The sequence below is a fragment of the Escherichia sp. MOD1-EC5950 genome (assembly GCF_002965345.1).
In the GTDB taxonomy this organism is placed as follows: domain Bacteria; phylum Pseudomonadota; class Gammaproteobacteria; order Enterobacterales; family Enterobacteriaceae; genus Escherichia; species Escherichia marmotae.
On the sequence record NZ_PTSR01000001.1, the window covers coordinates 1 to 56,106 of the forward strand.

Sequence of the window (56,106 nt, forward strand, 5' to 3'; positions counted from 1 at the left end):
AAAACAGCCATGTGTAACGCTCTGACCGTTACAAAAAGAGAAAGCGCCCCGTTGCCGGAGCGCCTTTGTGAACGAATTACCTGTAGCACCGCGATGTTTGCTATATGGGTGAATTTTAGCGACAAGTTCGTTCAATGTGAAGGCGCTGATCACCGTTACTACAGCACGCCAGAAATGCAGAATATTTTGCTGCAAAATGCCGTTGGCCACGCCGTCCGGAAAGCAAAAAATTTTGCTGGTGGCGCGACCGATACGATTTTTTCTGGTAGCCCGGTGCTGATCAACTTAGCTTGGATTTATGTGCAACATTGCAACTATTCCGACTTTAAGCTGAATGTGACTTTACCTATATCTTTAGAGGTGTGGTCGCGCTTGACCTCTATTTCACCATTTTGTAGCCCTGCTACAAAAAAATATAAAAGTGTCAATGCTGCTGCAATCAGTAACCATTTTCTAGGAATATACATTCTTGATTTTACCCTTAATCATCAACCTTTTGGCTCGATGCCCCGCTGTTGTAATTCTTTGCGGAGTACTCGTTTAATCCAAGTAGCTAATGAGGTGTCGCCGTCTGCTTTGGCTGCCTCCTCAAGTTGCGCTCTAAATTCTTCTGGTAGTCGCATTTGGTATGGTGGCGATCGTTTCTCTAATGGTGTTGACATGGTAATTACCCTTAATTACTATAGTTACATGGTAATTACCATTGTACTTACCATTACGCAAAAAACAACGCCCCGCAGTGCTGGAACACATGCAGGGCGTCTAACCAAACCGTTAAACGAGGTAACGATTATGGCTGGAACACAGCATACCCAAACTCACCCTAAATTTATATACACCTTCCTGGCGGTGCACCGTGATTGCATCGCTGACGGTAAAAATACTGTTCATGTAGCCGCCGATACGCTGGTTGATGCCTGCGAGATGCTCAATGACATGGGCTATATCTCGGCAACATGGAAAGGGCGTGAAGAAAACACGTTGTTTATTCAGAAATGCGAAAACAATTTTATCTGGCGTTTTATCGCCCTGAGTACGGCACAACCGCGCGTGATTCACATCGAGGCCACCAGCGAACAGGAAGCACGCCAGCAATCTCCTGATGGCTGCGTGATGGTATTCGCTGCCCGTATTCGCCAGGAGGTGCATCATGTGCAATAAAAACACGCCGGACGCAGCCGCCGAAGCCATCAAAACGCTAATGCACGCGCTGATTGATATTAATTACACGGCAGGGCTGGCAAAGAATAAAAAAGATGCGGTATTCACATCGAGCGTACTGGAATCTATTCAGATTATTGCTGAGCATGCACTGAATAAATCTCAAAATATTCTGATTGCTGATGTGCAGGAGGTGCACCATGCATAACCTGTCAATTTCTGACCTTAACAGCATTCAGTTTGACGAGAAATTTACCGGGCAGTTGCTGGTCAATGTGGAGAACGGGCGCATAGTGCGTAATTACCACCTGCCGGATGGTGCAATTGCCGGAAGCGTTGAAGCATTGCTGGAACTGGCGGAACGTGCGCGACTGATTAAGCCGTCAACGTGCCATCACGATGATGATCTGCATTTTACCGGGTGTATGGTGAGTCACTACGAAAACGGCGTTGAAGTATCCTGCGAACGTCTGCGTGATGATTGCTGTTTCGGCACACTGCCGGAATTTATCGAATTGCTGACCAGTTGCGGTTATCAGGTCATTCAGGGGGGGGTGAATCATGGGTAATAAGCCAGCAACAATGACAATTACCCTGAATGTGCCAGAGGATTTCACCGGACGCATACTGGTTTACCTGGATAAAGGGAAAGTGAAATCACAATGCCGGCTGCGAAATAATGAAATTGTAAGTACGGCAGAAGGCTTTTCTGAACTCTGTATTAGTGCAGGAATAAAACCGGAACTGCTGACAGGAAAATAAAACCATGAAAAAGAAAAATTCTGGCTTTACTGCCAGCGGTCTCTCTCGGCCTGAAATCAGACACGGAGATATTTACCGCGACACCAGACGTGGGGGACGAGTGGTTATTCGTCACGTTACGCCAGGCAATATCACCTACCGCCGTGAGGCTTACGAATATGACTGCGTAATGCCGCGCCGTCAGTTTGAGCGTGATTTTATTCTGGTTGAAAACAAACAACAGGCAGTGGCAAGACGTGCAGCCACGAATATTAAAAAAATCCGGGCAATGTTGGTTGCGGGAGGTAAGAAGTGAAAAACGCACCGAATTTAAAATATCAGCCGAAGGATAAATTCACCGAGGTAATCATTTTTGCCGGGACGGACGCTTACTCCCATGCTCAACACTGGATTGAAAGCGAAGGACGAAAACACGGCGATAACGTACCACCTGTTTACCTGGGGCCGAAGCAACTGGCAGACCTGGCGAATATCCGCATTATTGACGAGAAACGCCGCTTTGCGCGTGTCTATCTCGCGGGGGAGATCGAACCAATCCAGATCAATGCTATCGCTGAAAAACTGGCGCTGGCTGGCGTACAGGAGGCGAAATTATACAAAGGCATCACCGACCGGGAGCCGGAGAACTGGCGCGATTACCTGCAACGAATCCGCGAACAGCCAGAGCACGAAGAAATGCTTACTGACGAGCAATACAGCCAGCGAAAAACCACACTACCAATGAGCATTGGATCGGAAGGATATGATTCACAGCTTAGCTATGTAGTTAAGGGCGTGATTCCGGCTAATTCGCTATGTAGCACATACGGTGCGAGCGGTTCTTATAAGTCGTTCCTTGCGTGTTCGTGGGCATGTCATGTTGCTACCGGTATCCCGTGGGGAGGTCGCAGGGTTGTACATGGTGCGGTTATGTATGTCGTTGGTGAGGGCGGGATCGGTGTTCCTCGTCGTATCAAGGCATGGGAACTGGTGAACAGTGAGCAGGTGAAAAATCTGTACCTGGTAAATCGTCCAATTTTTCCGGCCGCACCGAGTGATGTTGATGAAATGGTTATTGCTGCCCGACAGGTTGAGCTGGAAACGGGTAAACCTGTACGCATGATTATTCTGGATACTCTGGCGCGTTGCTTTGGTGGCAGCGATGAAAATGATGCGCGGGATATGGGGGCATTTGTCCATGGATGTGACGAACTGAAACGGCGTACAGGCGCTACAGTGCTGGTAATTCACCATTCCGGCAAGGATGAAACAAAGGGTGCGCGCGGTTCCAGTGCGTTTCGTGCAGCACTGGATGCAGAGTACCGGATACGCCGTGAAGGTGCAGGCAGTGAAGCCCTGGTTATCGCATGTACCAAGATGAAGGATGCGGAGGAACTGAAAGAAATGGCTTGCGATTTGCGCGAGGTTGAGCTTTTCAAGGATGAAGGCGGGGAGTTAATCACGTCGTTGGTGCTGGAGGATAAACCCCGTCCGCCAGTTGAACTGGAGCGCATCGAGTACGTTGCTAACAAGACAGAGAATCACGCCGCGCTATGGGGCTGTATCCGTTCACGCACGCAACGCGGAGATAAATGCACTATCCCGTTGTTGCGCGATGACATGAAAAAGCTGGGGTATGAGATGAAAAACTTCCGACGCTGGCTGTACAAGCTGGAAGGTGACGGCGTAATCGCTATTGACGATGATGACGTGCGCCCACTGTAAAAAGTGAGGCGTAAAAGTGAGGGGGACAGGGAATATTTAAAAATCACCCCTGTTTCCCTCACTTCTCAACCTGTATATATACCAAAAAGTGAGGAGTTAATTTTGTACTAAAAAAACAAAGAGTTAAGTGTATTCGCATTTTCTATTTTTGAATATAGGGCAAATAATAAATGTGAGTAGTAAATGTGAGGAATAGTGAGTAAATAGAATAAATTCTCTGGAAATTACAAACAGGTAAAAAATAAAACAAATAAAGATTTTAACTAAAACTTAACTATTTGCCTCATATTTGCGTATATATAGGGGTTTTAAAGTGAATACTTAAAAATACATTTAAAATCATATTGTTATTAACTTCATAAATTCTCACTGTGTAGCAGGTGAGGAATTAAAAAATCAGGAATGTTAAAAATGAAAACAGAACGTTACATACCTCAGGGTATGACTTACATAGAGCGTGAAGAACTGAAAAGTTTTGCGACATCATGTGGACTACGCGGCGATATTCAGAGCCTTACCAGAACTCTGATAATGATTGCGCACTGGATGAGGCAGGGTAAGCCAGTGAGCTTCACAGAATACGCCAGCCAGTGGACAGAGGCACAGCGCGAACGGGACGACGGTAATCACTCAACGCCTGAAATGGCGAAGCAATGGCCTTTCAGTGGCAAACGATGCATTTATCCCAGGTGCTCCGATTACTACCCATACGGAACGGAAAGAGAACATCAGGATGACGAAACGGAAATTAAACACGCAGTAACGGTAATTCTTGCCAAATACCCGTTTTTTAACCGCAATGGTCTTGTTCGGTATAGCCGTGACAAGCCATGGGAGCACCCGCTTGATTATGTCTGTTTTATGGAGGAGGCAAAAAGCTGTTTGCGCTGGATAAGGGAGAACAATCTTACCGACTGCAAAATTGCATCATTCCCCGGTAAAAATCCGACATCCTACGGCCTGAAACATTGTGTTGAACGGGCGAATCAAATAAGAGCAAAGGCAAACGGAAAACCCACGGAGCCGACGTATATCACAAACGGTGCTCTAATTGCCGCAATGGTCGCGGCTGGTTATCAGATAAAGCCTGAAGGAAGGATGAATTGCCGATTCAATATTTCGCGTAAGCAGCTTAAGAGTGTATTGAGCGGGGAATCTTACAAATCAGGAGAGTGGACGATATAACAGAAACATCTATGGGGCAAAGCATGACTAAGCTGACCATTAACAGAAAACCAAAAGGCATTTACGGCACGCCGCAGAAAACGACGCAGGCGGCGCAAGAGCAGGATAAAACCACGTCGGCGCATAAAGTGATGCCCGGTAACCAGAAAGCGCAGCAGAAGCCCACAGGGGCGACACCGTGGCGGCATATGACCAAACGCCAGCGCAAAAACCGCAGGCGCGTTAACCGCCTTATCGAACTGTGGCCAGAATTATTCAGCCGGGAAGCACCGAAGCCGCTTAAGGTGGGGATATTCGACGACCTGATGCAGGATCTCGCCGTCAGGGGGCTGGCATTCGGGCCAGGGGCATTGCGTGCGACGCTGGCATCTTATGCGCAGTGTCCGCGCTATTACCGCGCCTTAATGGCTGGTGGGGTACGCTACGACCTGAAAGGCCAGCCGTGCGGCGAGGTGACACCACAGGAACAACAGGACGCAGAAACGCGGCTGGTGGCGCTGAATGAGAAGCGCAAACGTCAGCGCCGGGCAGCAAAGGAGAAAACAGGCGCATGATTCACGACAGCAAAGCGGAAGCACTGGAAGCGCGTGGTCTGTACCGGAGAGCGGCGGCGCGGTGGGCTGAGGTCATCATGCTGGCGAATGATGACAAGGCACGGGAACAGGCGGCAAAACGTCGCGCGGAATGTATCCGCAAGGCAGCACGCCCACCAGCAAGGCAGGATAATTTCGGAGAGATGCGCGAAACCATCAGCCGGGCACATGCCGGGATGGGATTACATCAGCCCAATGGTAAGGCATTCAGGAAATACCCTGGATCGAAAAATTGCAGTCAGTGACGGAGGCCGGGATTTTTCCCGGCTTTTTTGTGCCAGTAAAAAACCCGCAGCCAGAAGTGTTGCGGGCTTTGTTTTTCAGGTGATTGAAGTCAATGGGAAGAACGCGATCATCATGCGTTATTGTTTCATAAATTGCAACGATGTAGATCGTTATTTTAGTTTGTGCAATCATAACCATTGTTTTGTTCAGGAGATATGACTATGAGAAAAGCCAGCGTGAAACCCGTTTTACTCGCTCGTGATCAGATTGAAGCATTACAGCGCATCCAGGACGAGGAACGCCGCAATTCTCCGCTGGGGATTGCTCCGAGCATTCATGAGGTCGCCCGGCGTTTAATGCAGCGGGCGCTTTATCCCGTAGAACGTCCGGCCTGATGGTCGTGATTTTTTGGTGAAAAAAGAGAGGTGGTAAAAATGCCAGCAAGCAAAGAAGATTTGCGATTAAAACTGATGGAGGTGGTTAACGCTCTGTCAGAGTCGCAGGGCAGCACTCCGCAGGAGATTATCGAAATTCTGAATGCGATCCCCGCACAGGATTTCACAAAAGCGGACGAGGATGACGCGAATAAAAACATCGTCGCGTCAGTCGAAGATGAATCCTCACTGGCAGAAGCCCAGGCTAAAGCGGATTCCGCATACAGCAATATGGGCCGTCGCGCTCCAGCCCCGTTTGCTGGTGAAAAGTCGATGGATTACCGCAAGCGTGCATTAATTGGTGCACAGAAGCTGGCTAAAAAATTCAGTGATGTGGATATTCGTTCCGTTTCAGATTCTGCAACGCTGGCGGTGCTGGAAGATCAGATTTACCAGGCTGCAAAAGACAGTGTTCAGTGGGCTGTGGAAAATACGCCGGGCTATTTGCGTAAAACCGTAAGAATGGATGAAGCCGGACGGCGGATTACTGAATATCAGGGGGATCCGAATAACTGGCTTAGTGCTTTCAAAATCCCTCCCCGTCGCCTGGTTAAAATTAACGTTGCAAGCCTCGCGGGGGCATGAAAAACGTGCTGATTTCAGCCCTGCCGGATTTGGTGGGGCTTATTGCTTATAACCGGGGGACATTATGCTTTTAACAGAAATTGAGGCGGCAAAGCAGATTCGGGACGGTCAGCTACCGTCGCCTTATCAGTTTTCCAACATGTGGCTGATTAACCTGCGTATCACAGGAACCGGAATGGCCTATCGCGCCGAAGAAAAAGAATTTGTCTGGCGTTCACCGCAAACTTATCTCAATCCGCAGTTCCTGGAACGTTGCGCCGGAGTACCCGTCATCATCGACCATCCCGAAAGCAAAACCCTTGAAGACGTGGGCGAACGGTCGCGCATTATTGGCACCGTCATGTTGCCGTATATTCGCGGTGACGAGGTGTGGGGCGTATGCCGGATTTACGGGCAGGAAATCATCGATTACATCCAGAAAGCCCGGGGGGAGATATCCACCAGCCCGTCGGTTGTGTTTTGTGGTGCGTCCGGTGGGGCAGAAGTTCCTGATGTAATGGGCGAGGACAATTTTTTTATTGAGGGTACGCCATTTCTTATCGATCACGTTGCACTCGTACCGTTGGGCGTATGGGATAAGGGCGGGAAACCATCAGGTGTGGAAGTAACAACGCCGACAGAAGAAGAACAGCTCGCCGGAATGGTTCGTGAAGTTATTGATGCGGCCTGCAAGCCAGCCCTGGAAAAACTGGAAGAAATATCCGGGCGGCTGGCTCAACTGGAAAAAGAAGGGTGAGTCATAATGCTAATGAGCAAGGCAGAATATGCCAAACACAAAGGCGTAAGCCGCCAGACAGTTTACGACTGGATCGAGAAAGGCGAAGTGATCATGTCTGGCAAAAAAATTGATGTGGAGGCGACAGAGCAGCGGAACAGCCCACCGGAACAAGGGAAAGACACCGTTTCTGAAATGTGGCCAGAAAGAACGCTGGAAATGACGTGGGGCGAGTTCTGGAAAGCAGTTAAGGCCAGAGACGGTAAAGACCCAGCGCCAGTAACTGACGATGATATAGAGCAGCGCGTGCGGAATGCAGCCGAAGAATTAGGCTGGGAAGTGCAATTTCTTGATGGTGGTGCTATCTGCCTTGAGGATTGCGACGGACAGCATTACTTTGAGCAATACGATTTGCTGGGTAATGCTCGTCTGGCAATTCGTATGCTGCGTTGCGAACTCTGCTATGTTGCAGGTGATTATCCCGATGAACTGGAATCATGGAGTGAAGCCGGGCTAAACGCCCTGGCTGAATGGGAAAAATCAGACCATCAATGACATCAAAAAGTGTCAAGTTGAGCAGCTTGCCAGGTTGACACTTTGCACTCTGAACGCGAAAAAGTGTCAACCTCGCTGTAAACCCCGCCGTTACTGGCTTTGCGCCAGATTTACCACGTCAAAAAGCCGAAAAAAATCGCGAAAAGTGTCAAGTTGCCATGCTTAGAAATGCTAAGGTTTGATAAGGTTTGATAAGGTTTTTCGCGAAAAAGTGTCAAGTGTGTCAACCTGCGATGTTAAGATTTGTTAAGGTCTCAAGCCGGAAAGTGTCAACCAGCCCCTAAGATTTCCTAAGGTGTAAATCATGACCATCACCGAAGCCGATTTGCTGGAGATGATCCGCAGCATTGCCGGAATCAAACAACCTGCAAGCAAAATTAACAGGTGTTCAGCGCCTGTTTCCGTTGTGCTGCAACAGGAACGCCACCAGCATGATGATGTGAGGCCGTATCAGTGGCGGAAACCGGATAGGCCACGACGGTGAGTGGCGCGTTACGGTAAGACTACAGCCAAGCCAAACATTAAGCCTACGGGTAAGGCTTTTTGTTTGGTGTCACGATTAATCACGCCATGTCACGGCGAGTCACGATCGTTTCCTTCCTGGCATCCCTGCGACTCAACTACGGTAGCCACTACGATTAACTACGCGATGCCGATATGGGGATTGCCATAACGGGTTATCCGTGATCATCCACCAGCTTCATGGCGGATAGTTAAAATTTCATGACGGATATGATGTCGCGTAACTCATTGTTTTTATACCTGCTTATACTCCGCGACGGTATCCTATAGGTATCCTGGAAAAAACGAAGGGGTCACGCTGTTAACGTAACCCCTTGATAGATATGGTGGCCCCTGTTGGGTTTGAACCAACGACCAAGCGATTATGAGTCGCCTGCTCTAACCACTGAGCTAAGGGGCCATGGTAGCGGATTATAAAGTAACTCCGTGTCGCAATCCAGCCATTACCGCGCGGCTGCTGTTTTTATAAACAATGTGTTTTCAATTCGTTATACTTCCTGCGGGTTGTGTTGTTCAGGAGTTAATATGGTTGACGATATTCTTGCGCCAGGATTGCGTGTGGTGTTTTGTGGCATCAATCCGGGTCTTTCTTCCGCGGAGTCTGGTTTTCCGTTTGCCCATCCGGCGAATCGCTTCTGGAAGGTGATTTATCAGGCCGGGTTTACCGACCGTCAGTTGAAGCCGCAGGAAGCGCAGCATCTGCTGGATTATCGTTGTGGCGTCACCAAACTGGTTGACAGGCCAACGGTGCAGGCTAATGAAGTGTCAAAGCAGGAATTGCACGCAGGTGGGCGCAAGCTAATTGAAAAAATTGAGAATTATCAGCCGCAGGCGTTGGCGATTCTGGGTAAGCAGGCGTATGAACAGGGATTCAGTCAGCGAGGCGTGCAGTGGGGGAAACAAACGCTGACCATTGGTTCGACGCAGATTTGGGTATTGCCGAATCCCAGCGGTTTAAGTCGAGTTTCTCTGGAGAAACTGGTTGAGGCATATCGGGAGTTGGATCAGGCACTGGTAGTGCGTGGGCGATAAAAAACGCCACCAGAAAGGTGGCGTTAGAGTAGCAAGACGAGTGCCGGATATGACGTGAACGTGTTATCCGGCCTACAGATTAATCGTCCAGGAAGCTACGCAGCACTTCAGAACGGCTCGGGTGACGCAGTTTGCGCAGCGCCTTCGCTTCGATCTGACGGATACGTTCACGGGTAACGTCGAACTGTTTACCCACTTCTTCCAGCGTGTGGTCGGTGTTCATGTCGATACCGAAACGCATACGCAGAACTTTCGCTTCACGCGCGGTCAGGCCAGCCAGCACGTCGTGCGTTGCCGCACGCAGGCTTTCGGTGGTCGCAGAATCCAGCGGTAGTTCGAGAGTGGTATCCTCGATGAAATCCCCCAGATGCGAATCTTCATCATCACCGATCGGCGTTTCCATGGAGATTGGCTCTTTGGCGATCTTCAGCACTTTACGGATCTTATCTTCCGGCATCAACATACGTTCAGCCAGTTCTTCCGGCGTCGGCTCGCGGCCCATCTCTTGCAGCATCTGGCGAGAAATACGGTTGAGCTTGTTGATAGTCTCAATCATATGCACCGGAATACGAATGGTGCGCGCCTGATCCGCGATAGAGCGGGTGATCGCCTGACGGATCCACCAGGTTGCGTAGGTGGAGAACTTATAACCACGACGGTATTCGAACTTATCAACCGCTTTCATCAGACCGATGTTGCCTTCCTGAATCAGATCGAGGAACTGCAAGCCACGGTTGGTATATTTCTTGGCGATAGAAATAACCAGACGTAAGTTCGCTTCAACCATCTCTTTCTTCGCACGGCGGGCTTTCGCTTCACCGATGGACATACGGCGGTTGATGTCTTTAACCTGCTCAATGGTCAGGCCGGTTTCTTCTTCAATTTGCTGCAGTTTCTGCAGGGCGCGATGCACTTCTTCAGAGACATCGTGCAGTTTTTCCGACCACGGTTTGTTCATCGCAATCGCTGCATTGAACCAGGTATCGCTGGTTTCGTTGCCGGTAAACAGGGTGATGAAGTTTTTCTTCGGCATTTTGCACTGCTCAACGCAGAGCTTCATGATCAGACGTTCTTGTGTACGAACGCGATCCATCATGACGCGCATGCTGTTGACCAGGTAGTCAAACTGCTTCGGCACCAGGCGGAACTGTTTGAACACTTCAGACAGTTTCAGGATCTCTTCCTGAGCGGCTGCGTGACTGCGGCCTTTCGCTTTGATGGTGTCGCGCGTTACAACATACTGGGCACGCAGTTCAGCAAATTTTTCGCGAGCCAGTTCCGGGTCGATGCTGTTGTCATCGTCGGCGCTGTCGTCGTCGGCATCTTCTTCGTCTTCATCTTCGTCATCGTCCAGATCTTCCTGAGAAAGCTCTGAACCGACGTGAGTGGCGGTTGGTGCCAGTTCTTCTTCTGCGTTCGGATCGACAAAGCCGGTGATCAGATCGGACAGACGTGCTTCTTCCGCTTCAACGCGATCGTACTGTTCCAGCAGATAGGTAATCGCTTCTGGATATTCAGCAACGGAGCATTGAACCTGGTTGATCCCGTCTTCGATGCGTTTAGCGATGTCAATTTCGCCTTCGCGGGTCAACAGTTCAACGGTGCCCATTTCACGCATGTACATGCGTACCGGGTCAGTCGTGCGCCCGATTTCAGATTCCACGCTGGAAAGCACCTGTGCGGCGGCTTCGGCAGCATCTTCGTCTGCTGTGTTTTCAGCCAGCATCAGATCATCGGCATCCGGCGCTTCTTCCATCACCTGAATGCCCATGTCATTGATCATTTGGATGATGTCTTCGATCTGATCGGAATCGACGATATCTTCCGGCAGATGGTCATTGACCTCGGCATAGGTCAGATAGCCTTGCTCCTTACCACGGGTGACAAGAAGTTTTAGCTGTGACTGCGGGTTTTGCTCCATAAGACGGTATCCACACTTATTTCATGAGGTTGGTGTTGGGCGATTGACCGGATATCATTCAGATATTAATGCTGAAATCCAACGGTTGTTTACCGCCAACGATAATTACGAGGGCGTACTTATATCATTGCCGCTGCCTCTCAGTGCGGCTGTCGGGGGCTTCCCGATCGCTATTCGGCACTTAAGCCGTTAAATCACTTTTTCGCCAGCTCCTGGTTTAATGTCCAGAGTTCCAGGCGTTCTTCATTACTTAGACCATGCGTGCGCTCACGAGCGATTAACTCTTCCTGGCGCAGTTCAAGCAACGAATCAAACATATGGTTGAGTGAGTCGGTGAAGGTTTGCTCAGCAATATTCTTATCTGCTATATCGTCCCACATCGACAGTTTTTCAAGGGTGGCAGCATTATTTGTGCCACGATAGTGCTCTAAAAGTTGCCCGGTGGTCAGACCTGGCTGAGAGAGACAAGTGTTGACCAGTTCTCTGAATAAGCCAAGTCCGGGGAGCTTATTTTGATCCAGATTTTCCAGCGGCGGGACTAACGTCGCTAATTCTGGATTTTGCACCAGCAACCCTATAAGTATACGCATGGTCGTGCGTTTTAGCTGCGGAACAGGACGAGAAACACCGTTCTCCGCTGCTTTCGGCATTAATCGTTCAAGCTGGCTGTCATCAAGTATGCCTAACTTGTTGCCTAATTCCTGACGAAGATAGATGCGCAATGTTTCTCCGGGCACCTGAGAAATCAGCGGCAGCGCCAACGTACTTAAACGCGCACGCCCGTCAGGTGTGCTCAGATCAACTTGCGGCATCAGGCTGTTAAACAGAAACGCAGAGAGCGGCATGGCCTGCTCCATACGCGCTTCAAACGCCTCTTTACCTTCTTTGCGTACCAGCGTGTCAGGGTCTTCGCCATCCGGTAAAAACATAAAGCGTAGCTGACGACCATCTGTCATATAGGGCAGCGCAGTTTCTAACGCTCGCCACGCGGCATCACGACCTGCGCGGTCGCCGTCATAACAGCAAATGACATTGTTGGTCGCGCGGAACAACAACTGAATGTGATCGGCAGTGGTCGATGTACCCAACGATGCAACGGCGTAATTAATACCGTATTGCGCCAGAGCAACCACGTCCATATAGCCTTCGACCACCAACAGACGCTGGGGTTCAGCGTTATCCTGCTGCGCTTCATAAAGACCGTAAAGCTGGCGGCCTTTATGGAAAATATCAGTTTCCGGCGAGTTCAGGTATTTTGGGGTATCGTTGCCCAGCACGCGCCCACCAAAACCAATCACCCGACCGCGTTTATCGCGAATGGGGAACATCACCCGCTCGCGGAAACGATCGTAACTGCGGCCCTGATCGTTGGTTACCAACATGCCTGCATCAATCAATGACTGGCGATTTTCTGGATTGTCGCCAAACCGTTTCAGGACGTTGTCCCAGCCGGGGGGCGCAAAACCAATCGCAAAACGGGCGATTACCTCATGGCTTAATCCGCGTTTTTCCAGATACTGGCGCGCAGATGTAGCAACAGGTTGCTGTAAAGATTGTTGGTAAAACGTATTCAGACCGTCCATCAACTGATAAAGAGTTTGCCGTTGATGGCGCTCTATCTGGCTGGGGCCGCTGCCTGCTTCAAATGGCACTTCAAGATTGTGCATTGCCGCCAACTCTTCGACCGTTTCGACGAACTCGAGTTTGTCGTAGTTCATCAGAAAGTCGATCGCGTTGCCGTGCGCGCCACATCCAAAGCAGTGGTAAAACTGTTTCTCACCGTTGACGGTGAAGGACGGGGTTTTTTCGTTGTGGAATGGACAACACGCGTGAAAATTCTTGCCCTGCTTTTTTAGCTTCACACGAGCATCGATCAGATCGACGATGTCAGTGCGCGCCAGCAGATCATTAATGAATACGCGTGGGATTCGTCCAGCCATAGGCCCCGATTTTTAGCAATTCATAAACGAAAATAAGCCGCGCATTCCTTTCGGAAGCACGGCCTTACAACTACAACTCGGTCTGATCGGAGAGCAACGCTCTCGGGGAATTAGTACAGACGAGTACGGCGTGCGTTTTCGCGAGCCAGTTTCTTCGCGTGACGTTTCACTGCAGAAGCTTTAGCGCGCTTACGTTCGGTAGTCGGTTTTTCATAGAATTCACGACGACGAACTTCCGCCAGAACACCTGCTTTTTCGCAGGAACGCTTGAAGCGACGCAGAGCTACGTCGAACGGCTCGTTTTCACGTACTTTAATTACCGGCATGTGCCTCTCACCTTTGATTAATTCGGTTTGCCGCTGGCATCAACGCCAGCTTATTTCAAAATGGTGCGGAATTTTACTGCAATTGCTGCTGCTTTGTAAAGCACCGCGGCCTTTTTTGAAAGGGACTTTTATAAGGGTGAGGAGTATACACGAGGCTTTCTCCAGGGGCGAACAAAGTTTTACATCAACCCGCATTGGTCCTACACTGCGCGGTAATAAAGCGAGGTAAAACAAGTCATGCGTGTACTGGGTATTGAAACTTCTTGCGATGAAACCGGCATCGCCATTTACGACGATGAAAAAGGTTTGTTAGCCAACCAATTGTATAGTCAGGTGAAATTACACGCTGACTACGGCGGCGTAGTGCCTGAACTGGCCTCCCGCGATCACGTGCGTAAAACCGTACCGTTGATCCAGGCGGCGCTGAAAGAGTCCGGGCTGACAGCAAAAGATATTGATGCAGTGGCCTATACCGCAGGCCCTGGATTAGTCGGCGCGCTGTTGGTTGGCGCAACGGTTGGGCGTTCGCTGGCGTTTGCCTGGGGCGTTCCGGCGATCCCGGTACACCATATGGAAGGGCATCTGTTAGCGCCGATGCTGGAAGATAACCCACCGGAATTTCCGTTTGTCGCGCTGCTGGTTTCCGGCGGTCATACGCAGTTAATCAGCGTCACTGGTATTGGTCAGTACGAGTTGCTCGGTGAGTCCATTGATGACGCTGCCGGGGAAGCGTTTGATAAGACCGCGAAGCTGCTGGGGCTGGATTATCCAGGCGGGCCGTTACTGTCGAAAATGGCCGCCCAGGGTACTGCCGGGCGCTTTGTCTTCCCGCGTCCGATGACCGACCGTCCGGGGCTGGATTTCAGCTTCTCTGGCCTGAAAACCTTCGCGGCAAATACCATTCGTGACAACGGCACCGACGACCAGACGCGTGCTGATATCGCTCGCGCCTTTGAAGATGCGGTGGTCGATACGTTGATGATTAAGTGTAAGCGAGCGCTGGATCAGACGGGCTTTAAGCGACTGGTCATGGCAGGCGGCGTGAGTGCTAACCGCACGCTGCGGGCGAAACTGGCGGAAATGATGAAAAAGCGTCGTGGCGAGGTATTCTACGCGCGTCCGGAGTTTTGTACCGATAACGGCGCGATGATCGCCTATGCTGGAATGGTGCGGTTTAAAGCAGGCGCGACGGCGGATCTCGGCGTGAGTGTGCGTCCGCGCTGGCCACTGGCAGAGTTACCGGCTGCGTAAGGCTATGATTCAGCCTGTGAAAAGGATAAGCACGGGCTGAAAAATCACTCAGGATCTTTTTCGCGCTTTCTTTTGAATTTCGTCCAGATTTTTGTCTCCTGGTGACGCCACAGACGCTGGATGTTGTCATGATGACGCAGCAGGATCAGGCAAGAGAGCATCGAAACCGGGAAGGTGAATTGTGGCTTAAACCACCAGACATAAAACGGAGCAATCAGCGCGCTGACAATCGCCCCCAGCGACGAATATCCACTCAATAGCACGGTAAGCAGCCAGGTTCCCGCCATCACGCCCGTTAAATCCCAGCCAATCGGGGCTATTGCACCAAAAGCGGTGGCAACGCCTTTCCCCCCTTTAAAACCGAAGAAAACCGGCCAGATATGTCCAAGACAGGCAGCTATGGCAATTAAGCCTAACCAGAAGGGGCTGACACCTAATACATACGCGCCCCAAACGGGCAACATTCCTTTCAGAACGTCGAAAATCAGTACTGCTATGGCTGCTCCCTTGCCACCGATACGTAATACATTGGTTGCGCCAGGATTACCTGAGCCGCTGGTTCGCGGATCGGGCAGACCACACAAGCGGCAAACCAGAATGGCACTGGAAATGGAGCCGCAGAGGTACGCGATGAGGATCATTCCAGGCGCGATTGCACTCATAAGCTGTTCCGTTTTGAAAATTCGTGTTTAACGATGAATCCGTGGATAATACGCACATTTCGCCGGAAGTGGTATCCGGGTTAGCCAAAAAGCGAGCAGGTCGTGATGGATATTGTATTTATAGAGCAACTTTCGGTAATCACCACTATTGGTGTTTACGACTGGGAACAGACCATCGAGCAGAAGCTGGTGTTCGATATCGAAATGGCGTGGGATAACCGTAAAGCGGCGAAAAGCGATGATGTGGCGGACTGCCTCAGCTACGCTGACATCGCAGAAACGGTGGTTAGCCACGTCGAGGGGGCGCGTTTTGCGTTAGTGGAACGCGTGGCGGAAGAGGTGGCGGAATTGCTACTGACTCGCTTTAACTCTCCGTGGGTGCGCATCAAACTCAGCAAGCCAGGTGCAGTGGCGCGCGCTGCTAATGTTGGCGTAATCATTGAGCGTGGCAATAATCTGAAAGAGAATAATTAATTTTATAGCTGTTAAACCAAATGGTTATAAGCGGGTCATACTGCAGTAGTTTGGACAAGCGGTATATTTTTATAATTTAGGGGTTTATTGATGAGCGATATGCACTCGCTGCTGATAGCGGCAATATTGGGTGTGGTCGAAGGATTGACAGAATTTCTGCCGGTATCCAGCACGGGCCACATGATTATTGTCGGTCATTTGTTGGGATTTGAGGGCGATACGGCGAAAACCTTTGAAGTCGTTATCCAGTTAGGATCGATTCTGGCTGTGGTTGTCATGTTCTGGCGGCGTTTGTTTGGCCTGATTGGCATTCATTTTGGCCGTCCATTGCAGCGCGAAGGAGAAAGCAAAGGCCGGTTAACGCTGATCCACATTTTACTGGGGATGATCCCGGCAGTTGTCCTGGGGCTGTTATTCCACGATACGATTAAGTCATTGTTTAACCCGATAAATGTCATGTACGCGCTGGTCGTTGGCGGTCTATTGTTGATTGCCGCGGAATGCCTGAAGCCGAAAGAGCCGCGCGCGCCGGGTCTGGATGATATGACATATCGTCAGGCGTTTATGATTGGCTGTTTCCAGTGTCTGGCGCTGTGGCCGGGTTTCTCCCGCTCCGGAGCGACTATTTCTGGTGGGATGCTGATGGGCGTGAGTCGTTACGCCGCTTCTGAGTTCTCGTTCCTGCTGGCGGTGCCGATGATGATGGGCGCAACGGCGCTCGATCTCTACAAAAGTTGGGGGTTCCTGACAACCGGTGATATCCCGATGTTTGCCGTTGGGTTTTTCACCGCCTTTGTGGTGGCGCTGATTGCGATTAAAACCTTCCTGCAATTAATTAAGCGGATTTCGTTTATCCCGTTCGCCATTTATCGCTTTATTGTGGCGGCTGCGGTGTACGTTGTGTTCTTTTGATGTGAAGAACAGTGTCGGATGCCTGGAATTGTCCACGATTGCGTAGGCCGGATAAGTCGTTCACGCCGCATCCGGCAATCAACGCCTGATGCGACGCTTGCGCGTCTTATCAGGCCTACAACCGTCGTTGACATGTAGCCGGATAAGGCGTTTATGCCGCATCCGGCAAAATGCCCAAAACTTATTCAGGCTTTGGGCAACGTTGTTCCTTCCAGGTAGCCACCGCCGCAATTCGGCGTCGTGTCAGCTCCTCGCGGATCTCCACGCCTTTAAATCCCGCGTCAACAACCGCCTTTGTTGGTACTGACTGCGCTACTTCCCACGCTTCACGTAACCAGCGTCCTTGTGGGTAATCTGCCGCTTCAAAACCGGATCGACCGCGCACGTCTGCCTCGCTGGTCAGCGCCAGTTGCTCGACACGCTGCGGTTTACGCCAGGCATCGATGGAATCAAACAATTTGACGATGGTTTTCGGATTCAGCATTGGGAAGGTGTGGATGAGATCGTGAAACTCCGCGACCAGTTTGGCTAAATCGCGGATTTCATTAGGGACGCGCAGGCGCTGGCACAATTGTTCTACTAATTTCACGCCTGCCGGACCATGACCATGATGACGTGGCCACAGCTCCGGCGGCGTTAGCCCTTTACCGAGATCGTGGCATAACGTTGCGAAACGGACATCGACCTGCGGACTTAGCATCGCCGCCATTGAGAGTGTCATTAAGGTGTGAATACCAGTATCGATTTCCGGGTGCCATTTCGCCGGAGCGGGGACACCAAACAACGCGTCGATCTCCGGGAATAAAACGCGTAATGCGCCGCAATCGCGTAGTACCTGAAAGAACACCTGTGGATTGCGGGTTGTGAGGGCGCTTTCAGTTTCTTTCCACACGCGTTCGGGCGTCAGGTGTTCCAGTTCACCCGCGTGGGTCATCTCGCGCATCAACGTCATTGTTTCATCGGCAATACGAAAACCGAGATGAGCATAACGTGCGGCAAAACGCGCTACGCGTAGCACGCGTAGCGGATCCTCGCCAAAAGCGGGGGAAACATGGCGCAGAAGACGGCTTTGCAGATCGCCCAGACCGTTGTACGGATCGATAATATCGCCGTCATCATCCTGGGCCAGCGCATTGATAGTCAGATCGCGACGCTGAAGATCATCTTCCAGCGTGACATCAGGCGCGGCATAACAGGTAAAACCTGTGTATCCCGAACCGGATTTCCGCTCGGTACGCGCCAGCGCATACTCTTCATGCGTTTGCGGATGCAGAAAAACAGGAAAATCGCGGCCTACCTGCTGGTAGCCCGCGTCAAGCATCTGTTGTGGCGTGCTGCCGACAACCACCCAATCTCTGTCTTTGACCGGTAGCCCTAATAACGCATCCCGAACCGCACCACCGACCAGATAAATCTTCACGCCATTTTCCCTTCGTCAAATACACAATTCCTAATAATAAGATAGTGTGACGAAGAAGGCGATTTAGTTCATCCAGCGATCTTTACGTTTGCGCGTTGGGATCAGGTGCGGCAATACCAGACCGAGCAGCAAGCCAAGCCCCAGCACGCCGCCACCATACATAAACCACTGCATGATGATGGTGCGCTGTTTGTCATCCAGTTGTACGCTGGCGGCATCAACTTTTTTCTGGGCGACAATCAGTTCGTTTTTCAGCTTCTGATTTTCTTCTTTTAACCCGTTGATCACGCTGTCGCTCTGCGCCACTTTCTGCTGCATTTCTGCCGTGCGCTGATTCCAGGTGTTATCGATATTGGTGAGCTTATTAGTCAGGGTTTTGACCTGATTTTCCAGATCTGGCACACGGGAGCGTAGACTTGGCTCTGTGCTAAGTTGTTTCAACGGGATCCAGGCGGTACGACCAGAGCTGTCTTTCACCTGGGCGTAACTGGTGTTGGCGTCAGTTTGTAATAATGTCACTTCCTCACCGGCGTTAACCGTGCCCACGAGGCGATAATTATCTCCCGGGCCACTGCGGACCCAGGTATTCAGTTCGTCAGAAACATAGCGCTTTTCTTCCGCGTGAGAGACGGCAGTGGCGCTAAGCGCGAGTAAAGTTAGTGCGATCAGGCGTAATTTTGGCATCAGGCTGTCGTTATTGTCATGGAAAGTGGAACGATAGTAGTGGCATCAGTGTCGCTACGCAAAGCATTCGGCATCAATCGGAATCCTCTGTGTCAGCTCTTGCCACTGTTTCAAACTTTTACGCCCGTCAAAATGCTCGTTGCATGGCAATTTGGCGCAAAATACTATCTACTGACAAAAAAGATCGCATTTAGTTCGCCGTTCATCGTCACTTATGTGACATAACCGATAAGTAAAGGCCATGGCTCAGGAAATCGAATTAAAGTTTATTGTTAATCACAGTGCCGTTGAGGCGTTGCGTGACCATCTCAATACGCTGGGCGGTGAGCATCATGACCCCGTGCAGTTGCTCAACGTCTACTACGAAACGCCGGATAACTGGCTGCGTGGGCACGATATGGGCCTGCGTATTCGTGGCGAAAATGGTCGCTATGAGATGACCATGAAAGTTGCCGGGCGGGTAACGGGCGGGTTACACCAGCGACCGGAATATAACGTTGCGTTGAGTGAGGCGAACCTCGATCTGGCACAGTTTCCAGTAGAAGTCTGGCCAAACAATGAATTACCTGCCGATCTTGCTTCCCGCGTACAGCCGCTGTTCAGCACTGATTTTTATCGCGAAAAATGGTTGGTAGATGTTGATGGCAGCCAGATTGAGATTGCCCTCGATTTGGGGGAAGTGAAAGCCGGTGAATTTGCTGAACCCATCTGCGAACTGGAGCTGGAATTACTTAGCGGTGAAACGCGCGCGGTGCTGAAACTGGCGAGCCAACTGGTATCGCAAACCGGATTGCGTCAGGGCAGCCTGAGCAAAGCCGCACGTGGTTATCACCTGGCACAGGGCAATCCTGCGCGTGAAATTAAACCCACCTCTATTCTGCATGTTGCGGCAAAAGCGGATGTCGAGCAGGGGCTGGAAGCGGCGCTGGAGCTGGCATTAGCGCAATGGCAGTATCATGAGGAGCTGTGGGTACGCGGCAACGATGCGGCGAAAGAGCAAGTGTTGGCAGCCATCGGCCTGGTTCGTCATACGCTGATGCTGTTCGGTGGCATTGTCCCACGTAAAGCGAGCACTCACTTACGTGATCTGCTGACCCAATGTGAAGCGACAATTGTTTCTGCGGTTTCTGCCGTAACGGCTGTCTACTCTACCGAAACGGCAATGGCGAAACTGGCGTTGACCGAATGGCTGGTAAGCAAAGCCTGGCAGCCGTTTTTAGATAGCAAAGCGCAGAGCAAAATGAGTGATTCCTTTAAACGCTTTGCTGATATCCATCTCTCCCGCCACGCCGCTGAGCTGAAAAGTGTTTTTTGCCAGCCGTTGGGCGATCGCTATCGTGATCAGTTGCCACGTCTTACGCGTGATATTGACTCCGTATTGCTGCTGGCAGGTTATTACGATCCTCTCGTCGCGCAAGCCTGGCTGGAGAACTGGCAGGGGCTGCGTCACGCTATTGCGACCGGGCAACGCATTGAAATTGAACATTTCCGTAATGAGGCAAACAATCAGGAACCGTTCTGGTTGCACAGCGGAAAACGTTAATCAGGCAAGGATAAAATCGCGTATGAAGCCGCTCTCTTCACCGTTACAGCAGTACTGGCAGACCGTTGTTGAGCGGCTGCCAGCGCCTTTAGCCGAGGAATCACTTAGCTCACAGGCGAAGTCAGTACTTACCTTCAGTGATTTTGTGCAGGACAGTGTGATTGCGCATCCAGAGTGGTTGGTGGAACTGGAAAGCGAACCACCGCAGGCCGACGAATGGCAGCATTACGCTGCATGGTTACAGAAGGCGCTCAGTGATGTAAACGATGAAGCCAGCTTAATGCGCGAACTGCGGCTGTTCCGTCGGCGCATTATGGTGCGTATTGCCTGGGCGCAAACACTGGCGCTGGTTGCGGAAGAGAACATTTTGCAGCAACTCAGCCATTTGGCGGAGACGCTGATTGTCGCGGCGCGTGACTGGCTGTATGACGCCTGCTGCCGCGAATGGGGAACGCCGTGTAATGCGCAGGGCGAAGCGCAACCGCTGCTGATTTTAGGCATGGGTAAGCTGGGTGGTGGAGAACTGAATTTCTCCTCGGATATCGATCTGATTTTTGCCTGGCCGGAACATGGTTGCACGCAGGGAGGACGCCGCGAACTGGATAATGCTCAGTTCTTTACCCGCATGGGCCAGCGGCTGATTAAAGTGCTGGATCAACCGACGCAAGATGGCTTTGTCTATCGCGTGGATATGCGGCTGCGCCCGTTTGGTGAAAGTGGCCCGCTGGTGCTGAGTTTCGCGGCGCTGGAAGATTATTACCAGGAACAGGGGCGTGACTGGGAGCGTTACGCGATGGTCAAGGCGCGGATTATGGGCGATAGCGATGGCGTTTATGCTAACGAATTGCGTTCGATGCTGCGTCCGTTTGTTTTCCGCCGTTACATCGATTTCAGCGTGATCCAGTCGCTACGCAACATGAAAGGGATGATTGCCCGTGAAGTCCGCCGTCGTGGCCTTACTGACAACATCAAACTTGGTGCCGGTGGCATTCGTGAAATTGAATTTATCGTCCAGGTGTTTCAGCTCATTCGCGGTGGGCGCGAACCGTCGCTGCAATCACGCTCTTTACTGCCAACACTCAGCGCCATTGCCGCGCTGCATCTGCTTTCTGAAAACGATGCCGAACAATTGCGAGTGGCATATCTGTTTCTGCGTCGTCTGGAAAACTTGCTGCAAAGCATTAATGATGAACAAACCCAGACGCTTCCAGCCGATGAGCTTAACCGTGCGCGGCTGGCGTGGGCGATGGATTTCGCTGACTGGTTGCAACTGACCGGAGCGCTGATCGGACATATGACCAATGTGCGCCGGGTATTTAACGAACTGATTGGCGATGACGAAAGCGAAACTCAGGAAGAGTCGCTATCGGAGCAGTGGCGTGAGTTGTGGCAGGATGCGTTGCAGGAAGATGACACCACGCCGGTGCTGGCGCATCTTAGCGAGGATGATCGCAAACAAGTGCTGGCGCTGATTGCCGATTTCCGTAAAGAGTTAGACAAACGTACCATCGGGCCTCGCGGACGTCAGGTACTCGACCATCTGATGCCGCATCTGCTGAGTGACGTTTGTGGGCGTGAAGATGCCGCCGTCACGCTGTCGCGTATTACCGCCTTGTTGGTGGGGATTGTCACTCGTACCACTTATCTTGAGTTGCTCAGTGAATTTCCGGCGGCGCTTAAACATTTGATTTCGCTGTGCGCTGCATCTCCGATGATTGCCAGCCAACTGGCGCGTTATCCATTATTGCTGGATGAACTGCTCGATCCGAACACGCTCTACCAGCCGACGGCGACTGATGCATATCGTGATGAACTGCGCCAGTATTTGCTGCGCGTGCCAGAAGATGATGAAGAACAGCAGCTTGAGGCGTTGCGTCAATTTAAACAGGCACAGTTGTTACGTATTGCTGCCGCGGATATTGCCGGAACACTGCCAGTGATGAAAGTGAGCGATCACTTAACCTGGCTGGCGGAGGCGATGATCGATGCTGTGGTACAGCAAGCATGGGGACAAATGGTTGCCCGCTATGGTAAACCGAATCACCTGAGTGAACGCGAAGGCCGCGGTTTTGCGGTGGTCGGCTACGGTAAGCTGGGGGGCTGGGAGTTAGGCTACAGTTCTGATCTTGATCTGATCTTCCTGCACGATTGCCCGATGGATGTAATGACCGACGGCGATCGGGAAATCGACGGACGGCAGTTTTATCTGCGTCTGGCGCAACGCATTATGCACCTGTTCAGCACACGTACTTCTTCCGGCATTTTGTATGAAGTGGATGCGCGGCTGCGCCCGTCCGGAGCGGCGGGAATGCTGGTTACCTCCACAGAAGCGTTTGCCGATTATCAGAAAAATGAGGCCTGGACGTGGGAGCATCAGGCGTTGGTGCGTGCGCGTGTGGTGTATGGCGATCCACAACTGACAGCGCAATTCGACGCGGTGCGTCGGGAAATTATGACACTGCCGCGTGAAGGTAAAAACCTACAAACGGAAGTGCGGGAAATGCGCGAGAAAATGCGCGCTCATCTCGGCAATAAACATCGCGATCGCTTTGATATCAAAGCCGATGAGGGCGGAATTACCGATATCGAATTTATTACCCAATATCTGGTGTTGCGCTACGCGCATGAAAAACCAAAGTTAACGCGCTGGTCAGACAACGTGCGCATTCTGGAACTGCTGGCGCAAAACGACATTATGGAAGAGCGGGAAGCGATGGCGCTAACCCGTGCTTACACTACGCTTCGCGATGAACTTCACCACCTGGCGTTACAGGAGTTGCCGGGCCATGTGCCGGATGAGTGCTTCACCGCAGAGCGTGAACTGGTGCGGGCAAGCTGGCAGAAGTGGCTGGTGGAGGAATGAAGTGTGATATTATCGCGCGCAAATTTTGAATCTCTCAGGAGACAGGAATGAAAGTAACGCTGCCAGAGTTTGAACGTGCTGGAGTGATGGTGGTTGGTGATGTGATGCTGGATCGTTACTGGTACGGCCCCACCAGTCGTATTTCGCCGGAAGCGCCGGTGCCTGTGGTTAAGGTCAATACCATTGAAGAACGTCCGGGCGGCGCAGCCAACGTGGCGATGAACATCGCTTCTCTCGGTGCTAACGCGCGTCTGGTTGGGCTGACAGGTATTGATGATGCGGCGCGCGCGCTCAGTAAATCACTGGCGGACGTGAACGTAAAATGCGACTTCGTTTCTGTGCCGACGCATCCAACCATTACCAAACTGCGGGTGCTTTCCCGTAACCAACAGCTTATCCGCCTGGACTTTGAAGAAGGTTTCGAAGGCGTCGATCCGCAGCCACTGCATGAGCGGATTAATCAGGCGCTGGGTTCGATTGGCGCGCTGGTGCTTTCTGACTACGCCAAAGGCGCGCTGGCAAGCGTACAGCATATGATCCAATTAGCGCGTAAAGCGGGCGTTCCGGTGCTGATTGATCCAAAAGGTACTGATTTTGAACGTTACCGTGGCGCTACGCTGCTGACGCCGAATCTCTCTGAGTTTGAAGCTGTTGTTGGTAAATGTAAGACCGAAGAAGAGATTGTTGAACGCGGCATGAAACTGATTGCCGATTATGAACTCTCTGCGCTACTGGTAACCCGTTCCGAACAAGGGATGACACTGCTGCAACCGGGGAAAGCGCCGCTGCATATGCCTACTCAGGCGCAGGAAGTTTATGACGTAACTGGCGCAGGCGATACGGTGATTGGCGTGCTGGCGGCAACGCTGGCTGCGGGTAATTCACTGGAAGAAGCTTGCTTCTTTGCGAATGCGGCAGCAGGCGTTGTTGTCGGTAAATTGGGGACGTCCACGGTTTCACCGATCGAGCTGGAAAACGCAGTACGTGGACGTGCGGACACTGGCTTTGGCGTGATGACTGAAGAAGAACTGAAGCTGGCTGTAGCCGCGGCGCGTAAACGCGGTGAAAAAGTGGTGATGACCAACGGCGTCTTCGATATTTTGCATGCCGGGCACGTCTCCTATCTGGCAAATGCCCGTAAACTGGGCGATCGCTTGATTGTCGCCGTGAACAGCGATGCCTCCACTAAACGGCTGAAAGGGGATTCTCGTCCGGTTAATCCGCTCGAACAGCGCATGATTGTACTGGGCGCACTGGAAGCGGTCGACTGGGTGGTATCATTTGAAGAAGATACGCCGCAGCGCCTGATCGCCGGGATCCTGCCGGATCTGCTGGTGAAAGGCGGCGACTATAAACCGGAAGAGATCGCCGGGAGTAAAGAAGTCTGGGCCAACGGCGGTGAAGTGCTGGTGCTCAACTTCGAAGATGGTTGCTCGACAACCAACATCATCAAGAAGATCCAACAGGATAAAAAAGGCTAACTGGAAAGCGGTTCGCAGATCTCGCTTCGTGCCAGGTAGAGCTATTGGCGCTGTTGTTTTTTCAACCTAAGGTAAAGGAACAAGGGTAAGGGAGGATTTCTCTCCCTCTGATGAGTTGTTAGTAAGTCGGGAAACTTAACAGTAACAACACAACCAGTATGATGACGAACTTCATCATAACCCTTTCCTTCTATAAGGCCCCTTCCTTGGGAGGGGCTTTTCCGTTTCAACCCCTTACTGACTCTCCGAGTGTTGATGAGTGACAGACCCCGCACAATGCTTTCTCTGATGCAGTTTGGTCTTCCCCGAGCGGTCACGCAAAACGCTGCAACAGCCTGATCATTTGCACTTTTTGCTGGAACGTAGATATAAAAAATCCCCGGCTTTTTGAGCCAGGGATGTGAATATAAGAAGATTTATTCTACTTTATCTGCGACGGGAATCGATGAAGCCAATGGTGAAGTCAGTGCCGCCAGCGAACCGCCTGAAACACCGATTTCATTAAGTAGAGAGTCAATAAGCGGTGCCTGTGTACGGTAAGAAAGAGCGGCTGATAATGCCTGCTCCGCCAGGTTTCCTCCGCCAACGCTGCCTGATGTCGCATCACCCGCAGCGCCGCCACGATTCAAGCCATCGACCTGAATAATCTTGATACCGTCAATAGACTTCATCGGCTCAACGGATTTCTCGATTACAGCAGGCAGAGACTGCAATAGTGCCAGCTTGAATTTAAGGCTGGTTTGTTCGTCAGAAAGTACGTTGATGGCGTCGTTCAACGCTCGTTGCGCTTCTGCTTCTGCCAGGCCTTTTTTACGCGTAGCTTCGGCTAACTCAACAATGGCTGCCGCCTGCATTTCTGCAGCTTCTTTCTCTGCTTTCGCCCGCACGGTCAGTTCAACTGCTTTGGTTTCCGCATCCTGTGCTGCTGCAATCAGCGCTACCTGCTTGGCACGGTCAGCTTCGGCGGTCTGACGTGTCGTTTCTACGTTTTGCTGGGCGCTTACTGCTTCTGCTAAAGCCAGGTTGGCACGGGCTTCTGCCTGCGATTGTTGTTCCGATTTGGCCGCAATGGCGATCGATTTCGTTTGGTTGGCGATTTCGGTGACTTGTTGCTGTTCGATTTCTTTAATGCGAACTTCACGTTCAGCCTCAACTTTTCTGGAGCGGACGGCCTGCTCGCGGTCGATTTCGGTTTCCTGAATCTGACGTTCAGCAAGAATACGCGTTTGCTCTGCTTCACGCCGACGTTCAGCTTCAAAAGCAGCAATTTTTGCGTTCTGCTCGGCAGTGCGGGTTTTCACCTGCTGCTCCTGCTCAAGGGTCATAAACGCTTCTTGCTGTTCAATTTCCAGCTTCCGCGACAGCGCATCACGGTTTTTTTCACGAACCGCAACTTCTACATCTTGTTCAACCTCGTTACGTTCGCGGCGGCGACGTTCTGTTTCCTGGGTCAGCTTGGTCAAACCCTCAGCGTCAAAGGCATTATTCGGGTTGAAATGTTCTTTGGAGGTCTGGTTAAAGTTGGTGAGTGACACGCTTTCCAGTTCCAGGCCGTTTTTCGATAAGTCTTCTGCAACGGTATTTTGCACTCCCTGAACGAAGTTTTCGCGCGTATCTTGCAACTCATGCATCGTCATTTGTGCCGCTGTCGCACGTAGGGCATCGACGAATTTATCTTCGACCAGCATACGTAAATCTTCAGGCGACAGAGTGCGTTGCCCCAGCGTCTGAGCTGCGGTGGCAATTCCTTCAACTGAAGGTTTTACGCGCACAAAGAAAGCGACAACCACATCGACGCGCATACGGTCTTTCGTGATCAGACTATCAATTGTCGAGCGACTGACTTCCAGTTTCAATGTATTCATATTGATGGGGATTATTTCATGGAAGATAGGCATAACAATTGCGCCGCCGCTCATGACTACTTTTTGCCCGCCTAATCCGGTACGGACAAATGCCTGCTCGGCGGATGCCCGACGATAAAGCCGCGCGAAAATAATACCGATAATAAATAGAATGCATACGGCAACAATCGCGGTAAACATCCATGACGGAACTAAGTTGACAATATCATCCATTATTAAATTTCCTTTTAATTAAATAATTACAATATGTTTGGCCAGGGATTTTTTTCAGCCAAATACCGCGTTGTAGAAAGTCGACAAATAATTAATACTTTATCGCCTTTATTGAAGAATATCCCTTTTTCGGGTTCCAGTAATAAATAGTGTATTTGACCAAATTGATCAGTGAGTTTTCCTTCACAGGGTTTTCCGGAAGAGGCCTGATGACCAGTAATTAATGCCATGCAGCCAATATATTCTTCTTCTGTAATGGCAGTACTATGGTCGCGAGGGATCCAGGGCGCAATCACCTTGCCGGTATAATGCACCATGATAATTGTGAGCAGTAAACTAACTGGAACTACGAACAGGTTTGGGAGTGGTGTTTGCCAGAGCATGACACAGACATGCTGAAGAAGAATGCCAATGAGGCCAAAAAAGCCTGCCAACAGACAGAGGACGACGAGGGCTGGCAGTTTTCCAATATTGAGATAATGAAGTGCCTGGCTAATATTACCTGTGGTTATGGAATCGTAATGATCAAGATGTGCATCAAGAGCGCCGGAGAGCATATGGCCACAGATAATGGCAATAATTTCCAACAAACCGATCAATAGTACAAAGGAAATAGCAAAAAGATAAGGTGCGTTATAGTCGGTAAATAAAATCATCTGTCACTCCATCGTCCATTCAGTGACGCATTGTTTACAATGGTATTGTTTCCTTTCTTACATTTGCCTTTGCTAATAATAACATGTGTTAGTGATGTTTTAAAAGGGGAAGTCCATTAATGTTATTTTTTATTTTTCGATAAAAAGTGTGATCCGAAACAATATATTTACGCACGTTATGTTTAAAGGCACTACACTGATTAAGGAATACTGAAATCAGAAAAAGCATATAGCCTTAAAAGGTATGCGATAACCGGAGGATGTGCTTATGGATCATAGTCTTAATTCTTTAAATAATTTCGATTTCCTGGCGCGTAGTTTTGCCAGAATGCATACTGAAGGCCGCCCGGTCGATATTCTGGCCGTCACCGGTAATATGGATGAAGAACATCGAACCTGGTTTTGCGCCCGCTATGCATGGTATTGCCAGCAGATGACACAGCCAAGAGAACTGGAATTAGAACATTGATATTACGGGCCATTTGGCCCGTTTTTGTTTATTTTATTCAGGCTTATCAACTGGTGGGATAGCTGGTGGAGATTGAGTTTCTGCTGTCGGGGTGCAGCGTGTTTCCAGTTCACTGATGCGCTGTTCCAGCAATGCCAGTTTCTCACGAGTCCGTAACAAGACCTGCGTCTGAACGTCGAATTCTTCACGGCTTACCAGATCGAGACGCGTCAACTGCGCTTGTAGGGTTTGGCGGATTTTCTTCTCCACATCTTCCCCGAACTCCCTGATTCCTTTAGGCATCGATTCGTGAACCTGGCGAGCGATTTGCTCAATTTTTTTCGGGTCAATCATTGTAGTTTCCCTGAACTGATAGGTATTGAGTAACATTGTAGTGCGATAAGAGACAGGCATAAACCAGAATTATGTGAACCTGCAGCGTTGCTGCCGCTAGCCATTAGCGTTATAGTGATCTCGCTTATTCTCAGGGCGGGGCGAAATTCCCCACCGGCGGTAAATCAACATAGTTGAAAGCCCGCGAGCGCTTTGGGTGCAAACTCAAAGGACAGCAGATCCGGTGTAATTCCGGGGCCGACGGTTAAAGTCCGGATGGGAGAGAGTAACGATTCTGTCGGGCATGGACCCGCTCACGTTATTTTGGCTGTATGCCGCCACTCCTAAGACTGCCCTGATTCTGGTAACCATAATTTTAGTGAGGTTTTTTTACCATGAATCAGACGCTACTTTCCTCTTTTGGTACGCCTTTCGAACGTGTTGAAAATGCACTGGCTGCGCTGCGTGAAGGACGCGGTGTAATGGTGCTTGATGACGAAGACCGTGAAAACGAAGGCGATATGATCTTCCCGGCAGAAACCATGACCGTTGAGCAGATGGCGCTGACCATCCGCCACGGTAGCGGTATTGTGTGCCTGTGCATTACCGAGGATCGCCGTAAACAACTTGATCTGCCAATGATGGTAGAAAATAACACCAGTGCCTATGGCACCGGTTTTACCGTAACCATTGAAGCTGCTGAAGGTGTGACTACCGGTGTTTCTGCTGCTGATCGTATTACGACCGTTCGTGCCGCCATTGCCGATGATGCGAAACCCTCTGACCTCAATCGTCCGGGTCACGTATTTCCATTGCGTGCACAGGCGGGGGGGGTACTGACTCGCGGTGGTCATACTGAAGCGACCATCGATCTGGTGACGCTGGCAGGCTTTAAACCAGCAGGTGTGCTGTGTGAATTGACTAATGATGATGGCACTATGGCGCGTGCGCCAGAATGCATTGAATTTGCCAATAAACACAATATGGCGCTGGTCACCATTGAAGATTTGGTGGCGTATCGGCAGGCGCATGAGCGTAAAGCTAGCTGAAAACGGCTGCTTAAACTGGCGCGATAATCAAAGAAACCGAAGCGGTAGCAGGCTTCGGTTTTATTTTGTCTTCACCTGACGGAATGTAAATATCCCCTCTTTTTCTATGAAAAAATTTCACTGATATCAGCCAACCTTTTTCATTATGATCAAAATCATATATTTGTTCCGTTATTATGCGACCATATGAATATATCCGAAAAGGGTATGTGAAATTTATGCGCCAAATGTTTAGTATTGTTAAATATTAAGGGTAAAAAGGATGTTTATCGCCTGGTACTGGATTGTATTGATTGCGCTGGTTGTAGTGGGTTATTTCCTGCATTTGAAACGTTATTGTCGGGCTTTTCGCCAGGATAGAGACGCACTGCTGGAAGCGCGAAACAAATACTTAAACAGTACGAGAGAAGAGACGGCCGAAAAGCTAGAATAGGGCTTTATGGGAGCCAGCAGATGTTGTCCATGTACAGGACAACATCTGAAATTGTTTTTAGCCAATTCCTGCCGTTTGTAGCAGCACTAAACTGAATCCCATCACTGACATTCCGCATAGCACGCCATAGCTCGGGTTATTATTGGGGTCTATCTCTTTCGCTAACGGCATTAATTCGTCAACAGAGAGCGCCACCATAATCCCAGCCACCGCCGCCATAATTGCCGCCATAACGACGGGTGAAATCATGCTGCCGAGGATCAACCACGCCAGAATGCCGCCGAGTATTTCCGCCAGCCCAGAAATTCCCGCCCACAGAATCGCTGTTCGTTTTGACCCCGTAGCTGCATAAACAGGGCCCGCCACTGCCAGACCTTCAGGAATATTGTGTAATGCAACGGCCAGCGCGATGCCAAAGCCCAGTTCCAGATTGCTGCTTGCCGTTACAAAGGTAGCGATACCTTCCGGGAAGTTATGCAGACTGATGCCAAGAGTGAGCAGAATGGCAGTACGCTTGATCGATTTTGGTAACGGTTGCACCGATTTTTGCATTAAATCCTGCGGATGCGCATGCGGTAACATACGGTCCAGACCAAAATAGCCCAGCAGACCAAAGATAAACATCCCATAGCCCAGAACAGGGGACATCCCTTCAGCGGCTAATGCGGCAGGTAGCATCTCCATCAATGAGATAAGCAACATGATCCCCGCTGCAAATCCTAGCGAAAACGCCAGTAGCCGGTTCGAGGGTTTTTGCCCGAGAACGCCGAGAAACGCGCCAATAAACGTGGCTGCCCCCGCCAGTATGGTCAGAATGAGAGGTACTGACATCGACTACTCCTTATAAATCTTCACCTTCAGGCGGATCTTCAAAATAACTGATGATGATCATCATTGTTATCCGGGTTCTTACTCCGCCGAACAAGCGTATTGTGAGGATATCAAAATGACACCTTTAGTTAAGGATATCATCATGTCTTCAACACGTATGCCAGCATTGTTTTTAGGTCACGGTAGCCCGATGAACGTGCTGGAAGATAATCTATATACCCGTAGCTGGCACAAGTTGGGGATGACGTTACCGCGCCCGAAAGCGATTGTTGTGGTTTCGGCTCACTGGTTTACCCGGGGAACAGGAGTTACTGCGATGGAAGCGCCGCCCACTATTCATGACTTTGGTGGCTTTCCGCAGGCGCTTTACGACACTCATTACCCGGCTCCAGGATCGCCAGCATTGGCGCAACGTCTGGTTGAATTGTTAGCGCCAGCCCCTGTCACGTTGGATCAAGAAGCCTGGGGTTTTGACCACGGTTCATGGGGCGTGCTGATTAAGATGTATCCGCAAGCTGATATTCCGATGGTGCAGTTGAGTATCGATAGTACTAAACCCGTCGCCTGGCATTTCGAAATGGGGCGTAAACTGGCGGCGCTGCGCGATGAAGGAATAATGTTAGTCGCCAGCGGCAACGTGGTGCATAACCTTCGCACAGTAAAATGGCATGGCGACAGCTCACCGTATCCGTGGGCGATGTCGTTCAATGAGTATGTGAAAGCGAATTTAACGTGGCAAGGGCCGGTGGAACAGCATCCTCTGGTGAACTACCTGGACCATGAGGGCGGGGCGTTATCGAATCCAACACCGGAACACTATCTACCGCTTTTGTATATTTTAGGCGCATGGGATGGGCAAGAGGCAATTACCATTCCAGTCGATGGCATAGAAATGGGAAGTTTAAGTATGCTATCGGTGCAGGTAGGTTAATAGATGAAGAAAACCGAAGCCAAATTGTTGGCTTCGGTTTGCATTACCTTACTTTCTCAGCAGTTTAAGTCCCCACGCACCGCTCATCACCAGTAGCAGCAACAAACAGAGACCAAAAGCCAACATACAGGCCTGTGCCATGTTCATAAAGTGCCACGGAGGTAGCAGATACCAACCTTCAGATTGCTGATACATCTCCACAAACCACTGCTGCATACTGCTCAGTGTGACGCCATCAGGAACGATTGGCGCATCATAGCCGCAATCCCCGGTAGGCTTGAACCAGTTTGGAGCCCATTGTGCCAGCGGCAGATTAAAGGGAAAAGTGGGATCGGTCGAGCAACCCTGTACGCCAAACAGTGAATCGGGATCCGGGTTATGCACTGCATGATGGATATCGTTCAGTTTGAGCGAAAACTTCAGTCCCATAATGCTGCCGTAAAAGGCCATCACACAGCCAATCAACTTAAGGACGATATTCTTCGGATTAATCGCCGCAACTAATCCACCAATAACCATCACAAACATGGCGTAGCGAATGTAAACACACTGCTCACAGGGTGCCATGTAGAGATAGATCTGGAAGAAAGAGTGCGCCAGGATAATCAGCGCGCCCATCGCAACAGCCATTAACAACCATAAAAAGCGTTGTTCCTGCCATCTTACCAGCGTGTTCACCGGTGAAGTGCTAAGGTCTTTCCACATTCCCTTAATACCCATAGCCTGTTTCCCTGTTATTTGCTTGCTAACTCACGGATAAGGTCTGCCATAGCGTCGATAGATTTAATGCTCTTGGTATAGATCAAGTATTTACCATTGACGACATAGGCCGGAACGCCCTGAATTTTGGCTACGTCATAGGCCGCTTTCCATTTTTCCAGTGTTTCCTGTACCGCAGGCTCTTTCAGTGCGGCGTCAAAATCCGCCTGGCTCATACCTGCGGCATCCAGACCGGTTTTGATAAAAGCAGCCGGATCTTTACCGTCAGACCAGCGTTCTTTTTTGTCGTGATAAGCCGCGTAGTAAGCAAACTTGGCTTTCTTAAACTGCGAGTTAGCATCAAATAAAGAAATGCCGGCCGCTTTATCTTTATTAATCAATACTGCAAAGACTTCGCTTGCCTGCTTACCGTATTCACCTTTGGTTTCCAGATGGAATGGGGTAAAAGCGACGACATCCTTCACTTTCTCCGATACCGGGCCGGTAACTGCTTTGTCATATTTGTAGCAGAACGGGCAGGCATAGCTGAAAACCTTGATCAGCGTTTTGTCGGCGTTCGGAATGGGTTTTTCCAGAACCATATAATCCGTGCCTTCGGTGAAGGCGGAAGCAGTAAATGAAACCGCCAGAGTAGCGGTAAGTAGCACGCTTTTAAGCAGTGATGAGATCCCTAATTTCGACATTTTTATTCCCTTCTTAATTATTTAAACATCTGTTTTGGATGGACTAACAGCGCGCGATAGTGAGTCTGGTTGGGTTTATCAGACAGCACGTCGATTTCCACTTTCACTTCTTTGGTTTTGTAGTCGATTTCGTTCAACTTACCGACGGTAGGCTGACCGACGTCGAACAGATGAATGGAACCGCCGAAGCCGAACATGGTGTTACGGTCGGCCTGATATTCGATGATGGAGGTGATTGGGCTATAGAAATCGTAACCGCGTTCTTTACCGTATTCCCAAACTTGCTGAACAGTACCTTTCTTCTCATCAATCTTATATTCCACGAAGCGTGAATATTTCATGGTCGGTAAGGCGGGCTGTTCCAGATGGCGACCGTCGCCATTATCAAAGATAGTGAGCGTACCTTTGCTGGAGATCCATGCGGTATGTTGGGTGTAGGTGAAGTCGAAATCCGAGTTTTCACATAAGCCATTTTCGTTACAGGCGATAGGTTTACCATTGGCATCCACAGGTTTCAGCAGTTTGCTGGCCAGCGGTTTTTCCCAGCCTTTGGATGGTGCAAGGATCCATTTCACTTGCTTATCACGACCAATCTTCGCTACGCCCTGATGACGTGAGGAGAGAATAATTGAGTCATCTTTGGCGTCATATGCGATGGAGTTAACGTGCGCCCAGTTACGGCCTGGTCCTACACCCAGAGCGTCACCGAACGGTGTATCCGGTTCCAGTTTTGCCTGCTGACCCGCGTGGGCCAGATCAACGTTAACGCAAACTGCGCCGGCATCCAGTGCGCCAAGCAGAGCATCACGTTTCGGATCGAGGATCTTTGTCAGATCCCATACATCGACAACGCGACCCGATTTATCGACTTCAAGAATGTGATCACGAATGGTCGTGACGTGTATGCCATCATCGCGACGGTAGTTGCTCTTGCCTACGCGCAGCAGTACCGTGCCGTTAGGCGTCTCAATGGATTCATGGGTAGCGTCAGCGAATCCACGCGGCAGTTTGTGATCTTCCAGCACCTGGCCCATCATGTCGAACTCATACCAGTGCTGGCCTTGTACTGCGGTAAAGGTGCCACGCGGTGTTTCGCGGATACCCATCAGATAACCACGTTTGTTGATGTTGCGGTCACGGCCATCATAGAAGGTGTCTTGATCCAGCCACCAGCGATATTCACCTTCGGTATCGACAATGAAGGTAAAGGGGGCGATATCAAAAGGCAGTGCACCGGTTGCCGGGCCTGCATCGAGGATACCGGCATTTTTATCTTTTTCGCCGTGCCAGTGGAGATCGGAACCTTGTGCGGTAAAGGTATGGGTATTAACCAGATAGAGGCGGTCTTCAAAACCGGGGGCGACTTTAACAACTTTGGTCTGCTGTAGATCGGAGATGGAGCGGTTATCCATGTAATTGTTGACGATGGCTGAAGTCTGCACCACGTAGTCATCTTTCATGGCTTTGCCGTTTTCTTTCCATTCAACGGTCACTTTGTTTGCAAATTTCTGATAAAGACCAAAAATCGGTACGCCATCATAAGTTTTTAGTGACTCCTGACCCACGGGATAGCTGATTTCAACGCCTTTTTCGCCCTTACCGTGGACGGTAACTTTGACGTCTGAAATGACGTGACTGTCTAAATTAACCACAGCGGTCAGAGGTGCATTACCGTAGGGATCAACGATGACAGCACCGAGTTGCCCGGCTGGTGGCGCTGGTTTAAAACCTGCAGCCATCACGCCAGTTGCAGATAAACCCAGAGCTAATGCCACAGTTCCGGCTACCAGTGTTTTTCTGTATTTATCAAACATGGATATATCTCCTTATATAACGCAAATATATAATAATGATGAATATCGACTGTTGAGATAGGACTAATAAATTCATTTTATGAATGAAGATGCAGGTTAAATAAATAGTGAGAATGTTTTTGTTGTTTTTTAATATATTGTCATTCTCTGAAATGAATATTTATCTTTAATGGATAGTAGGGTGGCGATATATCAATAACAATATTCAATATTGTGTAGTGTGATCTCTGCGGCATTGTTTTTTTATTATTAAATCAAATTTTAATGTGATAAAAACAAAATATTTAAGAAATATCAGTGACTTGTATTATGATTTCTTTACTTGTTTTAATTACAAAACCGTCTGTATATGACGATTTTACATTAGATTGATTATTAATGTTAAATAAAATGTAGAGATGTATGTGGTTATATATTGATTGGAGTTATGAATTGCGGATTAATAATGAATTGCCCCGGTTATCGGGGCAATTTTAAGCAGTATTATTCAACAAAAATATGGGGGTAGAAGCGAGACATATCCTGGGTGATCAATGCACGGTCTTCACGAATGCCAATTCCGGCAGGTTGATCGTTCACCAGCCAGCTTCCAATCAGCATATAGCTGTCGCCAAATTTCGGCAGCGGATGGAATTGCTGAACAATCATTCCTTCTTCGCCATACGGGCCTTCCGCCGCTTCAATGGTTTTACCGTTCTCAATGATCGACACGTTTGCACCTTCACGTGAGAAGATCGGCTTAACCACATATTTTTCCATTTGCGGATGATCATCTTCCGCAAAATAAGCGGGCAACAGGTTCGGGTGATTCGGGAACATCTCCCACAGCAGTGGCAGAAGCGCCTTGTTGGAGATAATGCTCTTCCACGCCGGTTCCAGCCAGCGTACGCCAGCATCTTCCAGCTTGGTAGAGAACATTTCGCGCAGCATAAATTCCCACGGATATAGTTTGAACAGGTTAGCGATGACCTGATCCTGTAAATCCGTGAACTGACCTTTTTCACCTAAACCGATATCGTCGATATACAGAAACTCGGTAGCGATTTCAGCTTCGGTCGCGCAGTCCTGCAAATACTGAATAGTGCCGCGATCTTCCACCGTGTCGCGACAGCAGGTGAGATGCAGCAACTGAAAGCCATACTGTTCACGTAGCTCGGCAAAGCGATCAATCAGCTTTTCTTGCAGGCTATTAAACTGATCGCTGCCTTCCGGCAGGTTGCCAGCGTTAAGCTGATCTTCCAGCCAGAGCCACTGAAAGAACGCTGCTTCATACAGTGATGTTGGCGTATCAGCGTTATTTTCCAGTAACTTAGGTTCGCCTGTACCGTCCCACGCCAGATCAAGACGTGAATAAAGCGACGGCTGGTGGGTCAGCCATGACTGACGTACAAAGCTCCAGGTATGCTTTGGAATGCGGAATTTGGTCATCAGCTCATCGCTGGCGATCACTTTTTCCACCACTTTCAGGCACATCTGGTGCAGTTCGGCGGTAACTTCTTCCAGTTTTTCAACCTGGGCGAGGGTCAACTTGTAGTAGGCATCTTCACACCAGTACGGCTCGCCGTACATGGTGTGAAAATTGAAACCGTATTCGTGGGCTTTTTCGCGCCAGTCCGGGCGCTCGGTAATACTGACTCTTTCCATCGGTATTAACCACCCATTGAACGAGAAGAGGTGCCGGTTGCGCTACGCTGCATGGTGCTTTGTTTGGCAACAGACTCGCCAAAGCCGCCGCGGGTAACGGTGGTGGTGGTCGCTGGTTTTGGTGCCATTGCTGTTTTCGGTACGGTCATGGTGCGGCCTGGCTGGGCTGCGCCATAGTTTTTACCGGTTGCGTCGGTATATTTACCGTAAGCCGGGCTGGCAGGGTTCTTTGAGGAGAACAGCGGTTGCTGTGCAAAACCCGCTCCGCCGCCCATCAGACGACCCATCATGTAACCTGCCATTAGCGGCATCCAGAAGCTTCCGCTGGATTGCTGGGCCTGCGCCTGGTTTTCTGGTGCCATGCCTGCCTGGGCAGGTGCCTGCTGGCATTGACCTTCGCCAAATTCGGCAACACAGTCTTCACGGGTGGCGTATTTCGGCGCGGTACGTTCGGCTTCTTTCAGCGCATTGTTGTACGCGGTGGTGCATTCTGCGCTTTTGCCTGGGTTTGCGGCTGAACAATCATCAGCGTTTTGATACAGAGACACGGTCTCATCACTCTTTTCACAGCCTGCCAGCATAAAAACAGTGGCAACAGCAAGAGCGACAGGTGTCAGATGGCGTGCGCTCCAGTTTTTGCGGAACGATGCGTGGCGTATGGATTTTGTCCGTTTCATTTTTGTCTTCCGGGACCAGTGGTAAATACCCATCAGAATAGAGGATGGCTGGTCGAAATTGAAGCGAGAAGGGGGAAGAATGCGGCAGATAACCCGTATCTTTACGTTGCCTTACGTTCAGACGGGGCCGAAGCCCCGTCGTTGTCATCAGTTACGGAAAGGGTTATGACCGTTACTGGTGGAAGTGCGTGCGGATACCTGCTGAACGGCTGGTGCCGGGCTATCAGGTGCATAACCATCAGCGATAGCATTTTGTTCCGGCGTTTGCGGCGCGACGTTTTCCGGGTTAGTGGAAACCGGTTTGCTCAGCGCATTGTTCAATGCCAGCAGATCCTGCTCGTTCAACGTACCCAGAGCTGATTTAATATTCAACTGGTTAATCAGGTAGTTATAACGTGCATTCGCCAGTTCTTGCTTGGCGTTGTACAGCGTCGTGGTGGCGTCCAATACATCAACAATGGTACGCGTACCGACCGAGTAACCAGCTTCCATCGCGTCTAATGAGCTTTGGGCGGAAATAACGGCTTGTTTGTAAGCGTTAATGCTACTGATAGATGCATTAATGTTGTTGAAGGAGGAACGCACGGTTTGCACGACGCTACGGTGTGCGCTTTCCAGTTGCTCGCTGGCACCCACGAAGTTGTACTGCGCCTGTTTCACCTGCGAGTTAACCATTCCGCCCTGATAAATCGGCAGCGAGAAGCTCAGGCCCACTTTGTTCTGGCCCATATTGCTGTCGTCATACTGGCCTGCGGTCGCACCACGGGTTTTCGAACCACTGTAGGAGGTGTCAGAAATTCCGGTAGAGGCCGTTAAATCCAGAGTCGGTAAGTGACCATCCTGCGCCTGGCGAATTTGCTCGCGTGCCAGGTCCTGGCTCAAACGTGCCTGTAACAGCGACAGGTTACGCTTTTCAGCTTCTTTCAGCAGAGTGTTCACCGGCTGTGGTTTGTCGGTTTTAAAGTTTTCAACATTCAGCGCCGCCAGTTCCGGGTAGTAATTACCAGTGATCTGACGCAGTTGCTCAACGGCATTGTCGAGATTGTTACGTGCGGTCACTTCGTTTGCCAGCACGGTATCGTACTGTGCGCGGGCGTTCTGCACGTCGGTGATCGCCACCAGACCCACGTTAAAACGTTGGGTGGTTTGATCTAACTGACGGTAGATCGCTTCTTTTTGCGCCTGGGTATAGGAAAGAACGTCAATCGCATTCAACACGTTGAAATAAGCGGTCGCGGTGTTGAGGATCAGAGTTTGTTGATCGGTCTGGTAAGTGACGTCCTGAATTCCGGCCGCTTTTTCCTGCAAGGTCAGCGCACGCCATTTCGACATATCGAAAATGGACTGGGTCAACTGCAGGGACGCACTGGTCGCGTTAGAGTTGATGCCGTTCGCGTCGCGATAGCCGTTGCTGTAGGTGTAATCTGCACCTAAACCCAACTGTGGCAGTAATGGACTGCGCGCTTCATTAATTTTTTCAAAGGCAGCATCACGATCGGCGGCAGACTTACGCAATTCCGGGTTACTAAGGCGTGCTTGCTGATAAACTTGCATCAGGTTCTCGGCCTGGCTCAACGTACTGAACCCAGAAAGGCTCAGGCCGATAAGAATGGGGAGCAATTTCTTCATTTGCATTCCTTGTGGTGAAGCAGTATTTAGCGCGATCAAACTGTAAAATTATTGCGGATTCTAGCAGAAGCCGCCACCGCAAAAGGTTGGCGTTACGTGCCATAGGGCATTAATGTGCCTCAATTTAACACATGACCGCTCAAACGGCAGTCAAACGTCGCTGAAATTCACATTTAATTCACTATTAGTGTCAGGACATTAACAATGCTTAAGCCAGACAACCTGCCCGTTACATTTGGCAAAAACGATGTAGAAATTATTGCACGAGAAACACTTTATCGCGGCTTTTTTTCATTAGATCTTTATAGATTTCGTCATCGTCTATTCAACGGACAAATGAGTCATGAGGTCCGGCGGGAAATTTTTGAGCGCGGGCACGCCGCAGTCTTGCTACCCTTTGACCCAGTACGCGATGAAGTTGTGCTGATTGAGCAGATTCGGATTGCCGCCTATGACACCAGCGAAACGCCCTGGTTATTGGAAATGGTTGCCGGGATGATCGAAGAAGGTGAAAGCGTAGAAGATGTCGCCCGTCGCGAAGCGATTGAAGAGGCGGGACTGATAGTCAAACGGATCAAACCGGTGTTAAGTTTCCTGGCAAGCCCGGGCGGTACCAGTGAGCGTTCGTCAATTATGGTGGGCGAAGTGGACGCCACGACCGCAAGCGGTATTCACGGTCTGGCTGATGAAAACGAAGATATTCGCGTTCATGTGGTAAGCCGGGAACAGGCATACCGGTGGGTAGAAGAGGGGAAAATCGACAACGCAGCGTCGGTCATCGCTTTGCAATGGCTGCAACTGCATCATCAAGCGTTAAAAAATGAGTGGGCATAAATGAAGCGTTACACACCTGACTTTCCTGAAATGATGCGCCTGTGCGAGATGAACTTTTCACAATTGCGCCGTTTGTTGCCGCGCAATGACGCACCCGGCGAAACTGTAAGCTATCAGGTGGCAAACGCACAATATCGGTTAACGATTGTGGAATCGACCCGATACACTACCCTGGTGACAATTGAACAGATTGCACCTGCAATCAGTTACTGGAGCCTTCCGTCAATGACGGTGCGTCTGTATCATGACGCGATGGTGGCTGAAGTGTGTTCAAGTCAGCAGATTTTTCGCTTTAAAGCGCGGTATGATTATCCTAATAAAAAGTTGCATCAACGCGACGAAAAGCATCAAATTAATCAGTTTTTAGCGGACTGGTTGCGATACTGTTTAGCACATGGAGCGATGGCGATTCCGGTTTATTAGCGTCGTGAAACCTAAGGACACCATTTGGAAAGCCTGTTAACCCTTCCTCTGGCTGGTGAGGCCAGAGTCAGGATTTTACAAATTACCGACACTCACCTGTTTGCACAAAAGCACGAAGCCCTGCTGGGGGTAAACACCTGGGAGAGCTATCAGGCGGTGCTGGAGGCGATTCGCCCACACCAGCACGAATTCGACCTGATTGTCGCGACAGGTGATTTGGCACAGGATCAATCCTCTGCGGCCTATCAGCACTTTGCAGAAGGCATCGCAAGCTTTCGTGCGCCCTGCGTCTGGCTGCCGGGTAACCATGATTTCCAGCCTGCGATGTACAGCGCATTACAGGATGCGGGTATCTCCCCGGCGAAGCGTGTGTTTATTGGTGAGCAATGGCAAATCCTGATGCTGGATAGCCAGGTGTTTGGCGTACCGCACGGCGAGTTGAGCGAGTTTCAGCTTGATTGGCTGGAACGTAAACTGGCCGATGCGCCAGAACGTCATACTTTGCTGCTGCTGCACCATCATCCGTTGCCTGCGGGTTGTAGCTGGCTTGACCAGCACAGTCTGCGTAACGCGGGTGAACTGGATAACGTGCTGGTGAAGTTTCCGCACGTCAAATATCTGTTGTGCGGACATATCCATCAGGAACTCGATCTCGACTGGAATGGTCGCCGCCTGCTGGCAACGCCGTCAACCTGTGTGCAGTTTAAACCACACTGTTCCAACTTTACGCTGGACACTATTGCCCCAGGCTGGCGTACGCTGGAACTCCATGCCGATGGCACCCTGACTACCGAAGTGCACCGCCTGGCGGACACTCGTTTCCAACCAGATACCGCTTCAGAAGGCTACTGATGTCAACGCTTCTTTATTTGCATGGATTCAACAGTTCGCCGCGTTCAGCGAAAGCGAGCTTGTTGAAAAACTGGCTGGCGGAGCATCACCCTGACGTTGAGATGATTATTCCGCAGTTGCCGCCGTATCCTTCCGATGCGGCAGAACTGCTGGAATCCATTGTGCTGGAACATGGTGGTGATTCGCTGGGTATCGTTGGTTCGTCACTTGGGGGTTATTACGCTACCTGGTTGTCGCAATGTTTTATGCTGCCAGCGGTAGTGGTAAACCCGGCTGTGCGCCCGTTTGAACTGCTGACGGACTATCTCGGTCAGAACGAGAACCCCTACACCGGGCAGCAATATGTGCTAGAGTCACGCCATATTTACGATCTCAAAGTCATGCAGATTGACCCACTGGAAGCACCGGATCTTATCTGGCTGCTGCAACAGACGGGAGATGAAGTGCTGGATTACCGCCAGGCGGTGGCGTACTACGCCTCCTGCCGCCAGACTGTAATAGAAGGCGGCAACCACGCATTCACGGGCTTCGAAGATTATTTCAACCCGATCGTCGATTTTCTTGGTCTGCACCATCTCTGACGATCAACTCGAATTGCTAACTTAAACCATGACGCAAACTTATAACGCTGATGCCATTGAGGTACTCACCGGGCTTGAGCCGGTTCGCCGCCGCCCGGGGATGTATACCGATACCACTCGCCCAAACCATTTGGGGCAAGAAGTTATTGATAACAGTGTCGATGAAGCACTGGCCGGTCACGCAAAACGCGTGGACGTTATTTTACATGCTGACCAGTCGCTGGAGGTCATTGACGATGGCCGTGGAATGCCGGTGGATATTCACCCGGAAGAAGGTGTTCCGGCGGTCGAATTGATCCTCTGCCGTCTGCACGCGGGTGGTAAGTTCTCCAATAAAAACTATCAGTTCTCCGGCGGCCTGCACGGCGTGGGGATTTCGGTGGTTAACGCCCTGTCAAAGCGCGTAGAAGTCAACGTGCGCCGCGATGGCCAGATTTATAACATCGCGTTTGAAAATGGCGAAAAAGTACAGGATTTGCAGGTTGTCGGCACTTGCGGTAAACGCAATACCGGCACCAGCGTACATTTCTGGCCGGATGAAACCTTCTTTGACAGCCCGCGTTTTTCTGTTTCGCGCCTTACGCATGTGCTGAAAGCCAAAGCGGTACTGTGCCCCGGCGTTGAGATCACTTTTAAAGATGAGATCAACAATACCGAACAACGCTGGTGCTATCAGGACGGTCTGAATGATTACCTCGCGGAAGCGGTAAATGGCTTGCCGACGCTGCCGGAAAAACCGTTTATCGGTAATTTTTCTGGCGATACCGAAGCGGTGGACTGGGCGCTCTTGTGGCTGCCGGAAGGTGGCGAACTGCTGACCGAAAGCTACGTCAACCTGATCCCAACGATGCAGGGCGGGACGCACGTTAACGGTCTGCGTCAGGGCCTGCTGGACGCGATGCGCGAGTTCTGTGAATACCGCAACATTCTGCCGCGCGGCGTGAAACTGTCAGCGGAAGATATCTGGGATCGCTGCGCATATGTGCTGTCAGTAAAAATGCAGGATCCGCAGTTTGCCGGGCAGACCAAAGAACGTCTCTCTTCGCGTCAATGTGCGGCATTCGTTTCTGGCGTGGTGAAAGATGCGTTCACCCTGTGGTTGAACCAGAACGTCCAGGCTGCTGAATTGCTGGCGGAGATGGCGATTTCCAGCGCCCAGCGTCGTATGCGTGCGGCGAAGAAAGTGGTACGTAAAAAGCTGACCAGTGGCCCGGCGTTGCCTGGCAAACTGGCTGACTGTACCGCGCAGGATCTCAATCGTACCGAACTGTTCCTCGTGGAAGGTGACTCCGCAGGTGGATCAGCCAAGCAGGCGCGCGATCGTGAATATCAGGCGATCATGCCGTTGAAAGGTAAGATCCTTAACACCTGGGAGGTCTCTTCTGATGAAGTGTTGGCCTCGCAGGAAGTGCATGATATTTCAGTGGCGATCGGTATTGATCCTGACAGCGCCGACCTTAGCCAGTTGCGTTATGGCAAGATCTGTATCCTGGCGGATGCGGACTCCGATGGCCTGCACATTGCTACGTTGCTTTGCGCACTGTTTGTAAAGCACTTCCGCACGCTGGTGAAACACGGCCACGTTTACGTTGCTCTGCCACCGCTCTACCGCATTGACCTCGGGAAAGAGGTTTATTACGCGCTGACGGAAGAAGAAAAAGAGGGCGTGCTTGAGCAGTTAAAACGCAAAAAAGGCAAGCCTAACGTCCAGCGTTTTAAAGGTCTGGGCGAAATGAATCCGATGCAATTGCGCGAAACCACGCTTGATCCGAATACTCGCCGTCTGGTGCAGTTAACCATTGATGATGAAGACGATCAGCGTACTGACGCGATGATGGACATGCTGCTGGCGAAGAAACGCTCGGAAGACCGCCGTAACTGGTTGCAAGAGAAAGGTGATATGGCGGAGATTGAGGTCTGATAATTCCCGCCAGGAGAATAAAATATAGCCCGGTAAACATACCGGGCTTTTTTTATCAAAATTCCATTTTCACCGTGAATTGCACTTCACGCGGATCGCCAATCTGATTACCCAGATTATTTGTGGCTATGGAAGAGGTGTAATACGTTTTATCAAACAGGTTTTTGACGTTTAATTGCAGAGTGACCGGATACTGCAATTTCATTTTATATGCGGCGAAGGCATCGGCAACGAAATAGCCCGGCAGATAGTAGTCAGCCCCATTGGTTGCTGAACGACGGCTTACGCCATGTCCGCCACCGCCAAACGTCAGCGTGTTATTGCCAGGCATATTATGAATGTCATAGGTCAGGAATAGCGAACCGGTATGACGAGGAACATTCGGCAATGGTTTTCCTGCATAATCAGGATCTTCCAGAACCTTAGCATCGGTATAGCCGTAGCTGGCAATAATATTAATATTTTCAGTTAATGCTCCCGCAAGGTCGACTTCTACCCCTCTTGAACGAACGCGGCCTGCCGTTTTGGCGATGGTTTCGTCACCAATACTTTCGGTATACAACACGTTGCGTTTATGGATATCAAACAGCGCAATATCTGCGGTTATACCATCGAACAGCTCGAATTTTGCCCCGACTTCGTAAGCATTAGATGATTCCGGGGGAAGATCGCCAATGTAGCTGGCAATTGACGATTGCGGCATAAATGTTTGCGAATAATTGGCAAATAAGGATACCGATGGCGTCAGTTTGTAGACCAACCCCAGTTTGGGAGTCCATTGCTCATCGCGGCTGTCAGTATTGACATTAAAAGGACGGCCTTTACCCGCATACTGCGTGTAATACTGATAGCGGATCCCGGCGACGGCAATCCAGTTATCGGTCAGATAGAGCGCGTCCTGAGCATAAGCTGAGTAGCTCTCCTGTTTGATCGTCTGATCACTGTCCGATGCCGAGACCGTTGTACATTTGCTGGTATTGCCATAAACAGGGTTGTAGATATTGAAATCTTTAGCGTTTTTACAGCGAATCATATCTGTGCGCAGAAGATCATAATATTCATATGACACCCCGCCCAGAATCTCATTATAGAATCCAGCGATATCGACATTCCCTTGCAGATCCGCACGAGTAGAATGCATACGCTGGGTAGAGCCCTGAGTTGCATCAACACGCCGTGTCAGCGTTCCTGTTGTTGCATCATACGCGGTAACGCGAGCTTGATTATCGCTGTATTTATCCTGGCTGTAGCTGTAATCAAAGCGCGCAGTCCACTGGCTATTGAGATGATATTCTGCGTTGAGTTGCGCCAGATCGGACTGACCATCTGTAATATTAAACGGTTCGTCGAAACGTATTTTTCGATCAACGTTTACGGGCTGTTTCGTCGTAAGATCGAAAATTGTTCCGCGATCGAATGGCGTTTTATAGTCCCGATGTGAATAGAGCATGGTTACTGTTGCATTATCACCAAACCAGGTGAGTGATGGGGCAATAAATGTACTGCGCTCTTTACCGAAGTTCCGCCAGTAGTCTTCATCCTGCACTTCCCCCGTCAGGCGGTAGGCCAGTTGAGTGCCTTCAATGGGACCTGTGATATCAAGTTGCCCTGTACCACCACCAAAACTGGAGGACGTGGCTGAGACAGAACCATGGAACGTTTTTTCCGGGCGCTTTGTCACGACGTTAATCAGCCCACCAGGATCGAGAATGCCATACAGCGTGGAGGCCGGGCCTTTTAGCACTTCCACACGTTCTGTTGCGGCGTTGAAACTGCGAGGAAGTACGGTTCGCAGGCCGTTGGTCATGATGGAGCCATCCCGGTTTGCACCAAACCCACGACGTACAAAAGCGTCCTGAGTCCCGCCTAATGTATTGGTTTGCACCACGTTACTGACGTTATAAAGCGCCTCATCCAGCGTCGTCGCATGCTGATTTTCCAGAACTTGATCGCTAACCGTATTGACCACCTGCGGAATATCCAGCATCGGCATATCGGTTAATGTCGCCGTGGAGGTGCTCAGAGGCTGATAACCGTCGGTCGCCTCAGTTGCGGTATTCGCATCCGCGGTAACCGTGATGGTTTCGCCATCTTTGGTCGTTACAGTGTCTGTTGCATGAATCATCGGTGCCGCAAAGAGCAGTGAAAAGAGCGCCCGACCTTTGACTCCTGAGAATGAAGGTGTGAACTTAGCCATTTAGTCTTTTATCCCAAAAACTCGCGGATTGTCGCGAGTGAAAATTGTTTCTTGTTGCTCACTAAGCACTATCCGTTTGTTATTTCGCCATCGGATATGTAATTGAGAATCATTCAATCATGCAATAATGTAGTAGTAAATGAGAAATAACGAAAAAATGCTACAGGTGTTTTCACGATGATTTAATGCAGGTTGATTGTTTTTAACTCATTAATATTTAGTGTTTTAATTTTTATTTTCAAAAAGATTTTACCTGTTATTTACCTTGTTTTTGTGTGGCTTTTAACTTCTTGACTACTACATTTTGTGGCGTCAAACTCTCAAAGGAGAATGAGTTTTATTTTTGTTTGTCTTTGATTAAGTTGGCGTACACGTGGCACATAACGCAAAAGGGCAGGGGCTGATCCTCGACAATGTTTCTGCCGGGTATCACAAGAACATCATTGTTGATGGTGTTTCTTTCTCCGTTCCCACAGAGAAAATGACCGTTCTGGTTGGGGCAAACGGCTGTGGAAAGTCGACGTTGCTCAGTACCATTGCGCGTATATTGCAACCCATGGGCGGCTCGATATTGCTTGATGGCAAAGCGATTCACGAGCAACCAACGAAAGCGTTATCCCGCAGACTTGGGATCTTACCGCAGTCGCCATTATTGCCGGAGGGCTTAACCGTTTATGAACTGGTGTCGCGCGGGCGCTTTCCCTGGCAGAATTTTATACGTCAATGGAGCGACGCTGACGAGCAGGCGGTAGAAGAGGCCCTGAAATTAACCGGTACGCAGGAGTTTGCGCATTTACCTGTTGAAAAACTCTCTGGTGGGCAGCGCCAGCGGTGCTGGATTGCGATGGTGTTGGCGCAAAAGACGCCTTATATCCTGCTGGATGAACCAACAACCTGGCTTGATTTACGTTATCAGGTTGAAATTCTTGAGTTATTACATGACTTAACGCGCCATCACGGGCGTACAGTCGTTGTGGTGTTGCATGATCTGAATTTTGCCGTCAATTATGGCGATACGCTGATATTTTTACGCCAGGGGAAAGTGGTGCGTGTGTTGAATGAGGGGGAGCATTGCACGCCTGAGCTGGTGAAAGCTGTCTTTGACGTTGATGTTCACGCATCAATAAATCCTCTGACGGGAAAACCGTTTTTCATGCCGTTTCGTGGTGTAGAAAAAGTATGATGCGCACGGGGCTGGTTACTGTTTTTTTCCTCACCTTACTGCTGGTGGGATGCGTTGTATATCCTGGGATTGGTGCCCGATTTATTGCACCACAAACGGTGTTGCAGGCATTTTTCCATTTTGAACCGCAAAACTTCGATCACAACGTGATTATAAGACTCCGTTTGCCGCGTTTGGCGGCAGCATTGCTTACTGGTGCTTCTCTTGGTGTTGCTGGTGCTTTGTTGCAGGCTGTCATTCGTAACCCATTGGGGGAGCCACATATTTTAGGCTTAAATGCCGGAGCCGCCCTGGCTGTCGTTGCTGCCAGTGCACTAGGACTGGCATTTCCTGTTGGGCGTCCATTGCTGGCATCAGCGGGAGGCGCGGTACTGTTCCTGCTGATATTGCTGCTCTCTTCCGCAGGACGTTCAGGGTTAACGCCAATGAAAGTTACCTTATGCGGCGTGGCGCTATCGGCGTTCGTTTCCTCAATAACGGCTGCAATCCTGATTCTTGACGAACAAACGTTGTTGGCGATGCGGACATGGTTAGCGGGTGATTTAGCGGGGTTGGATTGGGCGACGCTTGGTACGTCCGCCTGGTTTTCTCTGGGGGGATTTGTATTAGCTCTTTATCTTGCGCCCTCTCTTAACATGTTGGCACTGGGCGATCGCATGGCGCAGGGCCTGGGCGTCTCGGTACTACGCACGCGAACATTCACTCTGATTGCGATCGCGTTGCTCTGTGGCGCAGCCGTATCGATTGCTGGCCCGATTGGTTTTGTCGGCTTGCTCGTACCGCAGATTGTCCGGCGTCTGGTATCAACGGATCTGCGCGTTCTGCTACCTCTTTCAGCTTGTGTCGGTGCCTTACTGCTATTACTGGCAGATATTATTGCCAGGACGCTTTTCACGCCCCATGAGCTGGCGACAGGTGTCATGACGGCATTAGTTGGTGCACCTGTTTTTGTCATTATGGCGACGAGGATGTTCAAATGAGCCGGATAATGAACGTTGGGTTACGCCCGCTACGTGTTGGTGAGTTTTCGACACTGGTACGCCCTAAAAATCTGGTGTTGCTTGGTGGACTGTCTCTGTTTGCTGTTGGAATACTGATATTCGGTCTGATGCATGGTTCTTTTTCTGTCCCGGCATCGGAAGTCGGACGAGCGTTGTTCTCTCCAGAAAATGTGAACACAGACACACGTTATATTGTGCAGGATATTCGCTTGCCGAGAGTCATCATGGCGTTGCTATGCGGAGCCATGTTAGGTATGGCGGGAGCCGCAATGCAGTCTATTGCTCGTAACAGCCTTGCTGATCCCGGTCTTATCGGGGTCAAGGAAGGATGTAGCGTGGCAGTGCTGTGGCTGATTTTCCAGTTTCCAATGCTGGGGATGTTCTGGCGTCCAGTGGCTGGCCTCGCTGGCGGCTTATTCGTTGCGTTAGTGGTGATTTTCTGTGCACGCGATATTTCCCGCCCGCGATTTGTTTTGATCGGCATTGGCGTTTCCTGGTTTTTCGCCGCGGGGATCGGTGTATTTATGACCACAGCAGATGTTCGTGACGTACAAACTGCATTGATGTGGTTATCGGGAAGCCTACATGCAGCCAACTGGATGTTAGTCGGTATTTCAGCCTGTTGGATGTTGCCAGCCGCTCTTTTATTGCTGTTCACAGCCCGGACGGCGGATATTGCTCTGCTTGGTCATCAGGTTGCAACCGGATTAGGCGTGAATAGTTCTCGTCTGGCGTTGTTGCGTGTAGCCGCGCCAATAATCCTGACAGCCGTCTGCGTTTCTTGTGTTGGCAACATCGGCTTTGTCGGGCTGATAGCACCTCATATATCACGTTTTATTCTGCGTGGTGGACAGACGACATTACTGCTGGGGAGCGCCGTATCGGGGGCGTTGTTAGTCATTCTGGCGGATAGCATTGGTCGTTTGGCTTTTTTGCCTTTGCAACTCCCTGCAGGAATCGTTATCTCACTGATTGGTGGACCATTCTTTCTGCTACTTCTCTGGCAACGCAGGAACAGTTTTTAACGGGAGTTATATGCGTTTATTTTTTTCTCTGCTGATACTGTTGTCATTTTTTGCTCGTGCAACAGAGCCTGTTCAGGTGTTTACCGATGATTTAGGGCGCAAAGTCACAGTGCCTGCACATCCAAAGAGAATCGTTTCTTTACACGATCTTGATATCACCATTCCTCTGATTGAACTCGGTGTACCTCCTGTCGCCAGCCACGGGCGTACACGGCCTGACGGTAGCCATTTCATTCGATCAGGTGCGTTACTGACAGGTGTTGATTTCGATAATTCATCGATCGCCTTCATTGGAACAGCCGATATTGATATTGAAGCGATTGTGGCGGCAAAGCCGGACCTGATCATCACAGAACCGACCCGTAATACGCCCATTGAACAACTGGAGAAAATTGCGCCCACGGTGAGCATTGATCATCTCAAAGGGGGCGCGCCAGAAATCTACCGCAAGTTGGCCGAACTTACAGGAACACAGGCGCGGCTGGCGATACTTGAACGCCGCTATCAGGCGCAAATCAATGCGCTGAAGGCGACGCTGGACAGTCAAAAAATAACGGTATCGGTGATTCAGGCAAATCAGGGAAAAATTAATGTGATGCATAGCTATCATTCGCTGGGGCGGGTATTACGCGATGCTGGTTTTCGCTTTCCACCGCTAATTGAGAGCATTCCTGAAGGTGGGCGAATGGATGTGAGCGCGGAGCGTTTGCCTGAACTGGATGCCGATTTTGTTTTTGCAACCTGGCGCGGTGATTCTGGTGGTAAACCTCAGGACGAGCTGGCAGCAATGGAAAAAGTCATGCCGGGATGGTGTCAGTTTCTGACAGCCTGTCGTTCCGGACGTTATGTGTTGATTTCGCGTGAAGAGGCGATTTCTAACTCCTTTGCATCTCTGGGATTGATGGCTGCGCAGATACAATCACAAATTGCGGGGCGACCTTTACCGGAGGCCAAATGATCCAGAAAGACAAAACGCGGGTTGATATTTTTGGGGAGCGTTTTCGTACTCGTGCGAGTCAGTTAACGCCAGGGTTAAGAACCGTCGCCAGCTACATTAATGAGCACCGTGAAGTGGTCCTCGAGCAAACGGCGATGGAAATTGCGGCCACGTTAAACACTTCCGATGCCACAGTAATTCGGGCTATACAGGCTCTGGGGTTTGCCGGGCTGCGCGATCTGAAACGTACTCTGGAACAGTGGCTTGGCCCAGCCCTTAGCTCCAGCGAAAAGATGTCTACGACGGTGAGTAACTTGACGAGCGATGTTAACACCGCAATCGACTTTGTTCTTGAAGGGCATCTGTATACCTGCAATGTCCTGTCAGAGCCTGAAAACCGCCACTCGCTTGCGCAAGCGGTAGCCTTGTTGGTGCAGGCGCGGCAAGTTGCTATTTTTGGCATTGGCGCTTCGGGTATTCTGGCGGATTATACCGCGCGGCTATTCAACCGCATTGGCTTGCCCGCCACGGCGCTAAACCGTACGGGTATTGGCCTTGCCGAGCAATTGATCGCGCTTCAGCGTGGCGATGTGCTGATCATGATGGCGCAAAAATCTGCACACCGGGAAGGGCTGACAACGCTGCGTGAAGCGAAACGGCTGGGGATCCCGGTTATTTTGCTGACAAACGCTCTGGATTCGCGTTTTAGTAAAGACGCCAGTATCGTCATCCACGTTCCGCGCGGGGATGAAAAGGGGAAAACGCCGCTACATGGTACGGTATTGTTGTGCCTGGAAATGATTGTCTGGTCGGTGGCCTCAGCGGTGCCGCAGCGTGCGGTTAAAACCATTAAGCGAATTAACGATTTCCATCGGGGTTTGAAAACGGGAAGAAAGAATGGCTAATCAGGCCTGAGACCGGTAACAACACCGGCCTCTTTTCAGGAACATCAAAGTCCCGGCTGCAGGATACGAATATTCATCTCCAGCACATCGCCTTTTACGGCTTCGCTATATGCTTTCATGTGCGGGGTTTGCAGATGCGCTTCAAGGTGCGCGATGCTTTCCCACTGCTCAATCATCACAATAGAGTCCGGCGCCATAGACTGGAAACTCACGCCAGCAGCGCAATCCACCATTGGCGCGTAGCCGTGGCAACCTTCTTCCTTCAGAACTGTTGGAACGATTTTAGCAAACTGATCCAATACCGCCTGACGGTGATGTTGGCCAGGGCGAGTACGGATTTCTGCGATTACTGTAATCATGGTTAACTCCTTCTAAAGCCAGAGCTCTAGTTAACCAAAAATTTCCACAAGATGCTTGCGATATTCTTCAGTATAGCGGGGAACATCAGGCATTTTTATCACGTCATTAGCGATAAATGTCGGCAGCGGTTCCATGCCGAGGAATTGGTTTGCTTTATGGAACGGTAGATACACACCGTCAACGCCAACGCCGTGGAAGAACTGATCTTTTTCGGTGAAGGCTTCCATTGGGGCGTTCCAGGTCAGCGAGAGCATATATTTTTTACCCTGTACCAGACCGCCAGAACCGTATTTTTTCGACGGATCTTTGCGGGTACGACCATCGCTGGCATACAGCGTGCCGTGACCTTCGGTGAACACATCATCAATGTATTTTTTCACCGTCCACGGCGCGCCCATCCACCAGCCAGGCATCTGCCAGATCACCACATCAGCCCAGAGAAAGTTTTGTACTTCGGCTTTGACATCGTAGTCGCTCTCAGCGCGAACGATGCGGACATCATGCCCGAGGTCGCGCAGCGTGCCATCCGCGACTTCGGTCAGGGTGTCGTTCAGTTGACCATTAGAGTGGGCGAATTTTTTCGCACCGTTGATAATCAGAATATTGCTCATTTTTTATCCTCAAGGAGAGACGTTTACCGACAATAGTACGTCACAGAGCGGTGCGGTGAAATTAGCAAAATGTGCAAAGTCTTTTGCGAATTTTGCAAAAGTCTCACCACTACCAGCTCACTTTCGCCTCAAATCCACCTTGTTTCGCATTCCCAAACACAACATTCATGCCATGCAATTTTGCGATCCGCTGGACAATCGACAACCCCAGTCCGCTACCGGTTGCGGTTTGTCCAGGTGGGCGGTAGAAACGTTCGCCAATTCGCGCCAGCGCCTCTGGCGTCACGCCGGGGCCGTTGTCTCTTACGGTGAAATTATCTGCATTCAGAGTGACATCTACTACGCTGCCCTGTGGACTGTAGCGTACTGCGTTATCCAGCAGATTTCGTACCAGTAGACTTAGCAATAGCGGTTGTCCGGTGCGTTTGATTCCGTGGGCATTGAGCGTCAGCCGTACGTCAATTTTTGCCTGCTGCGCCGTGTGGTAGATATCCATCACCGCCGATTGCAGGAGATCTTCAAGTGGGATCTCCGCGACGTCCTGAAGGTTATCCAGCGAGTCGAGCCGCGATAGTGTGAGCAGTTGATCAACCAGACGGGTGGCGCGATCGATCCCCGAATGTAATTGCGTCAGTGCTTTTTTCCGTGCCTGCGGATCATCGTCAGAGAGTTGCGCAACTTCGGTTTGAACTTTCAGCGCCGTTAATGGGCTACGCAGTTCGTGAGCGGCGTCAGAGGTAAAGCGCCGTTCACGCACCATCATCGCATGTGTACGGTCGAACAGTTGATTCAGCGACTCGACTAGCGGACGCACTTCGCTGGGTACGCCCGCGGCGTTGAGTGGTTTTTCCGAGTCGGGATCGCGCATACGTAGCGCCAGCGCTAGTTTGTTCAGTGGCGAGAGCTCACGACCCAGTAACACCATCATGAAGATTAACATGATGGGTAGCGCAACAAGCCAGGGGATGAGCTGGCCGGTGACGATTGCCAGCGCCATGTCTTCACGGTATTCCCATTCCTGGCCGACAACGATGCGATATTTACCATCAGGTGATGTCATCCAGATAAAGCGCCATTGATCTTTATCACCCACCAGTTGCCCGTCAGCAAAACCTTCACGCTGATAGCTATAGGGAATATCTTCTCCATTATCGCCATCGTTAAGAACCATTCTGCCGTCGCGGGTAAAAATGGCAAATGTCAGGGCATCGTCATCCACATGGCCGTGTTTGAATTTATCCGGCGTTCTTGCCATACGATCTGCCGCATTAATTTCGTTAAGATCGAGCGTACTTAATCGTTTGGCAAACAGCATTAACTGGGTATCGAACAACTCATCGACATTATCAATCGTTTGTTTCCAGGCTACAAAGCTGGAGACAACCCAGGTCAGCGAGGCCAGAATCAAAAAGATCAGCGTCAGCCTGACTCGCAGACTAAGGCGTTGGGTAAATTTCATTTCTCACCTAATGTGTAGCCAATACCGTGAACGGTGCGAATAAAGTCACTGCCGAGTTTGCGTCGCAGATGATGCACATGTACTTCGACGGCATTGCTGGTGACCTCTTCGTCCCAGGTATACAGTTTTTCTTCAATCAGTTTGCGTGGTAGAACACGACCAGCGTTACGCATCAGTAATTCCAGCAGGGCAAATTCTTTTGGCTTGAGTGTTAAGGATTCACCTGCCAGGGTGGCGATCCGTTTGCCCGGGTCGAGCATGACGTTGCCGTGATGTAGCTCGTTGCTGGCCTGGCCGTTGCTTCGCCGCATCAGCGCTTCCAGCCTGGCGGCGACTTCTATCAATGCAAAAGGTTTACACAGATAATCGTCGGCCCCCAGACGCAAACCTTCCACGCGTTCGGCCAGTGCGTCGCGCGCGGTCAGGATCAGTACCGGCTCACGCTGACCTTTATCCCGCCACTCGCGCAAAATATCGCGGCCATCCATTCCCGGTAAGGTGAGATCAAGGATCACCGCGTCATAAGGTGCGCTATAAAGCGCCTCTTTTCCCTGACGACCTTCCGTAAACCAGTCAACACTAAAGCCCATCTTACTAAGACCTGTTTTGATGCCGTCACCAATCAGCATGTCATCTTCTATCAGTAAAATTCGCATCTTTTCATCCCTGCGATAGCTGTATTCGTTGTCAGTAAACCGTGTTGTAACGCGCTCTGTACAGTACTAAATTTTCTTTTTTTTCCTTAAGAAGTTGTTAAGGACTATCTTGTTTAATGCCTGGAAACAGACATCAAAGGGAGTAACAAACATGAAAAAATTCGCAGCAGTAATTGCAGTAATGGCCTTGTGTAGCGCACCGGTTATGGCAGCAGAGCAGGGGGGCTTTTCTGGCCCATCGGCAACACAAAGTCAAACCGGAGGATTCCAGGGGCCGAACGGCAGCGTAACTAACGTAGAAAACGCGAAATCTTTGCGTGACGACACCTGGGTAACTCTGCGTGGCAATATCGTTGAGCGCATCTCTGACGATCTGTATGTGTTCAAAGATGCCAGCGGCACCATCAATGTCGATATCGACCACAAACGCTGGAACGGCGTGACAGTTACGCCGAAAGATACGGTTGAGATTCAGGGGGAAGTGGATAAAGACTGGAACTCTGTTGAGATTGACGTGAAACAGATCAGTAAAGTCAATCCGTAATTGTTACTGCTCCCGGGACGCGTTCCCGGGAATAATTTCGCAGGGAGCAACATGAAAAACCGTGCACTGGACGTAAATATTATCGATTTCCCATCAACCCGCGTGGCGATGTTGCCGCATCGCTGTAGCCCTGAGTTGCTCAACTACAGCGTGGCGAAATTTATCATGTGGCGCAAAGACACGGGGTTATCTCCCGTTAACCAAAGCCAGACTTTTGGCGTCGCCTGGGACGATCCTGCCACCACTGCGCCAGACGCGTTTCGCTTTGATATTTGCGGCAGCGTTAACGAGCCTGTTCCGGAGAATCGTTATGGTGTGAGTAATGGCGAACTCACCGCAGGGCGTTATGCGGTTGCCCGTCATTCTGGCGACCTGGATAACATATCTCACACTATCCGGGCCATCATTCGCCGTTGGCTTCCTGATAGCGGCGAGAAAATGCGTAACGCACCGATATTGTTTCACTACACCAACCTGGCCGAAGGGATGTCAGAGAAGCGGCTGGAAACGGATATTTATGTGCCGTTAATGTGAAGGGGGATCTTTTCCGGAGTGTGAGCCAAATCACTCGCGATAAGTTTGAGCTAACAATGCCACTGGCGTATTGTTGTCAGGCTTATAATTTCTCCGGTAAGGAATACCATGTATACGCGAAATTTATTATGGCTGGTCAGCCTGGTAAGTGCGGCTCCTCTCTATGCTGCTGACGTTCCCGCCAACACACCGCTCGCCCCGCAACAGCTCTTTCGTTACAACAATCATAGCGACCCCGGCACGCTTGACCCGCAAAAGGTTGAGGAGAATACCGCCGCGCAGATTGTGCTGGATCTGTTTGAAGGTCTGGTATGGATGGACGGCGAAGGTAAAGTGCAACCTGCCCAGGCTGAATCCTGGGAAGTGTCAGATGGCGGCAAACGCTATATTTTCCATTTACGCAACGGCTTACAGTGGTCTGATGGTCAGCCTCTGACAGCGCAGGATTTTGTCCTCGGCTGGCAGCGCGCGGTTGATCCCAAAACGGCAAGCCCTTTTGCTGGCTATCTGGCGCAGGCGCATATTAAAAATGCAGCGGCTATCGCGGCGGGAAAATCGGATGTCTCATCGTTAGGCGTGAAAGCGACGGATGACCGCACTTTTGAAGTCACGCTTGAGCAGCCCGTACCGTGGTTTACGACAATGCTAGCCTGGCCGACGCTGTTTCCGGTTCCGCATCATATGATTGCGAAGTATGGCGATAGCTGGAGTAAGCCAGAGCATATGGTTTACAACGGTGCTTTTGTGCTTGATAAATGGGTGGTTAACGAAAAGATTACCGCACGCAAAAATCCAAAGTACCGCGATGCACAACATACGGTATTGCAGCAGGTTGAGTATCTGGCACTGGATAATTCAGTCACCGGCTATAACCGCTATCGTGCGGGTGAAGTCGATCTCACCTGGGTTCCGGCACAACAAATTCCTGCTATTGAAAAATCACTGCCTGGTGAGTTGCAAATTATCCCGCGTCTGAACAGTGAATATTACAATTTCAATATCCAGAAACCACCGTTTGACGATGTTCGTGTCCGGCGGGCGCTATATCTGACGGTCGACAGGCCGTTAATTGCGCAAAAGATACTCGGGTTGCGAACGCCTGCAACCACGTTGACGCCGCCAGAGGTAGAAGGCTTTAACGCGACGACGTTTGATGAACTGCAAAAGCCGATGAGTGAGCGCGTGGCGACGGCAAAAGCCTTGCTCA

Annotated in this window: 61 protein-coding genes, 1 tRNA gene and 1 riboswitch (1 of these 63 only partly in view); of the genes, 38 read left to right on the top strand and 24 right to left on the bottom strand. The window is 50.4% G+C overall.

The annotated features are described in order from the left end of the window. On the bottom strand, positions 1-210 hold a 210-nt coding region (locus BEA93_RS25490), incomplete at its 3' end, for a hypothetical protein (protein WP_236942885.1). A gap of 582 nt (positions 211-792) precedes the next feature. On the opposite strand from BEA93_RS25490, the gene BEA93_RS26195 reads away from it, so the two are divergent. The 14 genes from BEA93_RS26195 (at position 793) to BEA93_RS00075 (ending at position 8,403) form a co-directional block, all read left to right on the top strand. Continuing rightward, on the top strand, positions 793-1,161 hold the full coding sequence (locus tag BEA93_RS26195; RefSeq protein ID WP_096129197.1) for a host cell division inhibitor Icd-like protein: 369 nt from the start codon (positions 793-795) through the stop codon (positions 1,159-1,161). After that, positions 1,151-1,369 carry a hypothetical protein gene (locus BEA93_RS00015; protein ID WP_096129189.1) on the top strand — a complete coding sequence of 73 codons (219 nt, stop codon included), beginning with the start codon at positions 1,151-1,153 and terminating at the stop codon, positions 1,367-1,369. Before BEA93_RS26195 ends, BEA93_RS00015 begins: the two co-directional genes overlap by 11 nt. Continuing rightward, the gene (locus BEA93_RS00020; RefSeq protein WP_105225199.1) at positions 1,362-1,730 is read left to right on the top strand and encodes a hypothetical protein; all 369 of its coding nucleotides are present in this window, start codon (positions 1,362-1,364) and stop codon (positions 1,728-1,730) included. Before BEA93_RS00015 ends, BEA93_RS00020 begins: the two co-directional genes overlap by 8 nt. Next, positions 1,723-1,923, top strand: a complete 201-nt coding sequence (locus BEA93_RS00025; RefSeq protein ID WP_105225200.1) for a hypothetical protein — start codon at positions 1,723-1,725, stop codon at positions 1,921-1,923. The genes BEA93_RS00020 and BEA93_RS00025 overlap by 8 nt, the downstream gene beginning before the upstream one ends. Before the next feature lie 4 nt (positions 1,924-1,927). Next, entirely contained in the window at positions 1,928-2,218 is a 291-nt protein-coding gene (locus BEA93_RS00030; RefSeq protein WP_000728900.1) for a DUF4222 domain-containing protein, read from the top strand. Next, the gene (locus BEA93_RS00035) at positions 2,215-3,627 is read left to right on the top strand and encodes a helicase RepA family protein (RefSeq protein WP_105225201.1); all 1,413 of its coding nucleotides are present in this window, start codon (positions 2,215-2,217) and stop codon (positions 3,625-3,627) included. Before BEA93_RS00030 ends, BEA93_RS00035 begins: the two co-directional genes overlap by 4 nt. Positions 3,628-4,038: 411 nt before the next feature. Next, the gene (locus tag BEA93_RS00040) at positions 4,039-4,812 is read left to right on the top strand and encodes a hypothetical protein (protein WP_031625002.1); all 774 of its coding nucleotides are present in this window, start codon (positions 4,039-4,041) and stop codon (positions 4,810-4,812) included. Between the two features lie 23 nt (positions 4,813-4,835). Beyond that, positions 4,836-5,366: a ProQ/FINO family protein gene (locus BEA93_RS00045; protein ID WP_000164224.1), complete on the top strand. Its 531-nt coding sequence runs from the start codon at positions 4,836-4,838 to the stop codon at positions 5,364-5,366. Further along, entirely contained in the window at positions 5,363-5,650 is a 288-nt protein-coding gene (locus tag BEA93_RS00050; protein ID WP_000581049.1) for a PerC family transcriptional regulator, read from the top strand. The genes BEA93_RS00045 and BEA93_RS00050 overlap by 4 nt, the downstream gene beginning before the upstream one ends. A 201-nt stretch (positions 5,651-5,851) precedes the next feature. Next, positions 5,852-6,025 carry a hypothetical protein gene (locus BEA93_RS25285; RefSeq protein WP_001224090.1) on the top strand — a complete coding sequence of 58 codons (174 nt, stop codon included), beginning with the start codon at positions 5,852-5,854 and terminating at the stop codon, positions 6,023-6,025. A 39-nt stretch (positions 6,026-6,064) separates the two neighbouring features. After that, complete coding sequence (locus BEA93_RS00060) at positions 6,065-6,649, top strand: hypothetical protein (protein WP_063102544.1); 585 nt, start codon at positions 6,065-6,067, stop codon at positions 6,647-6,649. Positions 6,650-6,713: 64 nt separating this feature from the next. Further along, on the top strand, positions 6,714-7,385 hold the full coding sequence (locus BEA93_RS00065) for a DUF2213 domain-containing protein (protein WP_069907237.1): 672 nt from the start codon (positions 6,714-6,716) through the stop codon (positions 7,383-7,385). A 6-nt stretch (positions 7,386-7,391) separates the two neighbouring features. Beyond that, on the top strand, positions 7,392-7,919 hold the full coding sequence (locus BEA93_RS00070; protein WP_069907236.1) for a hypothetical protein: 528 nt from the start codon (positions 7,392-7,394) through the stop codon (positions 7,917-7,919). 304 nt (positions 7,920-8,223) lie between these two features. After that, positions 8,224-8,403, top strand: a complete 180-nt coding sequence (locus BEA93_RS00075; RefSeq protein ID WP_001421979.1) for a hypothetical protein — start codon at positions 8,224-8,226, stop codon at positions 8,401-8,403. Between the two features lie 362 nt (positions 8,404-8,765). Here the strand turns inward: BEA93_RS00075 and BEA93_RS00080 are convergent. Then, positions 8,766-8,841, bottom strand: a tRNA-Ile gene (locus BEA93_RS00080). 125 nt (positions 8,842-8,966) lie between these two features. Between BEA93_RS00080 and mug the strand changes: the two genes are divergently transcribed. Further along, the gene (gene mug, locus BEA93_RS00085) at positions 8,967-9,473 is read left to right on the top strand and encodes a G/U mismatch-specific DNA glycosylase (protein ID WP_000227305.1); all 507 of its coding nucleotides are present in this window, start codon (positions 8,967-8,969) and stop codon (positions 9,471-9,473) included. 79 nt (positions 9,474-9,552) lie between these two features. Here mug and rpoD read toward each other — a convergent pair whose 3' ends face one another. From rpoD to rpsU, 3 genes are all read right to left on the bottom strand, one after another. After that, complete coding sequence (gene rpoD, locus BEA93_RS00090; RefSeq protein ID WP_000437384.1) at positions 9,553-11,394, bottom strand: RNA polymerase sigma factor RpoD; 1,842 nt, start codon at positions 11,392-11,394, stop codon at positions 9,553-9,555. 194 nt (positions 11,395-11,588) lie between these two features. Beyond that, positions 11,589-13,334 carry a DNA primase gene (dnaG, locus tag BEA93_RS00100; protein WP_000918813.1) on the bottom strand — a complete coding sequence of 582 codons (1,746 nt, stop codon included), beginning with the start codon at positions 13,332-13,334 and terminating at the stop codon, positions 11,589-11,591. Between the two features lie 110 nt (positions 13,335-13,444). Further along, on the bottom strand, positions 13,445-13,660 hold the full coding sequence (gene rpsU, locus BEA93_RS00105; protein ID WP_001144069.1) for a 30S ribosomal protein S21: 216 nt from the start codon (positions 13,658-13,660) through the stop codon (positions 13,445-13,447). Between the two features lie 237 nt (positions 13,661-13,897). On the opposite strand from rpsU, the gene tsaD reads away from it, so the two are divergent. Beyond that, positions 13,898-14,911 carry a tRNA (adenosine(37)-N6)-threonylcarbamoyltransferase complex transferase subunit TsaD gene (gene tsaD, locus BEA93_RS00115; RefSeq protein WP_001264356.1) on the top strand — a complete coding sequence of 338 codons (1,014 nt, stop codon included), beginning with the start codon at positions 13,898-13,900 and terminating at the stop codon, positions 14,909-14,911. Between the two features lie 44 nt (positions 14,912-14,955). Here the strand turns inward: tsaD and plsY are convergent, their stop codons facing one another. Continuing rightward, positions 14,956-15,573, bottom strand: coding sequence for a glycerol-3-phosphate 1-O-acyltransferase PlsY (gene plsY, locus BEA93_RS00120; protein WP_105225057.1), 618 nt, complete (start codon positions 15,571-15,573; stop codon positions 14,956-14,958). Between the two features lie 105 nt (positions 15,574-15,678). Between plsY and folB the strand changes: the two genes are divergently transcribed. Further along, positions 15,679-16,047 (top strand): bifunctional dihydroneopterin aldolase/7,8-dihydroneopterin epimerase, encoded by a 369-nt coding sequence (folB, locus tag BEA93_RS00125; protein WP_010347879.1) that lies wholly within the window; start codon positions 15,679-15,681, stop codon positions 16,045-16,047. A 90-nt stretch (positions 16,048-16,137) separates the two neighbouring features. Then, on the top strand, positions 16,138-16,959 hold the full coding sequence (bacA, locus tag BEA93_RS00130; protein ID WP_016249227.1) for an undecaprenyl-diphosphate phosphatase: 822 nt from the start codon (positions 16,138-16,140) through the stop codon (positions 16,957-16,959). 181 nt (positions 16,960-17,140) lie between these two features. On the opposite strand, the gene cca is transcribed toward bacA, so the two are convergent. Both cca and BEA93_RS00140 read right to left on the bottom strand, forming a co-directional pair. Then, entirely contained in the window at positions 17,141-18,379 is a 1,239-nt protein-coding gene (cca, locus tag BEA93_RS00135) for a fused tRNA nucleotidyltransferase/2',3'-cyclic phosphodiesterase/2' nucleotidase/phosphatase Cca (RefSeq protein ID WP_105225056.1), read from the bottom strand. A 63-nt stretch (positions 18,380-18,442) separates the two neighbouring features. Next, positions 18,443-19,063 (bottom strand): TIGR04211 family SH3 domain-containing protein, encoded by a 621-nt coding sequence (locus BEA93_RS00140; RefSeq protein ID WP_001125318.1) that lies wholly within the window; start codon positions 19,061-19,063, stop codon positions 18,443-18,445. Positions 19,064-19,304: 241 nt separating this feature from the next. Here BEA93_RS00140 and ygiF point away from each other — a divergent pair, with 241 nt between their 5' ends. The 3 genes from ygiF to hldE are packed head-to-tail and all read left to right on the top strand — an operon-like array spanning position 19,305 to position 24,950. Further along, positions 19,305-20,606, top strand: coding sequence for an inorganic triphosphatase (gene ygiF / locus BEA93_RS00150; RefSeq protein WP_000046322.1), 1,302 nt, complete (start codon positions 19,305-19,307; stop codon positions 20,604-20,606). A 22-nt stretch (positions 20,607-20,628) separates the two neighbouring features. Further along, the gene (glnE, locus tag BEA93_RS00155; RefSeq protein ID WP_010378851.1) at positions 20,629-23,469 is read left to right on the top strand and encodes a bifunctional [glutamate--ammonia ligase]-adenylyl-L-tyrosine phosphorylase/[glutamate--ammonia-ligase] adenylyltransferase; all 2,841 of its coding nucleotides are present in this window, start codon (positions 20,629-20,631) and stop codon (positions 23,467-23,469) included. Positions 23,470-23,516: 47 nt separating this feature from the next. Next, positions 23,517-24,950: a bifunctional D-glycero-beta-D-manno-heptose-7-phosphate kinase/D-glycero-beta-D-manno-heptose 1-phosphate adenylyltransferase HldE gene (gene hldE / locus BEA93_RS00160; protein ID WP_001517119.1), complete on the top strand. Its 1,434-nt coding sequence runs from the start codon at positions 23,517-23,519 to the stop codon at positions 24,948-24,950. Between the two features lie 118 nt (positions 24,951-25,068). Here hldE and ibsE read toward each other — a convergent pair whose 3' ends face one another. From ibsE to BEA93_RS00175, 3 genes are all read right to left on the bottom strand, one after another. Further along, on the bottom strand, positions 25,069-25,128 hold the full coding sequence (gene ibsE, locus BEA93_RS00165; protein ID WP_001387082.1) for a type I toxin-antitoxin system Ibs family toxin: 60 nt from the start codon (positions 25,126-25,128) through the stop codon (positions 25,069-25,071). A gap of 238 nt (positions 25,129-25,366) precedes the next feature. After that, positions 25,367-27,028, bottom strand: a complete 1,662-nt coding sequence (locus BEA93_RS00170; RefSeq protein WP_000341014.1) for a flotillin family protein — start codon at positions 27,026-27,028, stop codon at positions 25,367-25,369. A gap of 26 nt (positions 27,029-27,054) precedes the next feature. Continuing rightward, a complete protein-coding gene (locus tag BEA93_RS00175; RefSeq protein WP_001517116.1) occupies positions 27,055-27,684 on the bottom strand; it encodes an OB-fold-containig protein in 630 nt (209 codons plus the stop codon). A 268-nt stretch (positions 27,685-27,952) separates the two neighbouring features. Here BEA93_RS00175 and glgS point away from each other — a divergent pair, with 268 nt between their 5' ends. Continuing rightward, on the top strand, positions 27,953-28,153 hold the full coding sequence (glgS, locus tag BEA93_RS00180) for a cell surface composition regulator GlgS (protein WP_001517115.1): 201 nt from the start codon (positions 27,953-27,955) through the stop codon (positions 28,151-28,153). 33 nt (positions 28,154-28,186) lie between these two features. On the opposite strand, the gene ubiK is transcribed toward glgS, so the two are convergent. Then, entirely contained in the window at positions 28,187-28,486 is a 300-nt protein-coding gene (ubiK, locus tag BEA93_RS00185; protein ID WP_001517114.1) for a ubiquinone biosynthesis accessory factor UbiK, read from the bottom strand. 122 nt (positions 28,487-28,608) lie between these two features. Continuing rightward, positions 28,609-28,757: riboswitch (FMN riboswitch) on the top strand. A 103-nt stretch (positions 28,758-28,860) separates the two neighbouring features. On the opposite strand from ubiK, the gene ribB reads away from it, so the two are divergent. Next, entirely contained in the window at positions 28,861-29,514 is a 654-nt protein-coding gene (gene ribB, locus BEA93_RS00190; protein ID WP_001076995.1) for a 3,4-dihydroxy-2-butanone-4-phosphate synthase, read from the top strand. A 262-nt stretch (positions 29,515-29,776) separates the two neighbouring features. After that, entirely contained in the window at positions 29,777-29,947 is a 171-nt protein-coding gene (gene yqiD, locus BEA93_RS26025) for a protein YqiD (RefSeq protein WP_000469265.1), read from the top strand. Positions 29,948-30,004: 57 nt separating this feature from the next. On the opposite strand, the gene zupT is transcribed toward yqiD, so the two are convergent. Beyond that, entirely contained in the window at positions 30,005-30,778 is a 774-nt protein-coding gene (gene zupT / locus BEA93_RS00200; protein ID WP_000115865.1) for a zinc transporter ZupT, read from the bottom strand. 142 nt (positions 30,779-30,920) lie between these two features. On the opposite strand from zupT, the gene ygiD reads away from it, so the two are divergent. After that, a complete protein-coding gene (ygiD, locus tag BEA93_RS00205; protein ID WP_061091056.1) occupies positions 30,921-31,709 on the top strand; it encodes a 4,5-DOPA dioxygenase extradiol in 789 nt (262 codons plus the stop codon). Positions 31,710-31,757: 48 nt separating this feature from the next. Here the strand turns inward: ygiD and dsbI are convergent, their stop codons facing one another. From dsbI to tolC, 6 genes are all read right to left on the bottom strand, one after another. Next, positions 31,758-32,429 (bottom strand): protein-disulfide oxidoreductase DsbI, encoded by a 672-nt coding sequence (gene dsbI, locus BEA93_RS00210; protein ID WP_016262562.1) that lies wholly within the window; start codon positions 32,427-32,429, stop codon positions 31,758-31,760. A gap of 14 nt (positions 32,430-32,443) precedes the next feature. Then, a complete protein-coding gene (locus BEA93_RS00215; RefSeq protein ID WP_000040026.1) occupies positions 32,444-33,112 on the bottom strand; it encodes a thiol:disulfide interchange protein DsbA/DsbL in 669 nt (222 codons plus the stop codon). 17 nt (positions 33,113-33,129) lie between these two features. Further along, a complete protein-coding gene (locus tag BEA93_RS00220) occupies positions 33,130-34,926 on the bottom strand; it encodes an aryl-sulfate sulfotransferase (protein ID WP_105225055.1) in 1,797 nt (598 codons plus the stop codon). Positions 34,927-35,409: 483 nt separating this feature from the next. Next, complete coding sequence (locus tag BEA93_RS00225; RefSeq protein WP_000442874.1) at positions 35,410-36,570, bottom strand: glutathionylspermidine synthase family protein; 1,161 nt, start codon at positions 36,568-36,570, stop codon at positions 35,410-35,412. 5 nt (positions 36,571-36,575) lie between these two features. Then, positions 36,576-37,247 carry a DUF1190 family protein gene (locus BEA93_RS00230; protein WP_000831543.1) on the bottom strand — a complete coding sequence of 224 codons (672 nt, stop codon included), beginning with the start codon at positions 37,245-37,247 and terminating at the stop codon, positions 36,576-36,578. 147 nt (positions 37,248-37,394) lie between these two features. After that, positions 37,395-38,876, bottom strand: coding sequence for an outer membrane channel protein TolC (gene tolC, locus BEA93_RS00240; RefSeq protein WP_000735302.1), 1,482 nt, complete (start codon positions 38,874-38,876; stop codon positions 37,395-37,397). A 204-nt stretch (positions 38,877-39,080) separates the two neighbouring features. On the opposite strand from tolC, the gene nudF reads away from it, so the two are divergent. From nudF to parE, 5 genes are read left to right on the top strand one after another with little or no spacing between them, the layout of a single operon-like run. Next, positions 39,081-39,710, top strand: a complete 630-nt coding sequence (gene nudF / locus BEA93_RS00245) for an ADP-ribose diphosphatase (protein ID WP_000917113.1) — start codon at positions 39,081-39,083, stop codon at positions 39,708-39,710. After that, positions 39,711-40,133: a DUF1249 family protein gene (locus tag BEA93_RS00250; RefSeq protein ID WP_000833390.1), complete on the top strand. Its 423-nt coding sequence runs from the start codon at positions 39,711-39,713 to the stop codon at positions 40,131-40,133. It begins immediately after the preceding gene. 24 nt (positions 40,134-40,157) lie between these two features. After that, positions 40,158-40,985 (top strand): 3',5'-cyclic-AMP phosphodiesterase, encoded by an 828-nt coding sequence (cpdA, locus tag BEA93_RS00255; RefSeq protein ID WP_000444754.1) that lies wholly within the window; start codon positions 40,158-40,160, stop codon positions 40,983-40,985. Next, entirely contained in the window at positions 40,985-41,566 is a 582-nt protein-coding gene (yqiA, locus tag BEA93_RS00260; RefSeq protein ID WP_000105733.1) for an esterase YqiA, read from the top strand. The genes cpdA and yqiA overlap by 1 nt, the downstream gene beginning before the upstream one ends. Positions 41,567-41,594: 28 nt before the next feature. After that, complete coding sequence (gene parE / locus BEA93_RS00265) at positions 41,595-43,487, top strand: DNA topoisomerase IV subunit B (RefSeq protein ID WP_000195279.1); 1,893 nt, start codon at positions 41,595-41,597, stop codon at positions 43,485-43,487. A 55-nt stretch (positions 43,488-43,542) separates the two neighbouring features. Here parE and BEA93_RS00270 read toward each other — a convergent pair whose 3' ends face one another. Further along, a complete protein-coding gene (locus tag BEA93_RS00270) occupies positions 43,543-45,684 on the bottom strand; it encodes a TonB-dependent siderophore receptor (RefSeq protein WP_001051713.1) in 2,142 nt (713 codons plus the stop codon). A 373-nt stretch (positions 45,685-46,057) separates the two neighbouring features. On the opposite strand from BEA93_RS00270, the gene BEA93_RS00275 reads away from it, so the two are divergent. Genes BEA93_RS00275 through BEA93_RS00295 form a run of 5 tightly spaced genes read left to right on the top strand, consistent with a single transcriptional unit; the run spans position 46,058 to position 50,735 of the window. Beyond that, positions 46,058-46,867, top strand: coding sequence for an ABC transporter ATP-binding protein (locus BEA93_RS00275; RefSeq protein WP_000940884.1), 810 nt, complete (start codon positions 46,058-46,060; stop codon positions 46,865-46,867). Further along, a complete protein-coding gene (locus tag BEA93_RS00280) occupies positions 46,864-47,847 on the top strand; it encodes a FecCD family ABC transporter permease (RefSeq protein ID WP_001517111.1) in 984 nt (327 codons plus the stop codon). The genes BEA93_RS00275 and BEA93_RS00280 overlap by 4 nt, the downstream gene beginning before the upstream one ends. 8 nt (positions 47,848-47,855) lie before the next feature. Then, positions 47,856-48,893: a FecCD family ABC transporter permease gene (locus tag BEA93_RS00285; protein WP_032141510.1), complete on the top strand. Its 1,038-nt coding sequence runs from the start codon at positions 47,856-47,858 to the stop codon at positions 48,891-48,893. Positions 48,894-48,903: 10 nt separating this feature from the next. Further along, positions 48,904-49,851, top strand: a complete 948-nt coding sequence (locus BEA93_RS00290; protein ID WP_001517110.1) for an iron-siderophore ABC transporter substrate-binding protein — start codon at positions 48,904-48,906, stop codon at positions 49,849-49,851. Further along, positions 49,848-50,735, top strand: a complete 888-nt coding sequence (locus tag BEA93_RS00295) for a MurR/RpiR family transcriptional regulator (protein WP_001517109.1) — start codon at positions 49,848-49,850, stop codon at positions 50,733-50,735. The genes BEA93_RS00290 and BEA93_RS00295 overlap by 4 nt, the downstream gene beginning before the upstream one ends. A 44-nt stretch (positions 50,736-50,779) precedes the next feature. Here BEA93_RS00295 and BEA93_RS00300 read toward each other — a convergent pair whose 3' ends face one another. The 4 genes from BEA93_RS00300 to qseB form a co-directional block, all read right to left on the bottom strand. After that, positions 50,780-51,094 carry a putative quinol monooxygenase gene (locus BEA93_RS00300; RefSeq protein WP_000633738.1) on the bottom strand — a complete coding sequence of 105 codons (315 nt, stop codon included), beginning with the start codon at positions 51,092-51,094 and terminating at the stop codon, positions 50,780-50,782. 30 nt (positions 51,095-51,124) lie between these two features. Next, entirely contained in the window at positions 51,125-51,706 is a 582-nt protein-coding gene (gene mdaB, locus BEA93_RS00305; RefSeq protein WP_000065441.1) for an NADPH:quinone oxidoreductase MdaB, read from the bottom strand. 109 nt (positions 51,707-51,815) lie between these two features. Continuing rightward, entirely contained in the window at positions 51,816-53,165 is a 1,350-nt protein-coding gene (gene qseC, locus BEA93_RS00310) for a quorum sensing histidine kinase QseC (protein ID WP_000673336.1), read from the bottom strand. Continuing rightward, positions 53,162-53,821: a quorum sensing response regulator transcription factor QseB gene (qseB, locus tag BEA93_RS00315; protein ID WP_105224388.1), complete on the bottom strand. Its 660-nt coding sequence runs from the start codon at positions 53,819-53,821 to the stop codon at positions 53,162-53,164. Before qseB ends, qseC begins: the two co-directional genes overlap by 4 nt. A gap of 151 nt (positions 53,822-53,972) precedes the next feature. Between qseB and ygiW the strand changes: the two genes are divergently transcribed. The 3 genes from ygiW to BEA93_RS00330 form a co-directional block, all read left to right on the top strand. After that, a complete protein-coding gene (gene ygiW, locus BEA93_RS00320) occupies positions 53,973-54,365 on the top strand; it encodes an OB fold stress tolerance protein YgiW (RefSeq protein ID WP_000712662.1) in 393 nt (130 codons plus the stop codon). Between the two features lie 51 nt (positions 54,366-54,416). Then, entirely contained in the window at positions 54,417-54,899 is a 483-nt protein-coding gene (locus tag BEA93_RS00325) for an AraC family transcriptional regulator (protein WP_000796007.1), read from the top strand. A 108-nt stretch (positions 54,900-55,007) separates the two neighbouring features. Next, positions 55,008-56,106 carry the 5' portion of an ABC transporter substrate-binding protein gene (locus tag BEA93_RS00330; RefSeq protein WP_000288650.1) on the top strand. It continues 509 nt past the right edge of the window, so 1,099 of the gene's 1,608 nt are visible here — the first part of the coding sequence; it begins with the start codon at positions 55,008-55,010; its stop codon lies off the right edge, out of view.

Excerpts from the sequence above, each read along its gene's own strand:
- BEA93_RS00285 (WP_032141510.1), top strand. The coding sequence starts at position 47,856 with ATGAACGTTGGGTTACGCCCGCTACGTGTTGGTGAGTTTTCGACACTG.
- BEA93_RS00290 (WP_001517110.1), top strand. The coding sequence starts at position 48,904 with ATGCGTTTATTTTTTTCTCTGCTGATACTGTTGTCATTTTTTGCTCGT.
- BEA93_RS00175 (WP_001517116.1), bottom strand. The coding sequence starts at position 27,684 with ATGATTTTATTTACCGACTATAACGCACCTTATCTTTTTGCTATTTCC.
- zupT (WP_000115865.1), bottom strand. The coding sequence starts at position 30,778 with ATGTCAGTACCTCTCATTCTGACCATACTGGCGGGGGCAGCCACGTTT.
- BEA93_RS00030 (WP_000728900.1), top strand. The coding sequence starts at position 1,928 with ATGAAAAAGAAAAATTCTGGCTTTACTGCCAGCGGTCTCTCTCGGCCT.
- BEA93_RS00280 (WP_001517111.1), top strand. The coding sequence starts at position 46,864 with ATGATGCGCACGGGGCTGGTTACTGTTTTTTTCCTCACCTTACTGCTG.
- BEA93_RS00045 (WP_000164224.1), top strand. The coding sequence starts at position 4,836 with ATGACTAAGCTGACCATTAACAGAAAACCAAAAGGCATTTACGGCACG.
- BEA93_RS00270 (WP_001051713.1), bottom strand. The coding sequence starts at position 45,684 with ATGGCTAAGTTCACACCTTCATTCTCAGGAGTCAAAGGTCGGGCGCTC.
- mdaB (WP_000065441.1), bottom strand. The coding sequence starts at position 51,706 with ATGAGCAATATTCTGATTATCAACGGTGCGAAAAAATTCGCCCACTCT.
- BEA93_RS00040 (WP_031625002.1), top strand. The coding sequence starts at position 4,039 with ATGAAAACAGAACGTTACATACCTCAGGGTATGACTTACATAGAGCGT.
- qseB (WP_105224388.1), bottom strand. The coding sequence starts at position 53,821 with ATGCGAATTTTACTGATAGAAGATGACATGCTGATTGGTGACGGCATC.
- tsaD (WP_001264356.1), top strand. The coding sequence starts at position 13,898 with ATGCGTGTACTGGGTATTGAAACTTCTTGCGATGAAACCGGCATCGCC.
- BEA93_RS00215 (WP_000040026.1), bottom strand. The coding sequence starts at position 33,112 with ATGTCGAAATTAGGGATCTCATCACTGCTTAAAAGCGTGCTACTTACC.
- ygiW (WP_000712662.1), top strand. The coding sequence starts at position 53,973 with ATGAAAAAATTCGCAGCAGTAATTGCAGTAATGGCCTTGTGTAGCGCA.
- hldE (WP_001517119.1), top strand. The coding sequence starts at position 23,517 with ATGAAAGTAACGCTGCCAGAGTTTGAACGTGCTGGAGTGATGGTGGTT.
- ygiF (WP_000046322.1), top strand. The coding sequence starts at position 19,305 with ATGGCTCAGGAAATCGAATTAAAGTTTATTGTTAATCACAGTGCCGTT.
- BEA93_RS00070 (WP_069907236.1), top strand. The coding sequence starts at position 7,392 with ATGCTAATGAGCAAGGCAGAATATGCCAAACACAAAGGCGTAAGCCGC.
- BEA93_RS00300 (WP_000633738.1), bottom strand. The coding sequence starts at position 51,094 with ATGATTACAGTAATCGCAGAAATCCGTACTCGCCCTGGCCAACATCAC.
- mug (WP_000227305.1), top strand. The coding sequence starts at position 8,967 with ATGGTTGACGATATTCTTGCGCCAGGATTGCGTGTGGTGTTTTGTGGC.
- qseC (WP_000673336.1), bottom strand. The coding sequence starts at position 53,165 with ATGAAATTTACCCAACGCCTTAGTCTGCGAGTCAGGCTGACGCTGATC.
- folB (WP_010347879.1), top strand. The coding sequence starts at position 15,679 with ATGGATATTGTATTTATAGAGCAACTTTCGGTAATCACCACTATTGGT.
- dnaG (WP_000918813.1), bottom strand. The coding sequence starts at position 13,334 with ATGGCTGGACGAATCCCACGCGTATTCATTAATGATCTGCTGGCGCGC.
- rpoD (WP_000437384.1), bottom strand. The coding sequence starts at position 11,394 with ATGGAGCAAAACCCGCAGTCACAGCTAAAACTTCTTGTCACCCGTGGT.
- BEA93_RS25285 (WP_001224090.1), top strand. The coding sequence starts at position 5,852 with ATGAGAAAAGCCAGCGTGAAACCCGTTTTACTCGCTCGTGATCAGATT.
- glnE (WP_010378851.1), top strand. The coding sequence starts at position 20,629 with ATGAAGCCGCTCTCTTCACCGTTACAGCAGTACTGGCAGACCGTTGTT.
- nudF (WP_000917113.1), top strand. The coding sequence starts at position 39,081 with ATGCTTAAGCCAGACAACCTGCCCGTTACATTTGGCAAAAACGATGTA.
- BEA93_RS00140 (WP_001125318.1), bottom strand. The coding sequence starts at position 19,063 with ATGCCAAAATTACGCCTGATCGCACTAACTTTACTCGCGCTTAGCGCC.
- parE (WP_000195279.1), top strand. The coding sequence starts at position 41,595 with ATGACGCAAACTTATAACGCTGATGCCATTGAGGTACTCACCGGGCTT.
- plsY (WP_105225057.1), bottom strand. The coding sequence starts at position 15,573 with ATGAGTGCAATCGCGCCTGGAATGATCCTCATCGCGTACCTCTGCGGC.
- BEA93_RS00220 (WP_105225055.1), bottom strand. The coding sequence starts at position 34,926 with ATGTTTGATAAATACAGAAAAACACTGGTAGCCGGAACTGTGGCATTA.
- tolC (WP_000735302.1), bottom strand. The coding sequence starts at position 38,876 with ATGAAGAAATTGCTCCCCATTCTTATCGGCCTGAGCCTTTCTGGGTTC.
- BEA93_RS00020 (WP_105225199.1), top strand. The coding sequence starts at position 1,362 with ATGCATAACCTGTCAATTTCTGACCTTAACAGCATTCAGTTTGACGAG.
- BEA93_RS00230 (WP_000831543.1), bottom strand. The coding sequence starts at position 37,247 with ATGAAACGGACAAAATCCATACGCCACGCATCGTTCCGCAAAAACTGG.
- glgS (WP_001517115.1), top strand. The coding sequence starts at position 27,953 with ATGGATCATAGTCTTAATTCTTTAAATAATTTCGATTTCCTGGCGCGT.
- BEA93_RS00170 (WP_000341014.1), bottom strand. The coding sequence starts at position 27,028 with ATGGATGATATTGTCAACTTAGTTCCGTCATGGATGTTTACCGCGATT.
- BEA93_RS00050 (WP_000581049.1), top strand. The coding sequence starts at position 5,363 with ATGATTCACGACAGCAAAGCGGAAGCACTGGAAGCGCGTGGTCTGTAC.
- dsbI (WP_016262562.1), bottom strand. The coding sequence starts at position 32,429 with ATGGGTATTAAGGGAATGTGGAAAGACCTTAGCACTTCACCGGTGAAC.
- BEA93_RS00250 (WP_000833390.1), top strand. The coding sequence starts at position 39,711 with ATGAAGCGTTACACACCTGACTTTCCTGAAATGATGCGCCTGTGCGAG.
- ribB (WP_001076995.1), top strand. The coding sequence starts at position 28,861 with ATGAATCAGACGCTACTTTCCTCTTTTGGTACGCCTTTCGAACGTGTT.
- BEA93_RS26195 (WP_096129197.1), top strand. The coding sequence starts at position 793 with ATGGCTGGAACACAGCATACCCAAACTCACCCTAAATTTATATACACC.
- BEA93_RS00060 (WP_063102544.1), top strand. The coding sequence starts at position 6,065 with ATGCCAGCAAGCAAAGAAGATTTGCGATTAAAACTGATGGAGGTGGTT.
- yqiA (WP_000105733.1), top strand. The coding sequence starts at position 40,985 with ATGTCAACGCTTCTTTATTTGCATGGATTCAACAGTTCGCCGCGTTCA.
- BEA93_RS00295 (WP_001517109.1), top strand. The coding sequence starts at position 49,848 with ATGATCCAGAAAGACAAAACGCGGGTTGATATTTTTGGGGAGCGTTTT.
- BEA93_RS00015 (WP_096129189.1), top strand. The coding sequence starts at position 1,151 with ATGTGCAATAAAAACACGCCGGACGCAGCCGCCGAAGCCATCAAAACG.
- rpsU (WP_001144069.1), bottom strand. The coding sequence starts at position 13,660 with ATGCCGGTAATTAAAGTACGTGAAAACGAGCCGTTCGACGTAGCTCTG.
- ubiK (WP_001517114.1), bottom strand. The coding sequence starts at position 28,486 with ATGATTGACCCGAAAAAAATTGAGCAAATCGCTCGCCAGGTTCACGAA.
- ygiD (WP_061091056.1), top strand. The coding sequence starts at position 30,921 with ATGTCTTCAACACGTATGCCAGCATTGTTTTTAGGTCACGGTAGCCCG.
- BEA93_RS00075 (WP_001421979.1), top strand. The coding sequence starts at position 8,224 with ATGACCATCACCGAAGCCGATTTGCTGGAGATGATCCGCAGCATTGCC.
- BEA93_RS00065 (WP_069907237.1), top strand. The coding sequence starts at position 6,714 with ATGCTTTTAACAGAAATTGAGGCGGCAAAGCAGATTCGGGACGGTCAG.
- BEA93_RS00225 (WP_000442874.1), bottom strand. The coding sequence starts at position 36,570 with ATGGAAAGAGTCAGTATTACCGAGCGCCCGGACTGGCGCGAAAAAGCC.
- yqiD (WP_000469265.1), top strand. The coding sequence starts at position 29,777 with ATGTTTATCGCCTGGTACTGGATTGTATTGATTGCGCTGGTTGTAGTG.
- BEA93_RS00325 (WP_000796007.1), top strand. The coding sequence starts at position 54,417 with ATGAAAAACCGTGCACTGGACGTAAATATTATCGATTTCCCATCAACC.
- BEA93_RS00025 (WP_105225200.1), top strand. The coding sequence starts at position 1,723 with ATGGGTAATAAGCCAGCAACAATGACAATTACCCTGAATGTGCCAGAG.
- bacA (WP_016249227.1), top strand. The coding sequence starts at position 16,138 with ATGAGCGATATGCACTCGCTGCTGATAGCGGCAATATTGGGTGTGGTC.